The organism is uncultured Castellaniella sp. (assembly GCF_937988725.1).
In the GTDB taxonomy this organism is placed as follows: Bacteria; Pseudomonadota; Gammaproteobacteria; order Burkholderiales; family Burkholderiaceae_B; genus Castellaniella.
In genome coordinates this window covers 900,539-953,497 of record NZ_CALKHS010000010.1, presented here as the reverse complement: position 1 = coordinate 953,497, position 52,959 = coordinate 900,539, and the positions used below count along the sequence as shown (strand labels likewise).

Here is a 52,959-nt window from a genome sequence, read left to right as displayed (position 1 = left end):
AACACCAGACAGAACACCGTCAGACCCAGCATGGCGTGCCACGATTTCATGGCGTCGTGCAGCGGATTGCTCTTGGGCGCCAGGCCGCGCAGTTCTATCAGCGAATAGACTCCGATCAGCAGGATCAGCGTCAGCCAATGCACCGCCATCATGGGACGGCTGTAGCGCTCATTCGATGGATTCATGATCCAGCCTTTGCAGGGCGACGGGATGGGAGCATGGTAGGTGATTGCGGATGAACGGCGAATGAATGCGAATCGCCGGAAAACACAAAGGCCATCCCACAGAGGGATGTGATACAAGTCGATGTCGAGTGGAAGCTTTCAGGTTTTTGCATCGGAATTGTTTCACCTGGGGAAGTAATGACACCTGAAGATGAAAAGAAAATCGCTGACCTCATCCGTGCCGCAAGAGCAAATAAGCGAGGTTATGCAGACTTCTATAGCTGGTCCACTGACAGAGACATTGAAGAGTGGGGTGTAACGACCGAGCTATGGAAGTCCCTTCAGGCCACCGGAGAGTCCTTCTTCGATGACATCAAGCGACGAGGCCGAGGCAACGACCCGCCCGATTGTGAGGCTGTGGATTACAAGGGAAACCGGATCGCCATAGAGGTTACTGAGCTGGTCTGCCCGGACGCAATTCGAGCGTACAACGATGGGCGTGTCTATGATTGGGCAGATTGGCCCAAGAAACGCTTCATAGACGCGATAGCGCACCGCATTGCCACTAAAGGGGATCGTTACGGAAAACTCAGGGGTGGTCCTTACGAGGGTGGGTACGTGGTCCTGATCTTCACCGATGAGCCCATGCTACCAATTGCCACCGTGCGGAAATTTCTAGACGGTCACGTCTTCAGCAGACCTGAAGGGGTAACTAGGGTATTCCTTCTCCTGTCTTACGATCCTGGGGTGCAGATGAGTCCGTATGTTGAGTTGACCCTAGGTAGTCTTTGTCCGTAGGGCGCGACTCCTTCCGCAAAGTAACTAAGTCGGCATCAATGGCAGTGCCTTGCTCCAGCCTTCCTGTCCATGTGACACCCGTTCTTATCGGTACGTCCGCCATGTGCCCAGGTCGGCGCTACGGCGGTGATGCCGAAGATGGCCAGCGCGACGGCTGCGATGATCATTTTCATGGTGTCCCCCTTTGTTGGTGGTTGATCTACGTCACCTAGCCCATCAAGCCAGAATCCATGCAATCCCGCGTGCAACCCCATAGGCAGATCCAATGCCTGCTGACACCAGAAAAAATGCAGGTATACAACATCCCATTGCACGCCCGATTTTTTGCCGACGTCCAGATTTGGTGAGAGGAACGCCTATCTTGCGCGATAGTCTGCCTTTTGCTGCGGATAGACCTGTGGCCCTTTTCCACGAGAAAGACGTTCCATATTTTTTTCGTCGCGCCATGGCCCTCTACCCCTTTTGGTCCCAGCCGACGACAATCCCATTTTCCAGCGTGATGCGAAGCCCAAATCTGTTGGCTCCCTGTTGACGGTACTTCCACGTTTCACGAACCTTGTTCTTCATCACTTTCTGGTCAATATCCACGGGCCCGCCCAGGGCGTCTGTCAGTTGCTCCTCAGTTTGTCCTTGCCACATCGTTCTGGACATGATGCGATCCACAATCCGCGGGTCATGATATTTGCTCATCAGGTAGGCGCGGCGTTCGGCGAGGCGCTTCTTTTTGAGCGCGGATGATGCCCATATCCAGACCACTACAACCAGAGCGATTACGCCGATCAGTTCCATCCTTTCTCCACATTTCTACATTATAAATAATGTTTTGTTACCTATAGGCTAAAAGTAACCCTGTATTTGAGTTCACTCAATCAGGGTTTTTCAGAGGGAATAGCCGCGCTAAGCGTGGTCTCAGAACTCCTGGCTGCGCTACGCCTTCAACACACGCTTGATCACCTGGAAATCCATCTTCTTGGTGATGTTGAAGGGCCCGTAACCACAGAAACTACCTTGCTTGTGCATGTGGCTTAAGATGGTTTCGCTGAAGATCCGCATGAATACTTGTTTTCCAGCAGCTGTAACCACCAATTTGGATAATTCTAAGTGCGGAGTAACGCCGTTGTTACTATGGCGGGGCTATTTATAGGAAACAGCGTTTACGGTGGTTACCTAGTCACGGCCACCTTCGACTATGCGGCCATCAGCATAGCCAGCTTTGCGAGCCAGGGCAGGATCGTCCTAACGCGCGAGAGTGTCATCAACCATGGCTGATAAATGCCCATCCCCCGTTTGTGGGATAGAGCCCTGAGGGGTACATAGGGGGTACACAGACGCCAAAAACAAAAACGCCAACCGCGAGGGCTGGCGTAAATGCTTGAATCTATTGGTGCCGGCTAGAGGAGTCGAACCCCCGACCTTCTCATTACGAATGAGCTGCTCTACCAACTGAGCTAAGCCGGCCATGACGGTTATGGTTAATCGCCATCGTCTGGCAGGGTTGGGCCCCACCAAAGCCAGCTATTATACATGGAATTTCTTCGATAAAAAGGTGCTTCTCATGGGCATGATTCCGGGCCTCATGATCGCGGCGGCGCTGCTGCCGTACGCGGCGGCCATCGCCGCCAAGGCGGGCGGCAAGCGGTTCGACAACGACGATCCGCGCCCCTGGCTGGCCGCCCAGCAGGGCTGGCGGGCGCGCGCGAATGCCGCGCAGGCCAATTTGTTCGAGGGGCTGCCGTTCTTCTATGCGGCGGTGCTGTACGCCCTGTATGCGGGCGTGCCGACGGATCGCCTGGCCGGCCTGATGGGAGCCTGGATCGCGCTGCGGATCCTGTACATCCTGGCGTACATCCTGGGACGCGGGACCGTGCGGTCCCTCATCTGGGGCGCGGCGCTGATCGTGAACGCGGCGATCGTGCTGTCCTGACGCCCGTCGGGCGGCGAGCGGCGAGCGGCTTCAGTCCCGGTCAGCGCGGTCCGGCGCCTGCGGGCCGCCGTCCTGCTGGCGGCTGTTCTGGATCATCGCCACCGCGTCGGGGAACAGGTCCCAGCAGGACATGAACAACGCGGCGAACAGCGGCCCGATCACGAAGCCGTTCAGGCCGAACACAGACAGGCCGCCCAGGGTCGAGATCAGCACCACGTAGTCGGGCAGCTTGGTGTCCTTGCCGACCAGGACGGGGCGCAGCAGATTGTCGATCAGGCCGATCACCATCACCCCGAAGATCGTCAGCGTGATGCCTTGCCACCAGGCGCCCGTCACCAGGAAATACACCGCGACGGGCACCCAGATCAGCGAGGCCCCCACGGCGGGCAACAGGGACAGGAAGGCCATCAGCACCCCCCAGAACAGGGATCCCTGGATGCCCAGGAAGGCGAACATCAGGCCGCCCAGCAGGCCCTGGGTGGCGGCGATCACGATGTTGCCCTTCACGGTGGCCCGCACGACCGTGGCGAACTTCTGGAAGAGCTTGTGCCGGTGGTCGTCCTGCAGCGGGATCAGGCGCTTGAGCGCCGGCACCATGGACGGGCCGTCGCGCAGCAGGAAGAACAGCAGATACAGCATCACGCCCAGCCCGACCACGAACTGGAAGGTGTTCTGGCCGATGTTGACGGCCTGCTTGGCCAGGAACTGGCTGGCCTGCAGGGCGCCGGTCGACAGCTTCTCGCGGATGCTGAGCAGGTCGCCCACGCCGAAGGAATCCAGCCAGCCGTGCACCCAGGGGGGCAGGGCGGCGACCACCTGTTCGTAGTATTGGCCCAGGTTCAGCTGGCCCGTGTTGATGCGCGCGTACAGGCCCGCGACCTCGTTGGCCAGGGCGCCGGCGATGAACAGCAGCGGCAGGATCACGATCAGCGTGATGCACAGCACCGTCAGGAAGGAGGCCAGGCCGGGGCGTTCGCCGCCCAGCAGGCGCAGCAGCCGCCGGTGCAGGGGGTTGAAGATCACGGCCAGCACGCCGCCCCAGAAGATGGCGGCGTAGAAGGGCAGCAGGATGCTGATGAACGCGATCGAGACGGCGGCCAGCAACAACAGGAAACTGCGGAAATGAAGAGTGTTGGTGTGCATGGGTGTCGTGTGGACGGTTCGGTCAGTGCCGCCGGGCGTTGCGGATCCGGTAGGCGATGGCGCCGATGATGGCGGCTGCGACCGGCATGCTGGTCAGCAGGGCGATGCGCGGCGACCAGTCGAAGCCCAGTGTCAGTATCCCCTGATACAGCAGCTTGAACAGGCTGAACAGATAATAGCTGATGGCGATGATGGACAGGCCCTCGACCGCCTTCTGGATCTTGATCTGGGTGTCGGCCCGGGTGCTCAGGCTCTGCAGGATCTGGCTGTTCTGCTCTTCCATTTCGACCTGCACCCGGGCCTGCAGCAGGTTGCCCAGATGGGCCACCGCGCTGCCGATGCGGCTCAGGCGCTGGTCGGTGGATTCGCAGTAGCGCACGGTGGGGCGGAACCGTTGCGCGATGAACGTCCCCAGTTGCTGGCAGTCGCCGGTGCGGCTTTCGTGCAGTTCGGCGATGCGCTCGAAGACCAACTGGGCGTAGGCCTCGGTGGCGCTGAAGCGCAGCCGGGTGCGGGCCCTCGTCTGGGTCACGCGGGCCGACAGCTGCGTGATGCGCTTGAGCAGGGCCCGGATGTCGCCGGCGTCGGTGCGGGCATTGTCGTCCGACAGCGCCACCAGCTCGGCCTCGTATTGCCGCAGCTCGCCGCTCAGCGATCGCGCGACCGGCAGGGTTAGCGACGCCATGAGGCGGTAGGTTTCGACTTCCAGCAGGCGGCGCACCATCCGGCCCAGCCGCCGGCCGTCCAGCTGGCGGTTGAGCACCAGCATGCGATTCAGGCCGTTGCCGTTCAGGCGCAGGTCGCTCCAGACGGTGGCCTTGCCTTCGTCCAGCTCGGAGCCCACCGGGTCGTGGAAGCCGTAGGATTCCAGAGTGCCGCGCCAGGAGGATTCCGATTCCACGCAGACCTGGTCGGCATTGATCAGCAGCCCGCTGTGGGCTTCGGCCACTTCGGCCAGCACGGAGGGCAGCGCCGGCCAGGGGCCGGACTGGGCGCCGGGGCTGACCAGGGTCAGCGTCAGGAATTCCGTGTGCCGCTCCCATTTCAGGTGGGCGTCCCCGACGGGGAATTCTCCCTGGGGCAGGGCGGGATCGGCCAGCGCCACGTGCCGGTCGCAGAGGGTCTGGATGATGGTCTGGGCCGCATCGCCTTCGTCCAGGAAGGCCAGGTGGAACACCTGGGCGGGCGCGTCGAAGTACATCGAGGGGCGCGCATGGAGTTCGTTGTGCAGGACGTTGCGGTGCAGGTGCATGCGGCCTCGGTCGGGGGCGGATCGGAAGAGGTTCAGTGTATCCAAAAAATATATGAAAAACGCCGCAGCGACTCGCTGCGGCGTTGAATATGGCTGATCAGGGCGTCGTGATGATTCAGGCCCCGGTTTTCGGCATCGTGTGTTTCTTGGCGGATGAGTGGGCTTTCTTGGCCTTGTGCTGAGCCTTGGCTTTGTGGGCCGGGGCATGTTTCGCAGTCGCCTGGGCCGTGGTCGGGGCGGGGGTGCCTGCGGTATTGGCAGCGAAAACAGGCGCGGCCGTGGCGAGGCCAAGGGCGGCCACTGAGCAGGCCGTCAGGTAGGCAATGCGGGAACGTGTCGTCATGACATCAACTCCAGAGAGTGCCTGGGCACACCTTGTGCCCGGGCAGGCAGAACGATCCACCTGTTGCTCAGATCATGGCCCGGCGAAATGGTTCGCTGCCGACATGAAGGCTTACCATGTTGACGGCGGGCTGAACGACGGCCGCCGGCGCCTGTGGGGCGGATGCAGTCGGCGCAGGTCGGGCGCCCGGGGGCGGCGACGGCGTTTCAGCCGGCGGCCTGCCCGGCGGGATACAGGACCGTTCCGTCCGGCTGGACGACGGCCCCGCGCGTCAGGCTGGCCTCGTCCACGTGGTCCGGTCCCATGATGTGAAAAACCGGGACGCGCCGGGCGATCAGGTAATCGCTGACGATGCGCCGGTGGCAGCGCCACCAGACGGCTTCCGAGCACATGATGGCGCAGCGCTGCGCCTCGGCTCGCGCCAGCAGCGTGTCCAGTCCCTGGCGGAATTCATCCGTCAGGGCGTAGTCGGCGTAGTGGTGGAAGCTGTCGTTTTCCCAGAAGCCGTTGACGTCCGGTCCCACGGTCTTCGATTTGCCGCGCAGCCCGCCCAGGGCCGCCAGGTGTTCATAGTCGATGCCATAGAGCGCCAGCGAGTCGGGCAGGGCGTCCCGGTTGAACTGCGGGTTGGTGCGTGAGCGTGGCACCGTACGGATGTCCACCAGCCGTTCGATCCCCGACGCCTGCAGCAACGCCGCGAAGGCGGGCAGGTCGCGGGTGGAATGGCCGATGGTGTAGATCGTCGACATGGCCTTTTTTCCCGAATCCGATCCGCCCATGGTAGTCCTTTCGCCGCCGGCACAGGCGGGGCGGGCGGCCCGGCGGCGCCATCCGGCCGGTCAGTCGAAGATTTCGTGCCAGAACGATTTGCGCTTGCGATATCCGTCGTAGCGGCGCTCGTCGGGGTGATGGGACTGCGGGTACGGCTGGGGGGCGGCCTGCCGGGCGGGCGCCTCGAGTTCGCTGGCGCTGCGCTCGATGATCTTGTCGAGCTCGCCCCGGTCCAGCCAGACGCCGCGGCAATCGGGGCAATAGTCGATTTCGATGTTCTGGCGCGAAGACATGACGAGGTTCGTGTCAGGGCATGCAGGGCATTTCATGGGCAATGGCTCCGTGGAAATGTGGAAGGGAACCCTGTTTGACTGTTCAGTTTCCAGTAAGTTCCAACTTTTTCGATGTTGTGATGAATGCACATTTATAGGATAATTGTGTTAATAGCACATTTCTGGAGCCGCCATGACCGCACTGCTCAAGATGTCCCCGGCGCCCGATGCCGTCCTGGCCAAGGCCGTCTTGCGGGCGGGGGATCAGTTGGGGCTGCGCCAGGCCCAGCTGGCGGCGGTGCTGGGCATGCACCGCACCGCGGTCAGCCGGATGAAGACCACCCAGTCCCTGGATCCCGCCTCGAAACAGGGTGAAATCGCCCTGCTGCTGATCCGGGTGGCGCGGGCGCTGTTCGCCCTGGCGGGGGGGGATGCCGTGTGGATCCGGCATTTCATGCAGTCTCCCAATGCCGTCACGGGCGGGGTGCCGGCCGAACAGATCCGCACCATCCAGGGGCTGATGACGGTGCTGCGCTTCGTCGACGCCCTGCGGGGCAAGATTTGATCTGGGCGGAATGCGACGGCCCGCGCTGGATCCGGCCGATCCGGGGCACTCTGTACCGGCTGGTCGAAAGCCAGGAACAGATCGCCACGCTGGGCTACGTCGATACCCTGGAAGAGCAGGCCGTCCTGGAATCCCTGCTGGACGACGCCAAGCCCGACTGGCCGGCCGACAGCGGGCGCTACCACTACTTGTTGCGCACGCCGTTCCGCTATCCGCCCTTGCCGTGGGGGTCCCGGTTCGGGGCCCGGCATGAACCAGGCCTGCTCTACGGCGGCCTCAGCCAACAGGCCACTTTGGCGGAATCGGCGTATTACCGCTTCGTCTTTCGCCAGTCCATGATGGGGCCGGCCCCGAAGGACGAACTGATCAGCCAGCACACCCTGTTCACGGCATCCTACCGCACCGATCACGGGGTCATGCTGCAGGCGCCGCCGTTCGATCGCTTCGGCGCGTCCCTGACGCACCCCTCCGATTACACCGCGACCCAGCGCCTGGGGGCCGACATGCGCATGGCGGGCGTCCAGGCTTTCGAATACGCCTCCGCCCGCGACCCGGGGCATCGGCCGTGCGTCGGGCTGTTCACCCATCTGGCGCTGTCCAGCGCCAGACCCCTGTCGCAGGCCTCCTGGCTGTGCGAACTGCGCGAACGGGAAGTCTCCTTCAAGCCTCTGGCCGACCGGTCGGTGGCGACCTATCGCCTGGATGATTTCCTGGTCGATGGCGCCTTGCCCCGGCCCGCCTGATCCCCTATCGTGTAGTTCTGATTGCAAAGGAAGGCGCATGGACAAGATCCGGCTCGACAAATGGCTCTGGGCCGCCCGTTTCTACAAGACCCGCAGCCTGGCCGCGCACGAGATCGGGGCGGGGCGTATCCAGATCAACGACCAGATCGTGGCCAAACCCGCCCGGGAAGTCGCGGCGGGCGACCGCGTGCGGGTGCGCAAGACCGGCCTGGACATCGAAGTCGAGATCCGCGCGATCAGCGGCGCGCGCGGCCCGGCCCCCCAGGCCGCCTTGCTGTATCAGGAAACGCCGGACAGCATTGCGGCCCGCGAAAAGGCCGCCGAACAGCGCCGTCTGGCGCCCGAACCCGCCCACGATCTGAACGCAGGCCGCCCCACCAAGCGGGACCGCCGGCTGATCGATCAGATGCGCGGGCGTTGAGGCCTGGCTGACGGCGGGCGCTTCGCGCCTTCAGCGCGGCACGAGCCGCCTGGAGATCTCGACCTTCGCTTTGCTGTAGAGTCCGGCCTTCGCTTTACGGTAGCAGATCGCGCAGGCGATCGGCATCAGCGTGGGCAGGATGATGTAGAGCGGGGAAAATACCGGACTGCTGAAGTGGTCCAGCGGCGTGGCGTCGCGGATGTCGTAGAGCCCCAGCGTGTGGAAGACCAGATCCAGGAACAGGTAGCCGATCAGGTGATAGCTCATGATCGCCTTCGATTCCCTGCCGGCGGTCTCGAACAGCTCCATTCTTTCGCTGGACAGCACCCACGACAGGTAGAACGTCGAATAGATGCCGCAGAAGATCCTGAGGAAGGACATGACGAACCCGTCGGGGTATTTGCTCCAGGCCATGACGACGGCATGGTCGAAGCCGGTCCGCGACGAGACGTACATGACGAAGAACGCGGCGATGAAGCCGTACAGGCTCAGGGATCTCCATAGAAACGGCCTGGCCACGTATCCGGCCAGGTAGAAGGCGGACGCCGTGCAGATCTGGCTCAGGTAGTTGAAGCCGATGTCCTTGCCTTCATGGAAGCGGTCCGCGAAGGTTTCCATGCCCAGGTATCCCAGCGCCAGGATCGCCAGGACATAGACGGCGGATGAGAATCGCCATTCGCGTGTCGCCTTGATGATCGGGAACAGCGCGGACGAGGTCGCCGCATAGCAGACGATGAACCAGAGGACCAGGAAATAGGTGTTCTGCTCGAAGTTCGACTCGTAGTTGGCAAGCAGGATTTCCCGGATCGAGCCGTTGAACGGATCGCCCTGGATGTCGGCGCCCAGGCCGTTCCTGAACAGGACGGCCATCGATCCGACCACCAGATAGGTCGAGACCGCATACAGCACGTGCTTCCTGGCGATCCCTGCGTAGAACTTCCGCGCCCCGGCGCGCGGGTCGAGCAGCAGTCCGCCGATGAAGAAGAACAGCGGCATGTGAAAGGTGTACGGCCGGTAGAAATCGAAGAGCGATCCGTGGTAGTGGCCGATGACCACCATGACGATGCCCATGGCCTTGGCGTAATTGATCGCCAGGGATTCGCGCGCGGTCGGTTTGTCGTGAAGGTGACGCTCCATCTGCATCCTCTGCGATGGCTCGGTTCCGCGAAGCCCGGTGCGGGGCTTCCTCACCGTATTGCCGGAACTGGCAGCGTAACATCGGCGAGCGCCCGGGAAGGGGGAGGAAACTACGCGAAGTAAGCGGGCGTCACTGGACGTGGCGAACAGCCTGCGCGCGGCAGGCCCGCGCCGCATTGACACGGCCCGTTTTCCGGGTTTCGTTCGCTTGTGTGCGTGTGAAAAATTGTGCTATAGTTTCGCTTCTTCGCAGTTCCCCGATAGCTCAGTCGGTAGAGCGACGGACTGTTAATCCGCAGGTCCCAGGTTCGAGCCCTGGTCGGGGAGCCACAGAATGCCAAGCGTAAATGCTTGAAAAATAACGCCTCTTTCATAGGGGCGTTATTTTTTTGTCCGATCAAACCACCAATTTGGGTGATTTGATAGCGCAAATGATAGCGCTGCTATCAATGGGCTTGATACACCGGCAACGGCACGTACTTTGAAGTGTGGGGCGATATGCCTCAACAATTGAAGTCGAGTCCGCGCAGGCAACTGCTCCACCCCCTATACGCCTATGTCACTTAACTTACAGGGACATAGCCATGACAACTTGCCATCTCGACCAGCACCACCCACTAGCATTCGTCGGCCACCCGGGCCAGGCAGGAGGTGCACAATGAGCACACGCCTACCTCAGCCCTTTCGCTACCGTGGTCGCTGGCGCGCCCAGGTCACGCTCAAAAACGGCGAACGCTCCAGCGAGGACTTTGACTCGTTCGCACAAGCGAAGCTCTGGATCGCCGATATGCTGGCCAACCGCAATGCGGAAAACGAGCCCTTATTGGGTGGCCCCACACAAGCGCGCCTGGCCGATATGCTGGACCACTATGTCCGCCACACCACCCTGGCCAAGGGCGGCGCGGTGCAGGAAATCAACCGAGCCAACCACTACCTAGTGGTTGCGGGGCTGCCCGAGTTGGCGCTGTGGGAGTCCGCAGACGGTACCCAGGCAGTCGTGACGCTCACGCGCAAACACGCCATGAAGCGTGAGGGGCGCGGCGACACCGCAGCGGTCACCCCGCAAAAGCGGCGAGGCCCTCGCAGTGAGTCTGGGGTGCTCCCATCAGGCTTTGCCCAGCACAATGAGGTTCGTAGCCGAGCGTCTCACCCGCGTACTTATGAGCTGTACACGACGCTCGCTAACAAATGCGCCTCACAGATCACCGGGGCCGATATGCGCGTCTTACACACGACCATGACCGCCGAGGGCTATTCGGCCATGCCCATGTTCTGCTTTCGTTCAATGAGTTCCTCAATTATTGCCTGCGCATGACGCCATTCAATACCGTGCCCGGTGCCACGGTATTGAAAACGGTACCGTATTTCTTTACGTTTTCATGCAGCAACTTGATGCGTTGGTCTGATTCATCAGTATCTACAATGATTTCATAGCTGATGCTCTCCATCTTTGGCGGTACATCCTGGCGCACCCCGTCCACGCGGACTTTCACGCTCCTCAGCTCAAACTTGAGAATCGGCACCACTCGTTCAATGCCTTTGATCATGCACGCCGATAGCGCTGCCAACAGCAGTTCCGCCGGGTTGAAGGCATCGGTGCGTCCGGCGAGATCAGTATCCAGCGTGATTAATGCAGATTTGCATTGAGCCTCACTACCGTGCGCATCATTGCGCCATGCATGAACAACGAAATGCATTTTCTGTGGAGCGTTTCCCATGGTTTCTCCTGAAGGGTGGAATTGGGTTCAGCAGCATTTTCTAGGTGGCAATGATAGTGTGCAGCACGCCGAGGTTTGTGCCAACAATAGCAACCAGCCAGAAGCAGTCATTAATGACTGCTTCTGGCTGCGGATTCAACCGGTGGATGCAACATACTAGACGCTACGTGAGCAGAAGGAGTGTCGCAGATGAAGCAGAGGCCTCGAATCTACTACACAGAAAGCCAGAAAGCCCTGATGTGGGAGCGCTGGCGTAAGGGCGAATCGCTTCAACAGATCGCTCAGTTGTTTGATCGGAACCACTCCTCGATTCAGGGGATACTTGCAGAGACCGGCGGCATACAGCCAGTGCCAAGATGTCGATCCCGTCTAGCGCTGACGTTCGCCGAACGCGAAGAGATCTCACGAGGCCCGATTGCGGGTCACTCGATCCGCTCAATTGCCATGAGGCTCAAGCGGTCACCCTCCACGATCAGCTGGGGAGTCAATCGTAACGGAGGGCCGCCGGATTATCGTGCCAGTCTGGCAGAACAGGCCGCATGGGGTCGGGCCCTTCGTCCTAAAACGTGTAAATTGACTGACAATCGGGCCTTAGCGCACCTTGTGGCTGAGAAGCTCCAACTACAGTGGTCAACTTTTCCGAAACCCAACAAATGCCATCTCCCGCGCAGTGACCGACCAGGCCACTCTACCCTATTGCAAGAGCCCCCCACAGCCAATGAAGTAGCCTACATCTGATCTTACAATTCGTGCTGGTCGTGTGCTTTTGTGTTTGGCATAAGGCTCTCCCTGACGATGGTTTGAATTGTGAGGCGCGCTGCACTTCCTCTCTTTTTCCTTTTATAGCCGGAGCGGATGTTGAGCAAGGCCGAGTGGATGCGGGACGACTGGTATTGGGCCGGCCCCGGCGACTACAAGTTCGAGCTGTGGCGCCCGGGCGCGGATTGCGCGGAAGACACCCGGTCGAGCCTCAAGGCGGCACAGAAGCGGCATGCCGAGATCGTTGGGTAGGTTTGGCTGGGCGCAAAAAAACCGCCCGAAGGCGGCCTTGAACATTGTCACTGCGTGACCGGGAGTCACTTCAATAAGGCAACCCGGGAAATCTTTCTTTCATCAGTTTGAGAAAATGGGCGCGGTCCTTGACGCATTGCCTGTTACGCTCGATTTCATCGAACGGCGAAGGCGGCGCGGGCGGGTGGTTCGTGTTTGCTGTGTGCAATTTCGGAACGAAAAAGGCAGCAGGTGAGAGAGAAAGGGTCATTAGAGTTCCAAGTAGCCTGGTCGGTTTGTTGTGTGTGTCTGGACCAGGGTTGCCCGTCGCGAGCCGCTCTGACTTCGACGAAGCCAGTGTGCAAAGGGCCGCATGCGCGGAGCGTGCGATTTTGATGGAGGCGTTGTCACGATCTGTTAGATTAGTCATGGATCTTGAGTGACCATCCGCCTCGCTTCGTTCAGTCTGAGGCATATATAGGCAGATAGCTAGATTTACTTTGTATCAGTTATCTTTGTGCAGTGGAGGGGGTTGTCAGACGCTGGAGTGACCTTACTATAGCCACCGCTTGATCAGAGCGCATAGCCAGGCTTTGCCACCCGCACCTCAAACCAAGCCTCCGTCTCCCCCATGGACTGAAACGCATCGCCTCGGGCCCGCCCGGCAGCAGCGATCCATCGCTTGGCCAGCGCCATGTCCTTGGGCGCCATTTCGTTCTCAGCAGTGTCTTCAGCCGCCGCCCAAGCCCGGTAGGCTTCAAGCGTCTGCTCGGGTCCGCCAAGGACTCGTTCCAGCGTCCGGCGAAACCGTTGTTCCGCGTCCTGCCGTGCCTGTGCGGGTAGGTCGGCGGGCGCGTCCTGAAGGGTGATCGTGTACATGGTGGCTCCTGCGTTTTCTGTGTTTTTATACAGCTATTCGAAGGTAGCCATCAAGCGCGCCTCGCAGCGCTTTCCAAAGCGTCCAGACGCAAAAAGCCCGCTCGGTAGCGGGCAGGGCGGCGTCTCATATCCAGCTGTATTTGGCGGACTGTTCCTAGTGCCAGAAGCGACTGTGCGGACGGTTTTTATGAGACGTGGCAGACAATGAAATCCGCATGCCTGCTACGTTTGCGGCGTTCCGGCGGCACGGCCTGTTAATCCGCAGGTCCCGGGTTCGAGCCCTGGTCAGGGAGCCAAGAAATTCAAGGACTTAGATGAAAATCTAAGTCCTTTTTGTTTTGGGTGTGTTGGACGCGATGTAGGTGGCGCCCTTGCCCTTCAGATCGCGAAACCCGACTGATTTTCCAGACCGGGCATGAAAAATGCTGATCCCGCTTCGCTTTGTTCATACGGGAGGTTCCATGCTTCACTACGCCGTTGTGTTTCTCATCATTGCGTTGGTGGCAGGGTTTTTTGGCTTTTTCGGAATCGCGGGCGTGGCCGCCACAATAGCCAAGGTTCTTTTCGTCATCTTCCTCATTCTGTTCATCGCATCCTTGGTATTCGGACGCAGGCGAATGTGACGACGCTGAATCTTCAATAGGCTGGGCAGCCGGCAGCTCAGGATAGGGGGCCGCTGCTGGCTTTGGGTGCCCGTTGATCGGGTAGGCGCGACCATTCGCCGATCAGAGGATCGGGAGGCGCGGGGTCGGGCCTGGCGGCAAAACAGCCGGTCCCTGTTCGGAAGGGCCGGCTGTCTTTTGTGTTCTGGAGTCCGTGCTTCGCAGGGCCTACTTTGTCTGGCCGAGCGCCTTGCGCTCGCCGTAGCGCGTGGTGGATTGCGGTGTTTGAGAGAGCTGATGGCTACGATCCTCGGCGCGATCCAGACCCTTGTCCCTGTCGGGCGAGTTGAAGCCATTTGTATTGGCCAGGCCCTCGCTGCTCATATGCGAAGCGGACACCCCGCCGGCTTCGCTGCTTGCGCCGCCATGCCCGACGCCGCCGCCGATTCCGGCTCCGCCGCCGCCCATGCCGGCTCCACCGCCGACACCGCCGCCAACTCCGCCACCGTTGCCGCCCGCTCCGCCGCCTCCTCGGGCCTGCGCGCCGAGCGCAAAGCATGACATGACGGCAACAGAGGCAATGACCAGACCGAATTTTACTTTCGACATGACAGCTCCTTCGTGAAATTGGAGAATCGGCATCGTCCTGGCCGATGCCGGCGAGACGACTCAAAGCTTATCGATCAACCATTTCGAACGGTGAAACCGCCGTGTCAGGATTGCAACCGCTGATGATCACGCCCGCTCCATGGAACAAGACGCCCAGTCGGCCCAGGCGGCCCGGTTACGCTTCGTAGCCCCTTTTTTGCCGGTCTGATGCAAAATCGTTGCGCCATAAAAGGGGTTGTCATGAAAAGAATATTTTTGGCGTGCGCGATCATCGCCATGCTGTCTTCCTGTGCGGTGTATACGCCGCGCGGATCCGTGGTCGTCGACCCGGATCCGGGGTATGGGCATGGCGGATTCTGCCCTCCGGGACAGGCCAAGAAGGGCAATTGCTGACGTCGCCTCAGGGCAGTCGCATCAGGATCGGCACGCCGGCCTTGCGCAGGCAGCCCGAGGTCACGCTGCCCAGCAGGGCCGCTTCGATTGCGTCCCTGCGCCGCGTGACCATCGCCAGGATCACGTCGCCGCGGCGGCTCACATGGTCGGCGATCGCCGTCACCGGGTCGCCGTGCAGCACCTCCCAGTCGACGGCCACGCCGTGGCGTTTGGCAAGATCGACCGCCTGGGTATGGACGTAGCCCGATTCCAGTTTGGACATTTCGCCTCCTGATATCTCGCCGACTTTCGCTGCATCGACGGTCTGGACCGCGCTGACGACTTCCAGCCCGGCGCCGATCCAGCCGGCGAACCGGGCCGCATCGCTGGCCAGCGCCTCGGGCAGCGTGCTGCCGTCCAGGGGCAGCACCACGCTGCGCAGTTTCACGGGCGCGTGGTCCGGGGCTCTGGCCCCCGTGGGGCGATAGACGAGCACCGGCCCGTTGGCGCCGCGCACGACGCGCTGCGCCACGCTGCCGAGCACGAGTTCCATCAGGCCGGAACGCCCGCGCGAGGTCATGGCCAGTAGCGTGGCCGGCTTGCGGGCGGCTTCCTCGAGAATCGCCCGGGCCGCGTCGCCGGCGTCCACCAGGCACAGGCCCTCGGCCCCGTGCCTGGAAGCCATCCAGTCGATGTAATCCCTGGCGTCGTCTTGGTCGGCCGCCTTGTCGACGATGCGCAACAGAGCCAGTTCCGTGCCGTGGACGGCCGCCAGGCCCGCGGCATAGGGAATCATCTCTTCCGAAAACGGCGAACCGTCGAGCGGCACCAGAATACGTTTGTACATAGTCATCACTCCAGAAGGTGTTCTCCGGGATACTTCGCAGCCTGTCGAGGCATTTCCAAGTATAGGATTCCCGGAATCGATCGCCGCAGGAGACTTTTCGCGAATGTTTGCGCAAAAGCAATCCGGCGCGGGAAATATCCGCGGGTGGCGGCAGGGCGCTGCGAAACCTGATTGACGGCCGTTCGCGCGGTCCGCATAATCGATCGAAGCACGTTACGAGAAGTGAGCATGGACACCCGCCCGGCTGCGCCCATCGACGCGCCAGAGCACGGTAGCGCAGAGAGCGGATCCGACACCATGGCGGGGTCGCGATGACGCTTCCTCCGGACCTTGCGCGGCGCTTGCAGAGCATCCTCGACTCGCCCAGCTACAGGCTGGCGCAGGAAGACGTCGAACTGCTCGGGGAAAAGGACCTGCGGCCGCTGCGCCTCCAGCTCGAGCTGCTCAAGCCCGAACGCGTCCTGGCCGAGCAGGGCGTGGATTCGACGATCGTGGTGTTCGGCAGCGCGCGCGTGACCGATTCAGAGACCGCCCGCGCCCGGCTTGCCGCGCTGCAAGCAACACCGGCGTCCTCGGCGGCTCCCCCCACCCCCCAGGAACTGGCGTTTGCCCGCCGCCGGGTCGAGCAGGCCCGCTATTACGAGCAGGCGCGGCGCTTCGCACGGCTCGTCTCGTGCCGCTTCCAGCAAGAAGACCGGTGCGACTTCGTGGTCGTCACCGGGGGAGGACCGGGAATCATGGAAGCCGCCAATCGCGGCGCGTTCGAAGTGGGCGCGCGCTCGATCGGATTCAACGTCAGCCTGCCCCATGAGCAGGTGCCCAATCCCTACATCAGTCCGGAATTGGCGTTCCGCTGCCATTATTTCGCTTTGCGCAAGATGCACTTTCTGCTGCATGCGCGCGGCCTGGTCGCCTTTCCAGGAGGCTACGGCACGCTGGACGAATTGTTCGAGGTGCTGACGCTGATCCAGACCGGGAAGATGGAGCCGATACCCGTCGTGCTGGTCGGACGCGATTTCTGGAGCCGGACTATCGGCTTCGACTATCTGGTGGACGAAGGCTATATCGCGCCGAAGGATGTCGACCTGTTCACGTGCGTCGATGACGCCGAAGAAATCATGGCGGCGCTGGAGCGCTTCCATGACGGCCCCGCGCCCGACGCGGCGGCTCTCTGAGCCCTGGCTCAGGCGAAGAACGCCTCGGCGACCATCCACAGGCCCAGTATCAGCACCGCGCCCATCCACAGGTGGAAGCGCCGCTCGAACCCCATGGACTCGTAAGCCCTCGCCATGGCGTCCGGCGGGGTCAGCAGCAGCGCCAGGCCCTTCAAAAGGGCCGCCCACCCGATCAGGGTGACGGCAAGGGCAAGCGCGCCGCCGGTCCAGATCGTGTGCGCAAGCACGATGGCCAGCCCGGCGACCGTGGCGACCATGCCCGAAAACAGCATCCACGGCCCGCTGCGCGCCATCCGGTTCAGGGTCTCCAGCGTCTGCCGTTTCCGGGTCAGCATCGCGGCGGAGATCACGATCAGATAAAGCCCCAGGAGTTTGCCGAGAAAGATGGTGAGTGTGGACATGATGCCTGTCTCCGAACGGAGTTCCGATCCTGTTTACAGCGGGCACGCCTGGTCCTGGCGCGGCACGGTCGCCGCCCAGCCGAGTTCGCGACCGATCCGCACGCGCAGCGCTTCGGACGCGTCCGGTTCGCCGTGGACGATGAACACGCGGCGCGGCGGGCGCTGGAAGCCGGACAGCCAGCGCATGAGATCGTCGCTGTCGGCGTGGGCCGACAGCGACGGCAGTTCGGCGACCTCGGCATTCACGGGGATCCATCGGCCGTGGATGCGTGTCTCGCGCGCGCCGCCCGCCAGCAGTTTGCGGCCGCGCGTGCCGGCCGCCTGGAAGCCGGAGAACAGCAGCGTGTTGCGGTGGTCGGGCGCGAATGCCGCGATGTGGTGCAGCACCCGCCCTCCGGTCGCCATGCCGCTGGCGGAAATGATCACTTTGGGATACGGGTTGGCCGACAGCGCCTTCGATTCCTGGACGTCGCGGACGCAGCGCACCGCGTCGCAGGCCGCCTCGTAGTCGTGAGGCGGCAGCCGGTGATCGTCCGGGTAGGCGCGCATCAGTTCGCCGGCGCTGGTCGCCATCGGGCTGTCCAGGTAGATCGGCACGTTGCGCAGCCGGCCGGCGCGGCGCAGCAGCCACATCCCGTAGATCAGCAACTGCGCGCGGCCGACCGCGAAGGCGGGCACCACCACCGTGCCGCCGCGCTTCACCGTGCGCTCGATCACGTCTCCCAGCGTGTTCACGGGGTCTACGGGCTCGTGCTTGCGGTCGCCGTAGGTGGACTCGATCACCACGTAGTCCGCGTCGGGCACGGGATCGGGGTCGTGCATCACGAGGTCGTCGTAGCGGCCCAGGTCGCCGGAAAACGCGACGCGCACACCGCCGATGTCGATCTGGGCGGTCGCCGCCCCGAGGATGTGGCCGGCGCGACGCAGCAGTAGCGAGGCGTCGCCCGGCAGCGCCTGCCGCTGATACAGCGGCACGGCGTGAAACATGCCGATTGCGCGTTCGGCGGCGGCGACGCCGTATAGCGGCAGCGCCGGCGCATGTTTGCTGAAACCCTTGCGATTGGCGTAGTCGGCGTCTTTTTCCTGCAGGAAGGCGCTGTCGCGCAGGATCAGGGCGGCGACGTCCCGGGTGGCCGCGGTGGCGTGGATCCGGCCGCGGAAGCCGTCGAGGGCCAGGCGCGGCAGGTAGCCGCAATGGTCCAGGTGCGCGTGCGTCAGCACCACCGCGTCGACCGAGCGCGGCTCGATGGGCAGGCGCTGCCAGTTCAGTTCGCGCAGGTTCGCCAGGCCCTGGAACAGGCCGCAGTCGATCATGATGCGGGTGTCGCCATGGGTCAGCAGGTGCTTCGATCCCGTGACGGTGCCCGCGGCGCCCAGGAAGGTCAGTGATGGCATGGCTGGTTGTCCCCGTGTCTGTCCGGTCAGCCGCCATCGCGCCCGACCGGCTGGCCCGCAAGCCAGTTCGCTACAGTCCAATCATACCCGGCGGGAAGGCGTTCGCGAGACGGATCGACGCATCCGTCGCGCCGTCGGGGGAGTGCGCGGATGCCTTCCTGTGCCGGGAGGCCCCGGGCTAGGCCCGATCCCCGCTGCGCGCCTCGATCCTGGCGCGGTTCAGCGCCATCGCTTCGGGAGTGGGGGTCCATTCGCCCCAGTAATCGTCGGGGATGGCTGGAAAATCCTTGCGCTGTATGCCTTCGAAGGACGGCTTGTAGCCACGGCGCTTCATCTCCCCGATCAGCTCGGCATGCCGGCGCGCCAGATAGGCAAGGCGCGTGTAGAAAAACAGCATGTGCCCCTTGCCCAGCACGTACTGTTCAGGCTGACTCGGCTTGCCGCGCAGGGCGGCTTTCTGAGCCAGGGCGAAGACTCTGGGCAGCTCTCTGTATTCGGCCACCAGATGGGGTCCGCTGAGCTCCTGGACGGGGATGCAGTTGATTCGGGTCATGGGCGGTGGCGCGGTTTGTGCGTGGTGTTCGTGTGAAGCGGATCGGGTGGCATGGGATTCATGTTCTGCGGTCGGGGCGTCCGGGTAGACTGTCCCGGATCCGGACTTTCACAGCTTACACGCATGACGACTTCCGATTCTCTCGCCTGTCCCTGCGGCCTGCCGGCCGCCTACCACGCCTGCTGCGGCCGCTGGCATCGCGGGCCCTTGCATCTGCGGGCGCCCGATGCGCAGGCCCTGATGCGTTCGCGCTACAGCGCCTACGTGCTCGATGAGATCGACTATCTGCTGCAGACCTGGCACCCGGGCACGCGCCCCGCGGCGCTGGCGCCCAATGAGCCGGGGACGAAATGGCTGGGGCTGGAGGTGCGCCGCCATGATCGCCAGGATGCGGATCATGAAACCGTGGAATTCGTGGCGCGGGTCCGCGTCGGCGGCCGCGCGTCGCGCCTGCATGAAACCAGCCGTTTCGTGCGCGAGGAAGGGCGGTGGCTGTATGTGGATGGGGTGATGGATGCCTAGTGCATCAGTTTGACGACAGCGATGGCGGCGCCAAAGACGCCAGCCAGGACCACAAACGGATACCAGCGCGATTCAGCCAGAATCTTCTGGGCTTCCGCCTGAAGCTTCATCGTGGTGGCCGCCATCATGTCGAGCTCGGCATCCAGTTTTTTGTCGTCCGTGGCTTTGTCATTCATGATCAGGATCCTGGTCGGTATCGGGCATGACACGATGCCTGGCCTTTGTTCCAGAATCTAGCCCCTCCGTGACGTTTATGTCAATCTCGCCACAGAGGGTCCGGCCCTCAATGCGCCCCCGCCGCCGCGCCGCCGCCATGATCCGACGTCTTCGGGCGGGCCAGCCAGATCAGCCCGATCAGGATCAGGAAAATGAAGGCGGACGCGTAGAAGAAATCGGTGGCCGACATGGTGTAGGCCTGCTGGTTGATGACGCGGTCCAGCATGGCGGCGCCGTGCAGCTGGTCGATGCCCAGATTCTGCAGGCCGCCCATGATGTGGTCGAAGGCCGGCTCGCCGGGGCGCGCGGCTTCGGTCAGGCGGGCGTGGTGCAGAATGGCGCGGTCGTCCCAGACCGTGGTGGTGATGGACGTGCCGAACGCGCCGCAGACCAGGCGGAAGAAGTTCGTCAGGCCGGCCGCCGCCGGGATGCGGTCGGGGCGCAGGCCAGACAGCGAGATCGTCGTCAGCGGGATGAAGAACGTCGCCATGGCCGCGCCCTGGATGAAGGTCGGCAGCATGACGCCGAACAGGTCCACGTTGGTGTTGTACTGCGCCCGCATGTAGCTGATCAGGGAAAAGATCAGGAACGCCACGGTGGCGATGATGCGCGGGTCGTGGCGGGCCAGCAGCTTGCCCACCACGGGCGACAGGATGATGGCCAGGATGCCCACCGGCGCGGCCGCCACGCCCGCCCAGGTGGCGGTGTAGCCCATGGTGTTCTGCAGCCACAGGGGCAGCAGCACGACCGTGCCGAAGAACACGCCGTAGGCGATCGACAGGGCGATGGTGCCGGACGTGAAGTTGCGCTGGGCGAACAGGGTCAGGTCCACGACCGGATGGGCGGCCGTCAGCTCCCAGATGACGAAATAGACGAAGGTGACGACCGAGATGATGGCCAGGATGCAGATCAGCGGGCTGGCGAACCAGTCCAGGTCCTTGCCCTTGTCCAGCATGATCTGCAGGGCGCCGACCCAGACCACCAGCAGGAACAGGCCCATGCGGTCGATGGGCAGGTTGTAGCGCCGCGAGTCGCGGTCTTTGTATACCTGCCAGGACGCCCAGGCGGCCAGCAGGCCGATGGGCACGTTGATGTAGAAGATCCAGGACCAGGCGTAGTTGTCGGAAATCCAGCCGCCCAGCAGCGGCCCGGCGATGGGGCCGACCAGGATCGTCATGGACCACAAGGCCAGCGCCATGCCGGCCTTGGCACGCGGGTAGCTGGCCAGCATCAGCGATTGGGACAGCGGGATCATCGGCCCGGCCACGGCGCCTTGCAGTACGCGGAAGAACACCAGGGATTCGAAGGACCAGGCGAAGCCGCACAGCCAGGAGGTCAGGACGAACAGCAGCGTGGCCAGCACGAACAGGCGCACCTGGCCGAAGCGCTGGGTCAGCCAGCCGGTCAGGGGCACGGTGATGGCGTTGGCCACGGCGAAGGACGTGATCACCCAGGTGCCCTGCGTGGTGCTCACGCCCAGGTCGCCCGCGATCGTCGGGATCGACACGTTGGCGATCGACGAATCCAGCACGTTCATGAAGACCGCGGCCGACACGGCGATGGTGCCCAGCACGCGGGCGCCGCCTTCCAGCGGCGGATGGCCGCCTTCGGGGGGCTGGGGCGGCGCGGGCCGGGCCGCGCCTTCGTCCACGGTGGCGGTGCTCATGAGGCTTGGTTTTCCTGGATGATGCGTTCGATCAGGGCGTCCACCTCGGCCGGATCATGATCGTAGACCGTGGTGCTCAGGGCGCTGGCCGGCGCGCTCGGAGCGGCCTGGTCCGGCGTGGAGGACAGGTCGACTTCCACCGTCATGGACAGGCCCACGCGCAGGGGATGGTCCTTCAGGTCCTTGGGGTCCAGCGCGATGCGCACCGGCACGCGCTGGATGACCTTGATCCAGTTGCCGCTGGCGTTCTGCGCCGGCAGCAGGGCGAAGGCGCTGCCGCTGCCCGCCGACACCCCGACGACCGTGCCGTGGTAGGTGACCTTGCTGCCGTACAGGTCGGAGACCAGGGTGGCCTTCTGGCCCGGCTGCATGGCGTGCAATTGGTTTTCCTTGAAGTTGGCTTCGACCCACAGGCTTTGCAGCGGCACGATGGTCATCAGCGGCGTGCCCGGCTGGATGCGCTGACCCAGCTGGACGGAACGCTGCGCGACCATGCCGTCCACCGGCGCCAGCACGCGGGTGCGCTCCTGGGCCAGCCAGGCCTGGCGGACCTGATCGGCGGCCTGCAGGACGTCGGGGTGCGTGGCGACGGTGCTGCCGTGGGTCAGGGCCTGGTTGGTGGCCAGCTTGGCCTTGGAGACGGCCAGTCCGGCGCGCGCCTGGGCCAGCCCGGCCTGGGCGGACTTGACCGCCACCTGGGCGTGCAGAAGTTCCTCGCCGCTGACCCCGCCGGACCCGCGCAGGGCATTGCGCCGCTGCAGGTCGTTTTCCGCCTTGTGCAGCAGGGTCTCGGCCTGCTCGACGTTGGCCTGGCCGACGGAGATGTCGGCGGCCAGCGCGTCGTTCTGCACGAACAGCGTCTGCGTGTGGCGCACGGTCTGGGCCAGGGCGGCTTCGGCCTGGGCCAGCGCGATGTCGGTGTCGCTGTGGTCCAGCGTCACCAGATGGCTGCCCCGGGCGACCGTCTGCGTGTCGTCGGCGCCGATGGCGACGACGGTGCCGGGAATCTGGGCGCTGACCGACACCAGATTGCCGTGCACGTAGGCGTCGTCCGTAGATTCGTAGTGCGAGGCGAAGATCATCCACCAGATCCCGTACAGCAGGGCGAGCAGAATGAAGACGCCGGTGGCGGCCCACATCAGGCGTTTGCGGGTGGGGCGGGATTGCGTGCTGGTTGCTGTCATGATGCGCTTGATGATTTAGTCGGTGGAAGTCGAGGACGAACGGGCGGCGGCGGGGGCGTCGGCGTCCGCCCCGGCCGGGGGCTGCTCGTAGCCGCCGCCCAGGGCGGTGGCCAGCTGCACGTCCAGCACGTAGGCGCGGGCATGCAGGTCCGTGGTCTGCACGGTCTGCTTCAGAGCCTCGCTCTGGGCCAGCAGCACCTGCACGAAATTGCCCAGGCCCGCCTTGTAGCGGTCCAGCGCGACGTCGTAGGCGGAGGTGATGGCTTTCAGGCTGGCTTCCTGGTGGCGGATCTGTTCCTGCAGCGAGCGGATCGAGGCGCTGGCGTCGGCGACCTCGCGGATGGCGCCCAGGACCGTCTCGTTGTATTGCGCGATGGCTTCGTCGCGGGCGGCGCGCTGGCCGGCCAGTTGCGCGTTCAGGGCGCCGGCGTGGAAGATCGGCAGGGTGATCACCGGCCCGGCGCTGTAGTTCTCGCTGCTGCTGCGCACCAGCTTGTCCATCCCCAGGGAAAGGAAGCCGGCCGCCGCGGACAGATTCACATTGGGCAGGAAATCGGCCTTGGCGGCGGAGACTTCCGCCCCGGCGGCCTGCGCCTGCAGGCGGGCGGCGGCGATGTCGGCGCGACGCCCCAGCAGCGCCAGGGGCATGTGGGCCGGCACGCCGGCCGGCAGGGCGTGCTGCGCCTGGATCGGCAGCGCCGGCAGCTGTTCGGGCGACACCCCCAGCAAGGCGGCCAGCTGGTGATGCAGCAGTTCGGCGTTGTTGCGGGCCTGACTCAGCTGCACCTGGGCGGAGGACACGGCGGAGTCCGCCTGGTCCACGTCCACCTGGATGCCCAGGCCGTTCTTGTACCGGTCGCGCGTGATGTTCAGGGCTTCCTGCAACTTGCTGACGATGGATTCGATGGCGACGGCCTGGGCCTGGGCGTCCTGCAGCTGGAAGTAGCTTTGCGCGACGGCCGATACCAGCAGGGTGCGGGCCTGCTGGCTGGAAGCCCGGGCGGCGTCGGCGCGCTGTCCGGCGGCTGCCGCCAGGGCGCGCTGCTTGCCCCACAGGTCCAGATTGAAGTCCAGCTGCAGTCCCAGGCCCGTGTCGCTCTGGTAAGAACCCCCCAATGGCGGCGGGTAGATGTAATTCTCGCTCAGCCGCTCACGGGTCAGGTGATAGTTGGCGTTGACCTGGGGCCACTGCACGGCGCGCGCGCCCCGGGCGGCCGCCTGCGCGGCGCGCACCCGGGCGGCGGCGGCCTGCAGGGACGGGCTGGATTGCAGCGCCTGATCGATCAGACGGTTCAGCTGCGGGTCCTGGTAGCGGGTCCACCAGTCGTCCTTGGGCCAGGCCAGGGCCGGATCGGCCTGCAGGGCCAGGCGTTCGCCCGTCAGGGGCTGCACGGCCGGCGAGCCGGGATCCATGGGGGCGCAGGCCGACAGGGCCAGGACCAACAGCAGTGGGATGAAGGGTTTCATGCTGACAGGAAGCTGAAAGTAGTTGATTCGGTCTGTATCTGACTAGACAATTATAGAGCGAAACTTCGGGATATCCATGCCCGAATATCGGGTAATGGCCGGGTCGGATCAGGGTTCGGGGGGGGTACAGGCCTGCTGCAGGACTTGTTCGCCGTTCTGTATCATGCGTTTCAGCAAGGCCAGCAGCATGCGGATCTCGTCGTCGGAAAAGCCCTGCAGGTGCAGGTTCAGGGCTTCGGCGATGATGGGCAGTATCTGGTCCGTCAGGGCGTGGCCCGTGTCGGTCAGGGTGATCTTCACGACCCGGCGGTCTTCGGGGATGCGGTCGCGGCGGATGAAGCCCTTGGCTTCCAGGCGGTCCAGCATCCGGGTCATGGCTCCGGTATCCACGTTCATGGCGCGAGCCAGTTCGGCCGGGGTGTCGATGCGCTTGTGCTGGATCAGCAGCAGCGGGCGCCATTGGTTGGCGGTCAGCCCCAGAGGCAGCGTGCGCAGATCGATCACCCGGTGCACCAGGACATGCAGATGCCGGATCAGCAGGCCGACGTTGCGGTCCGCGGTCAGGTCGCCGGGGCTGTCGCTGTAGAAGCAGCACAGCGGGCCGGTGGCGGGGACGGCATCCGGACGATCCGGAGCGGTGGGTGTGGGAGCTTGCATGTTAAAATTCTACTCCCTCAGTATCTGACTAGGCAACTAAATAATGCCGGACATCTCTCGCCGCCTGTTCTGGACCGGGTTCGTGCTGGCGGGGCTGGGGGCGGTCCTGTTTTCCGCCAAGGCGATCGTCGCCAAGCTGCTGTACCTGCACGGCGTGGATGCGCTGGACGTGATTGGCTTCCGGATGCTGCTGGCCCTGCCGTTTTTCGCCGCCGTGGCGCTCTACCAGGCCCGCCGCGCCCGGCAGGGGCTGATCGCCCGCCTGGGCTGGCGCGACGGTGTGCGCATTTTCATCCTGGGATTCATCGGCTACTACCTGTCCAGTTTCCTGGATTTCCTGGGCCTGCAATACATCTCGGCGGGGCTGGAACGCCTGATCCTGTTCCTGGCGCCGACCTTCGTGTTGCTGATCTCGGCCTGGTTCCTGGGCAAGGCGATTTCCTCGCGCCAGTGGCTGGCCATGGCGCTGGCCTATGCCGGCGTCGCCCTGGTGTTCTGGGACGACCTGTCCGTCGCGGGCGACAACGTCATCCTGGGATCGGCCTGCGTGCTGGGGGCGGCCTTTTCCTATGCCATGTATCTGATCGGATCGGGGGAATTGATCGAGCGGGTCACGGCCACGCGGCTGGTGGCCTACGCCATGACGGTGTCCGCCGGGGTGACGATGGCGCACTTCTTCCTGGTCAAGGGGCTGGCGGGCCTGGACCAGACCTGGCCCGTGTACGGCCTGTCCCTGATCCATGCGACGGTCAACACGGTCATTCCGACCTTCATGATCATGTGGTCGGTGGCCCGGATCGGCGCGCCGCTGACGGCGCAGCTGGGCTTGCTGGGACCGGTGTCCATCCTGTTCCTGGCCTGGGCGTTCCTGGGCGAACCGATCACCGTGCTGCAGGTGGTCGGCACGGTCCTGGTGGCGGCGGCCGCCGTCGTGCTGGGCCGCAGGTCCCGCGAACAGGCGGCGGTCGCGCCGCCCCGGCCCGGTCGGGCCTGACGCGCGTCCTTGCGCCGGGCGAAACGTCAGGACCCCATGCTTTCCTCGATCTCGTCGCGGTGCACGTCGTGCGTGATGAAGCCCGCGACGTTGTCCGGCATGGCCAGATAGCGCGGATGCGCCAGGGTGTTGCGGATGTCCTGCAGGCCCATGGCCCAGTGCTCGCGCATGGTGGCGGGGCCGAACTGGAAATCCCGGAAATGCTGCTCGTACGGCTTGTCGCGGTAGATCAGGTGGATGACGTTGCTGCGGGCGCCGCTGGCCAGTTCGGCCGCCTGCCGGCAGGCGGCGTCCTGCTCCCGCACGGCCTCGGGCACCTGGTCCAGCACCTGACGCAACAGCCGCTGCATCTTGCGGTGCGCCCGCATTTCCTCGGTCATCATCCGCGTGCGGCTGGAATAGCGGATGTCCTGGACGCGGTCGCTGACTTCGTTCATGCTGCGCGGCACCGGTCCGCGCGCCGACCACAGGTCCACCTGGAACACCAGGGTGTCGCGCTCGGGGCGCTGTTCCAGCACCTTGGTCAGCGGGGTGTTGGACACCAGGCCGCCGTCCCAATAGTATTCGCCATCGATCTCGATGGCGGGGAAGGCGGGGGGCAGGGCGCCCGAAGCCATGAAATGCTCCGCCCTCAGGCGCGTCTTGCGATTGTCGAAGTAAGTGAAATTGCCCGTGCGCACGTTCACCGCGCCGATCGACACGTGCAGGCCGCCGTCGTTGATGAGGTCGAAATCGCACAGGGATTCCAGGGTGTCCTTCAGGGGGCGGGTGTCGTAGTGGCCCACACAGCCGGGGTCCAGGCTGGCGGACAGGGCGGCGGGCGGAAAGCGCGGGTGGAAGAACCCCTTTTGCCCGACCATCAGCGCGCTGCCGGCGTGCAGGGCGCCCAGGAACTGACGGGCCAGGTCGTTCACCTGGAACAGGGTTTGCTCCATCAGCGCGTTGGCGCCCGGGCCGACGTAGGGCTGGCAGATGGTGTCCCAGAAAGCCTGCAGGCGCTCGACGCGTTTTTCGACCGGGTTGCCGGCGATGATGGCGACGTTCAGGGCGCCGATGGAAATGCCGGCCAGTTCCGTCAGCTGGATGTCGGCCTCGTTCAGCCCCTGGTAGACGCCGGCCTGATAAGCCCCCAGGGCGCCGCCGCCTTGCAGCACCAGCGCGCGGACCTCGTAGGCTTCATGGGCGGCCGCGACGCGGGATTCAGTCTTGGGCATGGGTGTCGACCTCCAGGGAATGTAGAAATGCCTCGATGAGCGTACCGCGATAGCGGCTGCGGTGCAGCACCAGCGACAGGCGCCGGTCCAGGTTCAGGAAAGGGGTGCGCAGCACCCGCAGCCGGCCGGTGGCGACGGCGTCCAGCGTAGCCGCGTAGGGCAGGCAGGCGATCCCCAGGCCGGCGATGACGGCCTGCTTGATGGCTTCGATCTGGCCCAGCTCCAGCAGGATGCGGCCGGGCGGCAGGGCGGTCAGCGCCTGTTCGGTCAGGGTGCGGGTGGCGGATCCGCGTTCGCGCAGGATCCAGTGGGCATCCGCGAAATCCTGGGCCTTCAGCCGCGAGCGCCGGGCCAGCGGATGCGAGGGCGCCGCGCAGACGACCAGGGCGTCGCTGCGCCAGGCCAGGGTTTCCAGCCGCGCATGATGGACGGGGCCTTCGACGCAGGCGATGTCGATGGCGTGGTCCAGCAGCATGGCGACGATCTCCCGCGTATTGTCCACTGTGAGATGCAGCGCGATCATGGGATGTTGGGCCACGATGGGGCCCAGAAGTTCCCCCACCAGGTAGTTGCCCACCGTGTTGCTGGCGCCGATGCGCAAGGCGCCGCTCAGGGCTTCCCGGGTGCCGGGGTGGCGGCGCTGCATGTCCTGCAGGCGTTCCAGGATCTCCCGGGCCAGGGGCAGCTGTTCGGCGCCCTGCGCGTTCAGGCGCAGCCGGCCGCGTTCGCGGTCGAACAGCGTGCTGCCCAGCTGCCGTTCCAGTTCCGCCAGCGCCATGCTGATGGCCGGCTGCGTCAGGTGCAGTTGCTCGGCCGCCCGGCGCACGCTGCCGGTGGTGGCGACGGCGTCGAAGACTTCCAGCTGGCGGATGCTCAAGCCGATCATGATGAGGGATCCCGAGGTCTGCGGACACCGGACATTGTAGGGGGCGATCGGCCAACACATCAATTTTTTTGATTGGTCGAGTCATCATTACTGAATTTATTGATTGGCCGGGTTTCCCTAGAATGCAATCGACCTCTTTCTTTTGCGGATGCGCCCATGTTGCCGATCTCTGCCGTTCCCCATCCTCTGCCCGCCTCAGGCCGGGCGGCCGCCTCGCCCGCTCTGGCCGACGGGCGGCCGCGCACGCCGTCCCGCTGGTACGGCATCGCCCTGTCGGGCGGCCTGGCCGTGGCGGCCTGGCAACTGGGGCGCTGGTTTCCGCTGATCGGAGGGCCGGTCATGGGGATCGTGCTGGGCATGCTGTGGCGCAATCTGCTGGGGGTGTCGCCGGTCTTCGTGCCGGGCATCGGCTACAGCAGCCGCCAGGTGCTGAAATGGTCCATCATCGGCCTGGGCTTCGGCCTGAGCCTGGGGCAGGTCGTGCAGACCGGGGCTTCGTCCCTGGCCGTGACGCTGGTGACGCTGACCACGGCTTTCGTCGCGGCCTGGCTGCTGGGACGCTGGCTGGGCCTGACCGGCCACTTGCGCACCCTGATCGGAGTCGGGACGGCCATCTGCGGAGGGTCCGCCATCGCGGCCGTGGCCCCCATCATCAAGCCGGACGACCACGACACCGCCCTGGCGATCTCCACCATCTTCCTGTTCAACGTCATCGCGGTGCTGGTGTTCCCGCCCCTGGGGCACTGGATGGGCCTGAGCGATGCGGGCTTCGGCCTGTGGGCGGGCACCGCCATCAACGATACCTCGTCCGTGGTGGCGGCCGGCTACAGCTACAGCACGGCGGCGGGCGACATCGCCACCATCGTCAAGCTGACCCGGGCGACCCTGATCATCCCCGTCTGCGTCGGCCTGGCCCTGTGGACGGCCTGGCGCGCGCGCCAGGCGGAAACCCGCGTGTCCCTGGCGCGGATCTTCCCCTGGTTCATCCTGTGGTTCCTGGTGGCCTCCGGGGTCCGGTCCCTGGGGCTGATTCCCGAGTCCCTGCTGTCCTTCCTGCACCTGGGCTCGCAGTTCCTGATCATCATGGCGCTGACGGCCATCGGCCTGTCGTCCGACCTGCGCCGCATGGCGGTGGCGGGCGCGCGGCCGCTGCTGCTGGGCCTGGGGGTCTGGGTGGCGGTGGCGCTCAGCAGCCTGGTCGTGCAGTGGGCGATGGGCAGCCTCTGACGCGGATGCCGGCCGCCGCGGCGGCGGCCGATGCGGGCCTGGGTGCCCGGGTGAAACCCGGCGGCTGTCCCGGCCGGCCTACAGCATCGAGAACCAGGACCCCGAATTCTTCGTGATGGCCACGCCCACGATGTAGGCGAAGATCGCCACGGCCGCCACGGCGGCCGTCAGGCGTCCCCGGGTAGTGCGCCCGCGCTTGATGGCGATGGTGCCCACGCCGATGTAGGCGATCAGCAGCACGATCTTGGTCAGGATCCAGGGCTGGTTGGGGCCGATCATGGCTGCCAGGATCACCCCGCAGACCAGCAGCACGGTGTCGACCACGTGCGGCAGGATGCGCACCAGGCGGTGCTGCAGCAGGGCGGATCCCGTGACCGACCAGTAGGCGCGGATCACGAAGAGCAGGATGCTCAGGCCGACGGCCGTCATGTGCAGATGCTTGATGGGAAAGTAATACTCGGTCATGGGCGTGGAAGAGAAAGTGTGTGACGGTCTTGGGGCGAAGCGGGCAACCGCCGGGCGCCCCGCGTGCGTGAATCGTCCGGATCGGCGTTTGCGCGGCAAGCGGACAGGGCCCTAGTGTAGTCGAGCCGTGGCGCTGTCCGGGCGGCATGCGGGACCGGGGAGCGGATCAGATGGGTTTCAGCTGCCAGCCGCCGCCTTCGCCTTCCAGAAGCAGTTCGGCCCCATGGTGGCGGCGCAGGGTGCTGCGGTGCCCCACGCTGATGATCCGCGTAGCGGGCAGCTGTTCGCGCAGCAGCCGGTACATGGCGTCCTCCAGTCCCTCGTCCATGGCGGACGTGGCCTCGTCCAGGAAGGCGGCGTCGGGGCGGGCGATCAGCAGGCGGCCGAAGGCCAGGCGCTGCTGCTCGCCCAGCGACAGGATGCGGCTCCAGTCGTCCTCGACGTCCAGGCGGTCGCGCAGGTGGCCCAGCTGCACCAGATCCAGGATGGCTTCGTCCTGGCCGGCGGGCACCTGGTCGACCGGCTGCGGGTAGTGCAGGGCCTGGCGCAGGGTGCCCAGGGGCAGGTAGGGCTTCTGCGCCAGGAACAGCGACGCCGTTTCCGGACGGATGATCTCGCCGGATCCGTAGGGCCAGATGCCCGCGATGGTGCGCAGCAGCGTCGTCTTGCCCGACCCCGACGGCCCGCGCACCAGCACGGGATGCACCGGGTCCACTTCCAGGCTCAGATCCTTCAGCAGCGCGTATCCGTCGGGGCGGCAGACCGTCACGCCCTGCAGGGCCAGGCGGCTGCCGTCCTGGCGGGTTTCGGGCAGCACCATCTGGCGGGCGGCGTCGATGGTGGCGTCGAAGCCGGTCAGACGGTCCAGGGTAGCGCGGTAGGTGGCGAAGCTGTCGTACACATTGCGGAAGAACGACAGGTTGGTCTGCAGCTGGCCGAAGGCCTGGGCGGTCTGGATCAGGTCGCCCAAGCTGATCTGCTTGGAAAAGAAGCGCGCGGCCTGGATGATGAAGGGGAAGACGACGGCCGTCTGCGTCACCACGAAGTTGAATCCCAGGAACTTCAGCGACCGGTAGATGATGTCCCAGGCGTTGCCGATCACTTCGGCGAACCAGTGGCGCAGGGTGCGGCCTTCCACGCGCTCGCCCCGGTAGAAGGCGATGCTCTCGGCGTATTCGCGCACCCGCACCAGGGCGTAACGGTAGTCGGCGTTCAGTTTCTCGTTCAGAAAATTCAGGCGGATCAGCGGTTTGCCGATCCAGATGGCCAGCACGGTGGCCAGGAAGACGTAGATGAAGACCAGGAACACCATGGCGCGGGGGATTTCATGGCCCAGCACGGTCATGGGGCCCGACAGGTTCCACAGGATCAGGGTGAAGGCGATGGTGGACACCACGGCGTTGATCAGGCCCACGGCCAGGGTCATGGACGTGGTGGCGAAGTTGGTGATGTCCTGCTGGATCCGCTGGTCCGGGTTGTCGGCCAGGTGGCTGAGCGATTGGGACCGGTAGTAGGCCTGCTGTTCCATCCAGCGGCTGAGCAGGCGTTCGTTCAGCCATTCGCGCCAGTGCACGACGAAGGCCTGCTGCACGTAGAAGTCGAACAGGGATCGCACCACGTGGACGGCGGCCAGCAGGGCGAACAGCAGCATGGCGGCCCAGAAGCCCGGGGCGTCCAGGGCCTGCAGGGCACTGTACATGGTGTTGTACCAGTTGGAAAACAGCACATCCAGGCGCACGGCCCCCAGGGTCAGCAGCAGGATCAGCGCCACGCCCGCCAGCGGCCGCCAGTTGCGGCGCGGGGAGAAGAATTCCGAGCTGAGCTGCCAGAACTGATTTCCCCAGCGGGTGAAGCGTCGCAGCCCCCAGATGGCGGCGGCGCCGGCCAGCACGGTCAGCACGTAGGCCTTGACCAGCCATAGGCCGCTTGCGATCAGGATGTCTTGCCATGCCATGGGTGTCGTGTCCTATGAGAGGGGCGTCCGCGCGCGGCGGGGCGTGGGAGGCATTTTAGGTTGGATGGCGGAAGAGCGAAAAGGTTTCTTCACCGGGGCCGCTGCTTCATGCCCAGCCGCCTGGCCAGCTTGTGCAGATTGCTGGCGTCCAGGTCCAGCGCCTTGGCCGCCTGGGCCCAGTTGTCGTCCGACGCGGCCAGCGCCCGGCGGATGGCCTCGCGCTGGCAGTCGTCCACGGTGGCCCGCAGCGGCGGGATGTCGCCCAGCGCGGGGATGTCCGGCTCGGATCCGGCGGCCGTCCGGGGCGGGGCGCCGGTGGCCGCCGCCGCGTCGGCGGGCGCCGGGAGGTCCAGGTCCAGCAGATCGGCTTCGATGGTCAGCACCTGGTCGCGCGAGGCGCCCCGGCTGAGCGTTTTCAGCGCCGCCCGGCTGATGACGTGTTCCAGTTCGCGCACATTGCCCGGCCAGGGGTACTGCCGCAGCGCCTTTTCGGCTTCGTAGGACAGGCGCACGCCGCGCAGCCCCAGGCGCGCGCGGTTGAATTCCAGGAAATGCCCGGCCAGGATCAGGACGTCGCGGTCGCGTTCGCGCAGCGGCGGGATCGGGATGGGGTAGACCGACAGCCGGTGGTACAGGTCGGCCCGGAACAGGCCGGCCTGGGTATTGGCCTTCAGGTCGCGGTTGGTGGCGGCGATGATGCGCACGTCGGTCTTGATGGTCTGGTCCGTGCCCAGGCGCTGGATCTCGCCGTTCTGCAGGACGCGCAGCAGCTTGGCCTGCAGGCTGAGCGGCAGTTCTCCGACCTCGTCCAGGAACAGGGTGCCTCCCTGGGCCGCTTCGAAGCGCCCGGGCCGGTCGGCCGTCGCGCCGGAGAACGCCCCCTTGACGTGGCCGAACAGTTCGCTTTCCGCCAGCGATTCGGGCAGGGCGGCGCAGTTCACCTGGATCATGGCCTGGCGGCTGCGGCGCGAGTGGCGGTGCAGCCGCCGGGCGAACAGCTCCTTGCCCACCCCGGTTTCCCCCAGCAGCAGGATGGGCAGGTCGGAATCCGCGACCAGGTCCAGTTCGTGCAGCAGGGCCTGGATGGCCTCGCTGCGGCCCAGGATCTCCGTGGTTTCGCCGATGCGCTCGATGCCTTGCTGGGAGGTGCCCAGCAGGCGCAGGCGCCGGTTGTCCCGTTCCAGGTCCGTGACGCGCACGGCGGCCTGCAGCATCAGGCCCAGCTGCTGCAGCCGGGCGCGGGCGGCTTCGTCGAAGGTGCCGGTGGTCAGGGCGTCCAGCGTCATGATGCCCCAGGGATGGTCCTGATGGTAGATCGGCATGCCCAGGCAGTCGTGGACGGGCAGGGGGGATCCCTTGCGGTCGTCGAGCAAGCCGTCATAGGGGTCGGGCAGCACGATGCCGGGATCGAACCAGGTGGGCTCGCGGCGCGACAGGATGGCGGCGAAGCGGGGATGCTGGCCCACCACGAAGCGCCGTCCCAGGGCTTCGTGCGCCAGGCCGGCGGCGGCGACCAGGTGCAGGGTGTCGTGTCCGTCCAGCCTCAGCAGCCCGACGGCGTCGCAGGCGAATGCCTGCCGGATGGCCGCGGCCGCCCTTTGCAGTCGCACGCCGTCGGGGAGATCAGCGGCCAGATCCGTCAGCAGTTGAGTTTCCATAACGGTAATTTAAACCATGTAATGGTGTTTTTCACCCGATCCGGAATGGTGAAATATACCCGGTTTGATCTATATCAGTACTTTCCCTAGGTCGTCGAGTTGGCACGGTCTTTGCTTGGTGATTGGTGAAGTGAAAACGGGAGCGCCGTCCGGCGCTGATTCAGCAATCCTCACAGCTGCAGAAGGAGCGCAGGATGGGTGAGTACAAGAAATTATGGTGGACGCTGATCGGCGTTCTTTTAGTGGCCTTTTCCATTCTGGGATGGATGGGCAAGGAAGTCTATCGGCAGGCGCCCCCCATTCCGGCCAAGGTCGCCACGGCGGATGGCAAGGTCCTGATGACTGACACGCAGATCCTGGACGGCCAGAGCGCCTGGCAGTCGGCGGGCGGGATGACGGTCGGCTCGATCTGGGGGCATGGCGCCTACCAGGCGCCGGACTGGACCGCCGACTGGCTGCACCGCGAACTGTCGGCCTGGCTGGACCTGGCTGCGCAGGACCAGTACGGGATGAACTTCGCCCAGCTGGACGGTGACGCCCAGGCCGCCCTGCAGCGCCGCCTGAAGGAAGAATACCGGAAGAACACCTACGACGCCGCCACCGGCGCCGTCACGGTGTCCGACCGGCGCGCCCAGGCCATCGTCCAGACGGCCTCCTACTACGACAAGCTGTTCGGCGACGATGCCTCCATGCACAAGTCGCGCAACAGCTTCGCCATGAAGGAAGACACGCTGCCGTCGCCCGAAGCCCGCGCCCGCCTGGCGAACTTCTTCTTCTGGACCGCCTGGGCGGCCGGCACGAACCGGCCCGACAGCGTTGCCAGCTACACCAACAACTGGCCGCACGAACCGCTGATCGACAACGTGCCGACGGCGGAGAACATCATCTGGTCCCTCATGAGCGTGATCATCCTGATCGCCGGCGTGGGGCTGCTGGTCTGGGCCTGGGCCTTCACCCGCAAGGAGCACGAGGACGAGAGCCCCGCGCCCGCCCGCGACCCGGTGCTGCAGATTCCGCTGACGGCCTCGCAGCGCGCCCTGGGCAAGTACCTGTTCCTGGTCGTGGCCCTGTTCGTCTCGCAGATCTTCATCGGCGGGTTCACGGCGCACTACACCGTCGAGGGCCAGACCTTCTACGGCATCAACGTGTCCCAGTGGCTGCCGTATTCCCTGGTGCGCACCTGGCACGTCCAGGCCGCTCTGTTCTGGATCGCCACCGGTTTCCTGGCGGTTGGCCTGTTCGTGGCGCCGATCCTTAACGGCGGCAAGGATCCCAAGCACCAGAAGCTCGGTGTGGACGTCCTGTTCTGGGCGCTGATCCTGGTGGTCGTGGGTTCCTTCACCGGCAACTTCGCCGCCATCGCCCACCTGCTCCCGGCCGAGTGGAATTTCTGGCTGGGCCACCAGGGCTATGAGTATGTCGAGCTGGGCCGCCTGTGGCAGATCGGCAAGTTCCTGGGCATCGTGTTCTGGCTGTTCCTGATGCTGCGCGGCATCGTGCCGGCCTTCAAGCAGAAGGGCGACAAGAACCTGCTGGCCCTGTTCAGCGCCTCGGTGATCTGCATCGGCCTGTTCTACGGCGCCGGCCTGGCCTATGGCGAAAAGACGCACCTGTCCGTCATGGAATACTGGCGCTGGTGGGTGGTGCACCTGTGGGTCGAAGGCTTCTTCGAAGTGTTCGCCACCACGGCGCTGGCCTTCATCTTCTCGACCATGGGCCTGGTGTCCAAGCGCAACGCGACCACCGCCAGCCTGGCCTCGGCTGTGCTGTTCATGCTGGGCGGCACCCCGGGCACCCTGCACCACATGTACTTCTCGGGCACCACCACCCCCATCATGGCCATCGCCGCCTCGTTCAGCGCCCTGGAAGTCGTGCCGCTGGTCGTGCTGGGCTACGAGGCCTGGGAAAACTGGCGCCTGAAGGCCCGCGCCCCCTGGATGGAAAACCTGCGCTGGCCGCTGCAGTTCTTCGTCGCCGTGGCCTTCTGGAACATGTTCGGCGCCGGCGTGTTCGGCTTCATGGTCAACCCGCCGATCGCGCTCTACTACATCCAGGGCCTGAACACCACGGCGGTGCACGCGCACGCGGCCCTGTTCGGCGTGTACGGCTTCCTGGCCCTGGGCTTCACCCTGTTCGTGCTGCGCTACCTGCGCCCGAACATGCAGTTCAACGACGGGCTCATGAAGACGGCGTTCTGGTGCATGAACATCGGCCTGGTGATGATGATCGCGTTCAGCCTGCTGCCCATCGGCCTGATGCAGTTCCACGCCAGCTACAGCGTGGGCACCTGGTGGGCGCGCAGCGAAGCCTTCATGCAGCAGGACATCCTGCAGACCCTGCGCTGGACCCGCACCTTCGGCGACGTGGTCTTCATCGTCGGCGGCCTGGGCGTCATGTGGCAGGTGGTCACGGCCCTGTTCGGTTCCAAGCCGGCTCCCGCCGTGGAATCCGGCCTGGCCGCGCAACGCAGCTGATCGCTTCCGCCTTGTGAAGGGGGCCCGAAACGGGTCCCCGACCTGGCCCGCCTCGAAAGAGGCGGGCTTTTTTACTTTCGGCCGAGCCGGCGAACGCATGACACGGCGCTAGCGCCTGGTCACACATGCAGTCTGGCCGTCAGGTTGTCTTGACGCTATGTCACTTGCGTGCTTGGCGCCGGTCTGATCGGCGCCCCGGTGGCATGCAATTTGTGCGGGCCTAGAGGTTCTGGATCGCTTCATCCGGCGCATCGGCAACCTGCCGCAGCGCGTGCTCGAATGTCTCGGGGGCCTGGCCGCCCTGGATCAGATGCCGGTCATTCAGGATGATGGACGGGACGGAATTGATACCTTGTTGGGTGTAAAAGCGTTCGCGCGCCCGTACTTCCGCCGAGTACTCGTCGGACTCCAGGATTTCGCGCGCGCGGTCCTGGTCCAGCCCCGACTCGCTGCACAGCCTGATCAGTGTCTCGTGATCGCTGGGATTCTCTCCGTCAGTGAAGTACGCCTTCAACAACGCATGCTTCAATGTCAGTTGGTGGCCTTCGAGGCCGGCCCAATGCAGCAGTCGATGCGCATCGAAGGTGTTGTAGGTGCGCGTGCGTTTGTCCATATTGAAGGTGAAGCCGACCTCGCGGCCGCGCGCCGTGATGAGTTCGCCATTGTGGCGGACCTGCTCCGGCGTCATGCCGTACTTGCGCGATAGGCGCTCGACGGTATCCTGCCCTTCAGGCGGCATGTCCGGGTTCAGTTCAAAGGGCTGGAAATGAAGTTCCGCCTCGATTTCACCATCGACCCTGGACAACGCCTGCTCCAGCGCGCCCAATCCTACCGCGCACCATGGACAGGACACGTCGGAGACGAAATCGATCTTGATACGGGTGACCATGTCAGGCTCCTGTCAATAGATGGCAACTGCCCTATTTTATCCAAGGGGCGTTCCGCCGCCGGCTTCTTCGCCCGGCAGTTCCACGTGCCCGCCGAAGGCGTGGCGCATGGCGGACAGCACCCGGTTGGCGAAGTCGTCTTCGCCGCGCGAGGCGAAGCGCGAATACAGCGCGGCGCTGAGCACGGGCGTGGGCACGGCTTCGTCGATGGCCGCCTGGATGGTCCAGCGGCCTTCGCCGGAATCGGATACCCGGCCCTGGAAGCCGGACAGGCCCGGGTTGCCGGCCAGCGCCGCGGCGGTGAGGTCGAGCAGCCAGGAACTGATCACGCTGCCATGCCGCCAGACTTCGGCGATGTCGGGCAGGTTCATGTCGTATTGATAGTGTTCCGGGTTGCGCAGCGGCGTCGTTTCAGCGGTGGCGGCGTGCGTCTGCCGCCCGATGTCGGCGTGGCGCAGGATGTTCATGCCCTCGGCGTAGGCGGCCATGATGCCGTATTCGATGCCGTTGTGCACCATCTTCACGAAATGGCCCGCGCCATGCGGGCCGCAGTGCAGCCAGCCCTGGTCCGCTGTGCCGCCGGCCGGGCGGCCGGGGGTCGGCGGTTGCGTGCCCGCGCCGGGGGCCAGCGTGGTGAAGATCGGCGTCAGATGTTCGACCGCCTCGTCGCCCCCGACCATCAGGCAATAGCCGCGTTCCAGGCCGGCGACGCCGCCGCTGGTGCCGACGTCCACGTAGTGGATGCCCAGGGGCCGCAGCTCGTCGGCGCGCCGCAGGTCGTCGTGATAATGGGAATTGCCGCCGTCGATGACGATGTCGCCGGCCTGCAGCAGCGGCGTCAGTTCGGCCAGCACGGCATCGACCGTGCCCGCCGGCACCATCAGCCAGATGGCGCGCGGCGCCGCCAGCGCGGCGACCATGTCCCGCAGGGACGATGCCCCGGTGGCGCCCAGCGCGATCAGGCGGTCGATGGCATCGCGGCTCCGGTCGTGCACCACGCAGTCGTGGCCGCCGCGCAGCAGGCGGGTTGTCATGTTGGCGCCCATGCGCCCCAGTCCGATCATGCCGATTTGCATTGTGGAACCCGAAAGAAGTAAGGGTGCGACGGCTGCCGGCGGCCCGCCCGGGGCCTTGGCGTCAGGCGGGCTGGGTGCTTTGAGCGTGTGCCCGGGCGCTCAGCGCTCCCAGTGCGAAAGTCAGCAGCAGCGTCGGCAGGGCGCTGCCGTATTGCGGCGCCCAGAGGGCCAGCGCATGGTAGCACACGATGCCCAGCACCCAGATCAGGGCGGGCGCGGCATGCACCATCCGCTGCGGTTCGGCGGCGGGCGGGGCGCCGAGCCCCAGGCGCCCCAGGATCGTGCCGAACAGCGGCACGAAAACCGAACTGAGCGTCAGCAGGAAGGGCTCCAGCGTATGCATGGGCAGCACCATGGCCAGCGCCATCGACAGCACGGCCAGCACGGTGCCCCAGGCCTTCAGGCTCAGGCGGGGCAGCAGGCTGTGGCTGCTGACCGATCCGGAATACAGGTCGCCGTAGGTGTTGTCCAGCTCGTCGATCAGGATCAGGCCCAGGGCCAGCAGGCCGCCTTGCGCCATCAGCAGGGCGCTGACCATGTCGGTGTCCGGGCCGGTGACCGTGATCACCAGCACCCCCAGCGCGTAGCACCAGATGTTGGCGATCGTGTAGCCCAGCCAGGTGCCGGCCAGCGCGCCCCGGCCGCTGCGCCCGTGGCGGGCGTAGTCGGCGACCAGGGGCAGCCAGGAGACGGGCATGGCGATGACCAGGTCCAGGGCCTGGAACGTGTTCATGCTGCCGTCGCCCGCGCGCAGCCACAGACCCTGCAGGGCGGCGCCGTCCAGTTTCAGGCCGAACTGCGCCGTCAGCCAGATCAGCGACAGCACCACCAGGGGCAGGCCGATGCGGCTGACGATGCGCCGGACCAGCGTCACCATGGAACCGCGCAGCAGCAGCAGGATGATCAGCCCCCAGAACAGCGTGGGCAGCACCAGGCCCGTGTCCAGGCCCAAGGTGCGCTGCCCGATGGCGCGGGTGCCGTCGCGCATGATGACCAGTTCGAACGTCGCCCAGCCGACCAGTTGCACGACGTTCAGCAGCACGGGCAGGCGGGCGAAGCGCCGGCCATAGACGGCATGGATGAGCCCCGCGCTGGACAGGCCGCTGTCGCAGCCGATGCGCGCCACCCAGGCCAGCAGCCCGGCCCCCAGGATGGAGCCCGAGATCACGGCGGTCAGGGCGGCCTGCATGCCCAGCGCCGGGACCAGATAGGCCCCGACCTGAATGACCAGCAGCCCCACGCCCAGGCTGAACCATAGGGACAGGTGGTCGTGCCAGCCGAAGACGCGTTCGACCGGGGAACCGGAGGAGGACGGGGCGGGATTGGAGGGCGAAGCGGAGTGCGGATTCATGGCGCGTCTGTCTGTCTGGTGGCGGGAGGCAGGCGCACGCGACGGAAGGCCGTCGCCATGGCGAGCTGCTTTCCTGCGCGAGGATGATCTCAATCAGGTTCGAAGGGACTGTCTCAGCCGCTGTGGCGGCACCCCTAGCGAGGCTCGAAATTGGGCGAAAACTGGAATGATTGTAGGTGGCCGGCGGCGGATCGGCAAGGATGCCCCCGGGGCGGGGGCGGTTTCCCTACCGGCCCGGCGACCGACCGCCCGGGGGCCGATCCGGCCGGCGGACCCTCAGTCGAAGTGGACGATCTCGAAGCTCAGGCGGCCCTGTTCGTCGCGGCCCACGGAATAGCCCAGGTGTTCGCGCACGCTGTTGTCGGCGTGGAATGTCAGTACGACGGGCTTGATGTGTTCCAGTTCGGATTCCTGGATGTATTCGGAATTGGCGATGATGACCTCGTCGCCGCGCTGGCAGGTGCGGGCGGCCGCGCCGTTCAGGATGCAGCAGCGCGAACCGCGTTCGCCGTAGATGACGTAGGTGCTGATGCGGGCGCCGGAGTTCTTGTTCCAGATGTCCACGAATTCCATGGGCAGGATGCCGGCCGCTTCGCAGTGGTCGGGGTCCAGCGTGATGGACCCGTGGTAGTCCAGATCGGCGCCGGTGACGCGGATGCCATGCAGTTTGGCGCGGACGATTTTTCTCATTGTGTATCCTGTGAGCAAGTGAGCAGGCGGTATTCTAGCGCCTTGCAGCGCAGCATTCGCCGCGCCGGGCGACGGTGGAAACAGGGGGCGGGGGCGCGAAGGCGCGTGTTCAGATGCGTGCGGAGGCCTGTCGCAGGACGGCTTCCAGGCGGGCGCGGAATGCGGCCGGGAAGCCCGCCCGCTCTGCCGGAGGCAGGCAGGCGTCGAGCGACAGCACCCTGTCCGCGTCATACCGCCGGACGTTTCTCAGAGCGGCTTCCAGGGCATTGGCTTCAGCGGTCGCATTGGCGGTGTCGCACTGCAGCAAAATCAGGGCGTGCGCCAGGCCGACATGGTGTTCCTCCGCCCGGCCGGCCGCGGGCCCGGGCCGGTCGCCGCCGGCTGCGGCGGGGGCCGGAACCCGCCGCCAGAGCTGCGCCGTCCCGACGACCTTGCGGGCGGGGTCGCCGACCGCCAGGTTGTAGCGTCCGTCGCAGAAGGAGCCTTCCACCGCCCGGGCCTGGGCCTCGATGCCGAAGAACAGCAAGGCGGCGGCGATCAGGCCGCACAGGTGCTGGTAGAGCCTATCGGAGTGGTCCAGCGGCCGGCCGGTGAAAACCCGGGCCAGGCTGACGTTCAGGATGCCCGGTCCTTGCGGCACGACGCCGCCGCCCGACTGGCGGACGTGGATGGGCCAGCCCCGGCCGGCGAATGCGGCCTGCGCGTCGGCGAACCCCGGCCGGGCGGCATAGGTGCGCGGCACGACCAGCCCCCGGCTGGCTCGCCAGAGACCGGCGACCGGGCCGTCGGCGGCCTGCGCCAGCAGCGCCTCGTCGGCCAGCGGCCCGCCTTCCGGGTCCGGGCCGAAGTCCAGCAGCCGGTAGCGCTCGGATGCGGGGGCGGGCATCAATGCAATTGCGTGGCGGCGAAGGTGTCGTCGTCCATGAACAGGTAGCGGATGGCGTCGATCAGCCCCAGCACAACGGCCAGGGGCACGAAGATCCAGGCAATGAACAGGAAGCCCAGGCCCCAGCCGATCTGCCCCAGGAAGAAGCGGTGCGCGCCCAGCCAGCCCAGGAAAATGGCCAGCACGATGGCGATGCGCCGCTGGGACGTCGGCCGGCCCAGGGACTCGCGGCGGGAGCCGAGAATCCACAGGCTGGCGGGCACGGTCAGCAGCAGCGCCAGCAGGACCTTGCCGGTATGCGCCTGCAGGTAGGCGCTGACGACGGTGAAGAGCTCGGCGAGGTTGCGGATCAGCACGCCGGTCAGGCTGGAGATCCAGGCGAAGACCTGGCCGAAGGCCAGTTCGCCGAAGCTGAGCGCCAGAAGGATGACGATGAAGACGGCGACGATCAGGATGATGTTCTTGAACATTGGGAGCTGCCGGTGTCCTTGGGGGAATCCGCCGCGCGCCGCAGGGGCGCGGCGGCCTGATCCGTCATTCTATCGGGATTGGGCCCGTCAGCGCGCCGTGGCCTGGCGAATGGCGTGATCCCATTGCGCCAGGCGCTCCGCCGCCTGGTCGCGGGGCATGGCCGGGTCGAACTGGCGTTCGATGCGCCACAGCGATTCCAGTTCCTGCAGATCGGCGTAGACGCCGGCCTGCAGCCCCGCCAGGAAGGCCGCGCCCAGCGCGGTCGTTTCCACCATGGTGGGGCGCAGCACCGGGATGCCCAGCAGGTCGGCCTGGAACTGCATCAGCAGGTCGTTGACGCAGGCGCCGCCGTCGACCCGCAACGCCTGCAGCCCGTCGGCGCCCGCCGCCTGCGCGTCGCGGCTCATGGCCTGCAGCAGGGCGGCGCTCTGGTAGGCGATGCTCTCCAGTGCGGCGCGGGCGATGTGCGCCATCGTCGTGCCCCGGGTCAGGCCGGTGATCGTGCCGCGCGCCTGCGGATCCCACCATGGGGCTCCCAGCCCGGTGAAGGCGGGCACGAACATGACGCCGGCCGAATCGGGCACGCTGCGGGCCATTTCCTCGATGTCGCTGCTGCGCGTGAAGGCGCGCAGGCCGTCGCGCAACCACTGGACCACGGCGCCGCCGACGAACACGCTGCCTTCCAGCGCATAGGCGGGCCGGGCATCGATCTGGGCGGCGCTGGTCGTCACCAGGCCGTTCTCGGATGCCTGGAAGCGGTCTCCGGTGTGCATCAGCATGAAGCAGCCGGTGCCGTAGGTGTTCTTCGCCATGCCGGGCCGGAAGCAGGCCTGGCCGAAGAGGGCGCTTTGCTGGTCGCCGGCGACGCCGCAGATGGGCACGGCGTGATCCAGGATGTCGGGCGCGGTCCGGCCGAAGTCGGCGGACGAGGGCAGGATCCGCGGCATCATGGCCGCCGGGATGTCCAGGCGTTCCAGCAGTTCCGCATCCCAGGCGTTGCGGTGCACGTCCATCAGCATGGTGCGGGCCGCGTTGCTGACGTCGGTCAGGTGTTGTCGCCCCCCGGTCAACTGCCAGATCAGCCAGCTGTCGATGGTGCCGAACAGCAGTTCGCCCGCTTGGGCGCGGGCGCGCGCGCCCGGCACCTGGTCCAGGATCCATTTCAGCTTGGTGGCGGAAAAATAGGCGTCGATGCGCAGCCCCGTGCGCTGCAGGATCGTGGCTTCCAGCCCCTGCTTGCGCAGTTCGGCGCAGGTGGGTTCCGCGCGCCGGTCCTGCCAGACGATGGCGGGGTGGATGGGTTCGCCCGTGCGGCGGTCCCAGACCACGGTCGTTTCGCGTTGGTTGGTGATGCCGATGGCCCGGATGTCGCGGGCCGCCACGCCGGCCCGGTGCAGGGCCTCGCGCATGGTGTCGCGCTGGGTGCGCCAGATTTCCGTCGCGTCGTGTTCCACCCAGCCCGGCTGCGGATAGTGCTGGGTGAACTCGCGCTGGGCTACGCCGACGATGCGGCCCTGGCGGTCGAACACGATGCTGCGGGTGCTGGAGGTGCCCTGGTCCAGGGCGAGCAGGTGCGTCATGAGGGATCCTCGGATGCGATCACGCAATCGACTTCCGCGGCCTTCAGGAGTCCGGGAAAGGGTTCGGGGGGACGGGTGTCGGTGAACAGGCGGTCGATCTGCGACAGGTCTCCCAGGCGCACCATCGCCGGCCGGTGGAATTTGCTGGCGTCGGTGGCCATCCAGACCTCGCGGGCCGATTGCATGATGGCTTGCGAGACTTTCACCTCCCGGTAGTCGTAATCGCGCAGCGTGCCGTCCTCTTCGATGCCCGAAATGCCCATCAGAGCGATGTCGACGCGGAACTGGCGGATGAATTCGACGGTGGCCTCGCCGACGATGGCCAGGTCCCGGGGGCGCACGTTGCCGCCCGCCAGGATCACTTCGCAGCCCGGCTGGTGCCCCAGGGTGTAGGCCACATTGATGTTGTTGGTGATGATGCGCAGCCCCGTATGGCCGGTCAGCGCCTGGGCGATGGCTTCGGCGGTGGTGCCGATGTTGATCATCAGCGAGCAGTCGTTGGGAATCTCGCGGGCGATGGCCTGGGCGATGCGCCGTTTCTCTTCGGCGTGCAGCTGGGCCCGCTGGCGGTAGGCGATGTTCTCCGTGGTCGAGGCCGGCAGCCGGGCCCCGCCGTGGAAGCGGATCAGCTGGTTGGCCTCGGCCAGGCGCTGCACGTCGCGGCGCACGGTCTGGACCGTGACCTGCAGGTGGTTGGCAAGGTCGTCCAGGCTGCACGAGCCCGAGATGTGCAGTTGCTTGAGCAGCCGGATCTGGCGCGGATTGGGACTCATGATCTCGATGAGGGTTCGGACAGAAAAGACTGTACAACGAAACAAAAGGAACGAGTCCTAGGGTTTGTATGGACGACAAATCGATATGAAACGAACAATAATGCTCAAAATGGAATCTTGAGGAGAACCGTTCCATGCTGCTCGAACTGGCAGGGATCGAAAAGCAGGTGGGCCCGGATACCTGGCTGTATCCGCTGGATCTGGCGCTGCGGGAATCCGCCGTCACCGTGCTGCTGGGGTCCACCCGCGCCGGCAAGACCAGCCTGATGCGCATCATGGCCGGCCTGGATGCGCCCACGGCGGGCCGCGTGAGCGTGGACGGGCAGGACGTGACCGGGGTGCCGGTGCGCCGCCGCAACATCGCCATGGTGTATCAGCAGTTCATCAATTACCCGTCCATGACCGTGGCGGACAACATCGCCTCGCCTCTGAAGCTGCGCGGGCAGAGCGATGTCCGGGCCAGGGTGCTGGACATCGCCCGTACCCTGCACATCGAGGAATTCCTGGGCCGTCTGCCGGCCGAACTGTCCGGCGGCCAGCAGCAGCGGGTCGCGCTGGCCAGGGCGCTGGCCAAGGACGCCCCCCTGATGCTGCTGGACGAACCGCTGGTCAATCTGGACTACAAACTGCGCGAGGATCTGCGCGAAGAACTCGGAACCATGTTTTCCCAGGGCCGCTCGACCGTGGTGTACGCCACCACCGAACCGGGGGAAGCCCTGCTGCTGGGCGGGTACACGGCGGTGCTGGACCGCGGCGAGCTGCTGCAGTACGGCCCCACCATCGATGTCTTCCGCCAGCCGAATTCCATGCGGGTGGCGCGGGCGTTCAGCGACCCGCCCATGAACTTCCTCCAGGCCCGGGCCGATGGCGCCGCGCTGCATGTGCCGGGCATGGCGACCCCGCTGCTGCCGGACGGGTCCGCCGTGCCGGCCGGCGCGGTCACGGTCGGCTTGCGGGCCGCCGATCTGTCGCTGCGGGACCAGGGCGGGGATTGCCGGATCAGCGGGCAGGTGCAGCTGGCGGAAATCTCGGGCTCGGCCACCTATGTCCATGCGCAGACGCCGGTGGGCGACCTGGTCGCCCAGGTGCCGGGCGTCAGCCATCACAGCCTGGGCGAGGCCATCACGCTGCATTTCTCCAGCCGCCGGGCGTACGTGTTCGGCGCGGACGAATCCCTGCTGCGCGCGCCGCGCACGGAGGTCCATCATGGCGCGCATTGATCTGGACCTGGCCCACAGCTATCAGCGCGTGGTGCGCTCCGACGAGGACTACGCCCTGCTGCCGCTGAAGATCACGTTCGAGGACGGCGGGGCGTATGCCTTGCTGGGGCCTTCGGGCTGCGGCAAGACCACCATGCTGAACATCATCTCCGGCCTGGTCGCGGCCTCGCACGGATCGGTCTGCTTCGATGGCGTGGACCGCACCCGGGACACGCCGCAGCAGCGCAATATCGCCCAGGTGTTCCAGTTTCCCGTGATCTACGACACCATGACGGTCGGGGAAAACCTGGCCTTTCCCTTGCGCAACCGCAGGGTTCCGGCCGCGCAGGTGCGCGAACGGGTGGGGCGCATCGCGGAAATGCTGGACCTGTCCGCCGTACTGGATCAGCGGGCCGCCAATCTGGCGGCCGACGCCAAGCAGAAGATCTCGCTGGGACGGGGTCTGGTGCGGCCCGACGTCTCGGCCGTGCTGTTCGACGAACCCCTGACGGTGATCGACCCCCACCTGAAATGGGAATTGCGCCGCAAGCTCAAGCAGATCCACCATGAGCTGGGCCTGACCCTGATCTACGTCACCCACGACCAGGTCGAAGCCATGACCTTCGCCGATCAGGTGCTGGTGATGGCGCGGGGCAGGGTGGTGCAGCAGGGCGCGCCCGCCGACCTGTTCGAGCGGCCGCGCCACACCTTCGTCGGCCATTTCATCGGCTCGCCCGGCATGAACCTGCTGCCGGTCGAGCGGCGGGCGGACCAGTCCCTGCGCTTCGCGGGGCAGGCGGTGCCGGGGGGCGAAACCCTGTCCCTGCCCGTGGGGCCGCTGACCCTGGGCATCCGGCCCGAATACCTGCGCGTGCTGGCGCAGTCCGCGTCGGGGACGGTCCCGGCCGTCGTGCGCCAGGTGCGGCACGTGGGCACCAGCCAGCTGCTCAGCGCCCAGGCCGGCGGCCACGAACTCAAGGCCCATCTCGCGCCCGACGCGCCGGCGCCGGAACCCGGCGCCCAGGTGCATCTGGCCCTGCTCGACCCCCACACCTGCTTCTACCGGAACGAGGAGCTCGTCGCATGAGCGCTACCGTCAAACCCGTCAATCAGAAGGCCTGGTGGCTGATCCTGCCGGTCATTCTGTGCGTGTCCTTTTCGGCCATCATTCCCCTGATGACCGTGGTGAATTATTCGGTGCAGGACATCCTCGGCCCCAATCAGGCCGTGTTCGTGGGGACCGAATGGTTCGCCAGCGTCATGCGCGACGAGGACCTGCATGCCGCCCTCTGGCGCCAGTTGATGTTCTCCGGCGCGGTGCTGGCCATCGAGATCCCCCTGGGCGTGATGCTGGCGCTGTCCATGCCGGCCAAGGGCTGGCGGGCCTCGGCGGTCCTGGTCATCGTGTCGCTGTCGCTGCTGATTCCCTGGAATGTCGTGGGCACCATCTGGCAGATCTTCGGGCGCACCGACATCGGCCTGTTCGGCTGGGTGCTCACGCGGCTGGGCATCGATTACAGCTACGTGGGCAATCCCGCGCAGGCCTGGATGACCGTGCTGCTGATGGACGTCTGGCACTGGACGCCCCTGGTGGCGCTGCTGGCCTATGCGGGGCTGCAGGCCATTCCGGAAGCCTATTACCAGGCGGCCAGCATCGATGGCGCCAGCAAATGGGCGGTCTTTCGCTACATCCAGCTGCCCAAGCTGCGCGGCGTGCTGATGATCGCCGTGCTGCTGCGCTTCATGGACAGCTTCATGATCTATACCGAGCCCTTCGTGCTGACGGGCGGCGGGCCGGGCAATTCCACCACTTTCTTAAGCCAGTACCTGACCCAGAAGGCCATCGGGCAGTTCGACATGGGCCCGGCGGCGGCTTTTTCCCTGGTGTATTTCCTGATCATCCTGCTGCTGTGCTTCGTCCTCTACAACTGGATGCTGCGGGTCGGCACGAGCGCAACGGAGGCCCGCCATGACTGATCGACACTGGCTGCCGCGCAAGCGCACGGTCTTTCTGCTGCTGTACCTGCTGTTCGCGCTGGCTCCCATCTACTGGATGGTGGTCATGAGCTTCAAGACCAACCAGGGCATCCTGGCCGAATTTTCGATCTTTCCCCGCGAATTCACGCTGGACAGCTACCGCCTGATCCTCACCGACCCGTCCTGGTACATGGGCTACGTCAACAGCCTGGCCTACGTCTGCCTGAACATGGTGATGGCCATCGCCGTCGCCCTGCCCGCCGCCTACGCGTTTTCCCGCTATTCCTTCCTGGGCGACAAGCACGTCTTCTTCTGGCTGCTGACCAACCGCATGACGCCGCCGGCCGTCTTCCTGCTGCCGTTCTTCCAGTTGTATTCCACGCTGGGGCTGCTGGATACCTATTGGGCGGTCGCGCTGGCCCACCTGCTGTTCAACGTGCCCCTGGCGGTCTGGATCCTGGAAGGCTTCATGAGCGGCATTCCCCGCGAGATCGACGAGACCGCCTATATCGACGGCTACAGCTTTCCGCGCTTCTTCCTGACGATCTTCCTGCCCCTGATCAAGTCCGGAGTGGGGGTGGCGGCGTTCTTCTGCTTCATGTTCAGCTGGGTCGAACTGCTGCTGGCCCGCACCCTGACCAGCGTCGAGGCCAAGCCCATCGCGGCCATCATGACGCGCACGGTCTCGGCCTCCGGCATGGACTGGGCCACCCTGGCGGCGGCCGGCACGCTGACCATCGTGCCGGGCGCCATCGTCATCTGGTTCGTCCGTCACTACATAGCCAAGGGCTTCGCCATGGGGCGGGTCTAGGAGGAAATCGCATCATGTTCGACTGGATGGTCTGGACCGTGCCGACGGCCGTGTTTTTCATCTGCATCGCCGCGCTGCTGGCGGGGATGACCCTGTGGGAAATCCGCTCCCCCACGACGCTGCGCAAGGGCTTCCTGCCCATGGCGACCACCCGGGGGGACCGCCTGTTCATCGGCCTGCTGGTGGCGGCGTACATCAATCTCGGCTTCCTGGGACTGGGCGAGCGGATCATGGACGGGTTCTCGCTGCAGGAAGAGCCCTCGGTCTGGATCAGCTTCGTGCTGTCCATGGTCGTGCTGGCCGTGATCATGCGCAAGGGATAGGCAGGTATTCATGCGGCCTGGCCATGAGCCGGGATCGCGAACAGGGACGCCGCTGTGCCCCACGGCGGCGGCCGGGCATGCAAGCACCGGGGATTCAATCAACCAGAGGAGAGCATCATGAGATTTCGCTACACCGCCATGGCGCTGGCGATCGCCTGCGCCATGGGCAGCCAGGCCGCCTGGGCCGGCATGGCCGAGGCCCAGAAATGGATCGACACGGAGTTCCAGCCATCGACCCTGGACAAGGATCAGCAGAAGGCGGAAATGCAGTGGTTCGTGGATGCCGCGGCCAAGCTGAAAGCCCAGGGCGTCAACGAGATTTCCGTGGTGTCCGAGACCATCACGACTCACGAATACGAGTCCAAGGTCCTGGCCAAGGCCTTTTCGGAAATCACCGGGATCAAGGTGACCCATGACCTGATCCAGGAAGGGGACGTCGTCGAGAAGCTGCAGACCTCGATGCTGTCGGGCAAATCCATCTATGACGGCTGGATTTCCGATTCCGACCTGATCGGCATGCACTATCGATATGGCGAGATCCTGTCCCTGACGGATTACATGAAGGGCGCGGGCAAGGAATACACCAACCCCGGGCTGGACCTGAAGGACTTCATCGGGACCTCGTTCACCACGGCGCCGGACGGCCAGATGTACCAGTTGCCGGACCAGCAGTTCGCCAATCTGTATTGGTTCCGCTACGACCTGTTCAATCGTCCCGACTTGAAGGAAAAGTTCAAGGCCAAGTATGGTTATGAACTGGGCGTGCCGGTCACCTGGACCGCCTACGAGGACATCGCCAAGTTCTTCTCCGAAGACATCAAGACCCTGGACGGCAAGCCCATCTATGGTCACATGGACTACGGCAAGAAGGACCCGTCCCTGGGCTGGCGCTTCACCGACGCCTGGCTGTCGATGGCGGGTTCGGCCGACAAGGGCACCCCCAACGGCATGCCGGTGGATGAATGGGGCATCCGCGTGGCGGATGACAAGTGCACGCCGGTGGGCGCCTCCGTGTCGCGCGGCGGGGCGACCAATTCGCCGGCCGCCGTCTATGCCCTGACCAAGTACATCGACTGGATGAAGCAGTACGCGCCCAAGACGGCGCTGGGCATGACCTTTTCCGAATCCGGTCCCGTGCCGGCCCAGGGCGAGATCGCCCAGCAGATTTTCTGGTACACCGCCTTCACGGCGGACATGACCAAGAAGGGCCTGCCGGTGGTCAACGAGGACGGCACGCCGAAATGGCGCATGGCGCCGGCCCCGCATGGCCCCTACTGGAAGGACGGCATGCAGAACGGCTACCAGGACGTGGGCTCGTGGACGTTCTTCAAGAATCACGATCCCAAGAAGGTGGCGGCGGCCTGGCTGTACGCCCAGTTCGTCACTGCCAAGACAACCTCGCTGAAGAAATCCATCGAGGGCCTGACCTTCATCCGCGACAGCGACATCCACAGTGACTTCTTCACGAAGAACGCGAATAAATACGGCGGCCTGATCGAGTTCTATCGCAGCCCGGCCCGGGTCGCCTGGACCCCGACCGGGACCAACGTGCCCGACTACCCCAAGCTGGCGCAGCTGTGGTGGCGCAATGTCTCGCAGGCCATCGCCGGGGAAAAGACCCCGCAGCAGGCCATGGACAACCTGGCCACCGACATGGACAAGGTCATGGCCCGGCTGGAACGCGCAGGCATGAAACGCTGCGCGCCCAAGCTCAATCCCAAGAGCGATCCTTCCAAGTGGCTCAGCGATGAACACGCCCCCTGGAAGAAGCTGGCCAACGAGAACCCGAAGCCGGAAACGGTTTCGTATGATTCTCTGTTGCAGGCCTGGAAGGAAGGTCGCGTTCGTTAAGTCTTCATGGTGCCAACACGATGTCCCAAGCTGCTGAACACTCCCCGGCCCTGACGGATCGGACCCAATTGCTGCAATCCCTCGACGCCCTGCGCGAGGTGGATCTGATCGTGATCGGAGGAGGAGCCAGCGGCCTGGGCGTCGCCCTGGATGCCCGGCTGCGGGGCCTGTCGGTCCTGCTGCTGGAATCCCGGGATTTCGCCGGCGGCACTTCGTCGCGGGCCACCAAGCTGGTGCATGGCGGGGTCCGCTATCTGGCCCAGGGCAACATCGGCCTGGTCCGGGAGGCCCTGCACGAGAGGCGGGCCTTGTTGAACAATGCGCCGCACCTGGCCCAGCCCCTGGCCTTCATCATGCCGGCCTACCGGCCCTGGGAAGTGCCGTTCTACGGCACGGGCCTGAAGATCTACGATGCCCTGGCCGGCGCGGCCAGCCTGGGCAGGACGCGCTGGCTGGGGCGCGACAGCACGCTTCGGGAATTGCCGGGCGTCAACAGCCGCCATCTATATGGAGGCGTCAAATATTGGGACGGCCAGTTCGACGATGCCCGGCTGGCCCTGACGCTGGCGCGCACCGCCGCGGCGCAGGGCGCGCTGGTCCTGAACTACTGCCCCGTGATCGACATCCTGCACGAAGGCGGCCGGGTCTGCGGCGTGCGCTGGCAGGACGCCCTGGCGCCCGAGGGCGCTCCGCGCACCGGACAGGTGCGGGCGCGCTGCGTCGTCAATGCCACCGGGGTCTGGGTGGACGATGTCCGGCTTCTGGACGATGCGGCCCGGGGGCAGACCATGCATCCCATGGTGGCCCCCAGCCAGGGGGTGCATCTGGTGGTGGACCGCTCCTTTCTTCCGGCGGATCACGCGCTCCTGCTTCCGCATACCCGTGACGGCCGGGTCCTGTTCGCCGTGCCCTGGCTGGGCCACGTGATCCTGGGCACCACCGACACGCCCCGGGACAAGGTGGAGCGCGAACCCCGCGCTCTGGCGGAAGAAACCCGCTTCATCCTGAACGAGTCCGCCCATGTGCTGGCGCGGGCGCCGAAGGCGGACGACGTGCTGAGCGTCTGGGTCGGATTGCGCCCCCTGGTGCGCCCGGACGATCAGGATGGCGGCAACACCAAGACCATCAGCCGCGAACATACCGTGCGGATCAGTCCCTCCGGCCTGGTGACCGTGACGGGCGGCAAGTGGACGACCTACCGTTCCATGGCCGAAGACGTGTTGAGCCAATGTGTGCAGGCGGGGGGGCTGGACGCCTTGCCCGCGTGCAGGACCGCGCGTTTTCCGCTGGTGGGCGCGCCCGCCCCGGAACAGGCCGCGACGCGGCTCAGCGTGCTGCCGGGCTTGCAGGGTTATGGCACCGAAGCGCCGGCCGTCCAGGCGCTGCCCGGCGCCGATGTTTCCCTGGGCCTGGGCTTGACCGAGGCCATGGTGCGCTATGCCGCCCGCCACGAATATGCGCGGTGTGTCGAGGATGTGTTGGCTCGACGCCACAGAATGCTGTTCTTGAATGCAGCGCTGGCGCATCAGGCGGCCCCTGCCGTATCCTCGATACTGCAGGACGAAATTGGCACGGACGGCCGTTTGGGCGATTTTCTGGCCCTGGCGGAGCAATACCGTTGCGTCCCTGACTGAAGACCTTGCTGGAATCTCAAGATTTGTTGTCAATTAATAATATTTAGAAACAATTGAAATTCTTGTAATTCTTTAAATAACGTCAAATTTGTCTCCACTTGAGGCTATACTTCGTCTGTCCATGTCAAATTTGCATGGAATTGTTTCTTTGATGTCTGAATTTGATTCTCGTAGCGACCTGAAACGTGACAAAGGTATTCCAGCGTGACTGCCTGATGCCGAAAGGCCCGCTTCGGACCGACGCTCTCGGGAACAACCATTCTCAAAAGGGATCCCATGTCTGATATTGATTCTGCGTTGTTGGACGACATTCGCGAAGTCAATCTGTCGTATCTGATGCTGGCGCAGCGCCTGTTGCGTGAAAACCTGGCCGCGGGCATGTTCCGGCTGGGATTCGGGACGGATGTCGCGGAAATCATCCTCAATCTGTCGCCTGCCCAGATCGTCAAGCTGGCCAGTTCCAACTCCGTTCTGTGCGCCTTCCGCCTGAACGACGCCCAGCTGCTGAATTCCCTGACCCACGAAGTGCTGGGGGGGGTGCTGCAGCAAGCTCACTCCACGATCCTGATGAGCCGTCAGGAAGCCCTCGTCGCCTGATCCATGACCAGCAAAAGCGTCTCCCGCGAGGCCGACGACATCCTGCTCGCCACCGATATGATCCGCCTGGGCGCCCGTTTGCAGGTGCTGCAGGCGGAAACGTCGCTCAGCTACGATCGGCTGGCCCGTCTGTACCGGGAAGTCAAGGGCGCGTCGCCCCCGAAGGGCATGCTGCCGTTTTCGGTGGACTGGTTCATGACCTGGCTGCCGAACATCCATTCCAGTCTGTTCTACAACATCTACCGCTATCTGGACGCCTTCACCCCCGCCAAGAAATCTCTGGCGCTGGTTCAGGCCTATCGCCTGTATCTGGAACAGTCCGGGGCGGGATTGCAGCCGGGGGAACCGCAAGCCGAGCCCGTGCTCAGCTTCACGCGGGCCTGGATGCTGGTGCGCTTTTTCGAAAGCGGCCTGGTGCAGCTGTCCTGCTGCCAGCAATGCCATGGCCAGTTCGTGGCGCATGCCCATGATCCGGAATCCGATTTCGTCTGCGCGATCTGCAAGCCGCCCCCCAGGGCAGGCAAGACCCGGGCGAGACGCAAGGCCCACAGCATCGCCTGAACGGCGGCAGATACCGGATTTGTGGACAAAAAGACCTGTTGAACCATGCTTTTAAAAGCATGAAAACAGGCGAACATTGATAGCATTCTGACGACTAACAAGGCGCGCGCACGTGTTTATCATTCTGGGGTACCTGATTGTCCTGGCGGGGGTGTTTGCCAGCTTTGTCGGGGTGGGCGGGCACATGGGGGCCCTGTATCAGCCTTTCGAGTTCCTGCTGATCGGCGGCTGCGCGCTGGGGGCGTATATCGGGGGCAGCAACGGCGCGTCCATCAAGCTGCTGATCGAGGCCATCCCCAAGGCCATCAAGCGCAACCCCTACGGCAAGCCGCTCTACATGGAATTGCTGGCCCTGCTGTACACCCTGCTGAACAAGGCCCGGCGCGACGGGCTGATGTCCATCGAATCCGACATCGAGGATCCCAAGACCAGCGCCATCTTCTCGCAGTATCCCCAGGTCCAGAAAGACGCCAAGCTGATGGAATTCCTGACGGACTACCTGCGGATCATGATCAGCGGCAACATGAACCCGTTCGAAATCGAGACCCTGATGGACCAGGAGATCGAGGCCCTGCACAGCGAGCACAACACGCCCATCAACGCGGTGCGCGCCGTGGCGGACAGCCTGCCCGCC

The 52,959-nt window shown here is 65.2% G+C and carries 58 protein-coding genes, 2 tRNA genes, 1 pseudogene and 1 riboswitch (2 of these 62 only partly in view); of the genes and pseudogenes, 26 read left to right on the top strand and 35 right to left on the bottom strand.

Annotation, left to right across the window (positions count from 1 at the left end; all coding sequences use genetic code 11):
- A protein-coding gene (locus Q0263_RS15025) for a cytochrome b (RefSeq protein ID WP_298017840.1) crosses the window boundary here: on the bottom strand, positions 1–185 show its start. 409 nt of this gene lie to the left of the window's left edge; 185 of the gene's 594 nt are visible here — the first part of the coding sequence; its start codon is at positions 183–185; its stop codon lies beyond the left edge, outside the window.
- A gap of 177 nt (positions 186–362) precedes the next feature.
- Between Q0263_RS15025 and Q0263_RS15020 the strand changes: the two genes are divergently transcribed.
- Entirely contained in the window at positions 363–962 is a 600-nt protein-coding gene (locus tag Q0263_RS15020; RefSeq protein ID WP_298017838.1) for a hypothetical protein, read from the top strand.
- Positions 963–997: 35 nt separating this feature from the next.
- On the opposite strand, the gene Q0263_RS15015 is transcribed toward Q0263_RS15020, so the two are convergent.
- The 3 genes from Q0263_RS15015 to Q0263_RS15005 form a co-directional block, all read right to left on the bottom strand.
- A complete protein-coding gene (locus Q0263_RS15015; RefSeq protein WP_298017835.1) occupies positions 998–1,135 on the bottom strand; it encodes a YHYH domain-containing protein in 138 nt (45 codons plus the stop codon).
- Between the two features lie 280 nt (positions 1,136–1,415).
- Positions 1,416–1,751 carry a DUF2845 domain-containing protein gene (locus tag Q0263_RS15010; protein WP_298017832.1) on the bottom strand — a complete coding sequence of 112 codons (336 nt, stop codon included), beginning with the start codon at positions 1,749–1,751 and terminating at the stop codon, positions 1,416–1,418.
- Between the two features lie 593 nt (positions 1,752–2,344).
- Positions 2,345–2,420, bottom strand: a tRNA-Thr gene (locus tag Q0263_RS15005).
- 97 nt (positions 2,421–2,517) lie between these two features.
- Here Q0263_RS15005 and Q0263_RS15000 point away from each other — a divergent pair.
- Complete coding sequence (locus Q0263_RS15000; RefSeq protein WP_298017829.1) at positions 2,518–2,886, top strand: MAPEG family protein; 369 nt, start codon at positions 2,518–2,520, stop codon at positions 2,884–2,886.
- Between the two features lie 30 nt (positions 2,887–2,916).
- Here the strand turns inward: Q0263_RS15000 and Q0263_RS14995 are convergent, their stop codons facing one another.
- The 5 genes from Q0263_RS14995 to Q0263_RS14975 all read right to left on the bottom strand — a co-directional run bounded on the left by Q0263_RS14995 (position 2,917) and on the right by Q0263_RS14975 (position 6,724).
- Complete coding sequence (locus Q0263_RS14995) at positions 2,917–4,029, bottom strand: AI-2E family transporter (protein WP_298017826.1); 1,113 nt, start codon at positions 4,027–4,029, stop codon at positions 2,917–2,919.
- A 22-nt stretch (positions 4,030–4,051) separates the two neighbouring features.
- The gene (locus Q0263_RS14990; protein WP_298017824.1) at positions 4,052–5,281 is read right to left on the bottom strand and encodes a DUF3422 domain-containing protein; all 1,230 of its coding nucleotides are present in this window, start codon (positions 5,279–5,281) and stop codon (positions 4,052–4,054) included.
- Positions 5,282–5,396: 115 nt separating this feature from the next.
- Positions 5,397–5,624 carry a hypothetical protein gene (locus Q0263_RS14985; protein WP_298017822.1) on the bottom strand — a complete coding sequence of 76 codons (228 nt, stop codon included), beginning with the start codon at positions 5,622–5,624 and terminating at the stop codon, positions 5,397–5,399.
- Between the two features lie 206 nt (positions 5,625–5,830).
- A complete protein-coding gene (locus Q0263_RS14980) occupies positions 5,831–6,373 on the bottom strand; it encodes a DUF488 domain-containing protein (protein WP_298017820.1) in 543 nt (180 codons plus the stop codon).
- A 90-nt stretch (positions 6,374–6,463) separates the two neighbouring features.
- Positions 6,464–6,724: a zf-TFIIB domain-containing protein gene (locus Q0263_RS14975; protein WP_298017817.1), complete on the bottom strand. Its 261-nt coding sequence runs from the start codon at positions 6,722–6,724 to the stop codon at positions 6,464–6,466.
- A 136-nt stretch (positions 6,725–6,860) separates the two neighbouring features.
- Between Q0263_RS14975 and Q0263_RS14970 the strand changes: the two genes are divergently transcribed.
- Genes Q0263_RS14970 through Q0263_RS14960 form a run of 3 tightly spaced genes read left to right on the top strand, consistent with a single transcriptional unit; the run spans position 6,861 to position 8,396 of the window.
- The gene (locus tag Q0263_RS14970; protein WP_298017814.1) at positions 6,861–7,232 is read left to right on the top strand and encodes an MbcA/ParS/Xre antitoxin family protein; all 372 of its coding nucleotides are present in this window, start codon (positions 6,861–6,863) and stop codon (positions 7,230–7,232) included.
- Complete coding sequence (locus tag Q0263_RS14965) at positions 7,229–7,975, top strand: RES family NAD+ phosphorylase (protein WP_298017812.1); 747 nt, start codon at positions 7,229–7,231, stop codon at positions 7,973–7,975. Before Q0263_RS14970 ends, Q0263_RS14965 begins: the two co-directional genes overlap by 4 nt.
- Before the next feature lie 37 nt (positions 7,976–8,012).
- On the top strand, positions 8,013–8,396 hold the full coding sequence (locus Q0263_RS14960) for an RNA-binding S4 domain-containing protein (protein WP_298017809.1): 384 nt from the start codon (positions 8,013–8,015) through the stop codon (positions 8,394–8,396).
- A gap of 30 nt (positions 8,397–8,426) precedes the next feature.
- On the opposite strand, the gene Q0263_RS14955 is transcribed toward Q0263_RS14960, so the two are convergent.
- Complete coding sequence (locus Q0263_RS14955; protein WP_298017806.1) at positions 8,427–9,533, bottom strand: acyltransferase family protein; 1,107 nt, start codon at positions 9,531–9,533, stop codon at positions 8,427–8,429.
- A gap of 254 nt (positions 9,534–9,787) precedes the next feature.
- On the opposite strand from Q0263_RS14955, the gene Q0263_RS14950 reads away from it, so the two are divergent.
- Together Q0263_RS14950 and Q0263_RS14945 are read left to right on the top strand one after the other, a co-directional pair.
- Positions 9,788–9,863 (top strand) — tRNA-Asn (locus Q0263_RS14950).
- A 328-nt stretch (positions 9,864–10,191) separates the two neighbouring features.
- Complete coding sequence (locus Q0263_RS14945; RefSeq protein ID WP_298017803.1) at positions 10,192–10,848, top strand: hypothetical protein; 657 nt, start codon at positions 10,192–10,194, stop codon at positions 10,846–10,848.
- On the opposite strand, the gene Q0263_RS14940 is transcribed toward Q0263_RS14945, so the two are convergent.
- Positions 10,832–11,251, bottom strand: coding sequence for an OsmC family protein (locus Q0263_RS14940; protein ID WP_298017801.1), 420 nt, complete (start codon positions 11,249–11,251; stop codon positions 10,832–10,834). The two genes, Q0263_RS14945 and Q0263_RS14940, sit on opposite strands and share 17 nt — an antisense overlap.
- Between Q0263_RS14940 and Q0263_RS14935 the strand changes: the two genes are divergently transcribed.
- The 3 genes and pseudogenes from Q0263_RS14935 to Q0263_RS14925 all read left to right on the top strand — a co-directional run bounded on the left by Q0263_RS14935 (position 11,250) and on the right by Q0263_RS14925 (position 12,262).
- Positions 11,250–11,411 carry a hypothetical protein gene (locus tag Q0263_RS14935; RefSeq protein ID WP_298017798.1) on the top strand — a complete coding sequence of 54 codons (162 nt, stop codon included), beginning with the start codon at positions 11,250–11,252 and terminating at the stop codon, positions 11,409–11,411. The genes Q0263_RS14940 and Q0263_RS14935 overlap by 2 nt on opposite strands.
- A gap of 29 nt (positions 11,412–11,440) precedes the next feature.
- Positions 11,441–11,884 (top strand): annotated as a pseudogene (locus tag Q0263_RS14930) (helix-turn-helix domain-containing protein); the annotation flags it as partial.
- Between the two features lie 225 nt (positions 11,885–12,109).
- Entirely contained in the window at positions 12,110–12,262 is a 153-nt protein-coding gene (locus tag Q0263_RS14925; RefSeq protein WP_298017796.1) for a hypothetical protein, read from the top strand.
- 552 nt (positions 12,263–12,814) lie between these two features.
- On the opposite strand, the gene Q0263_RS14920 is transcribed toward Q0263_RS14925, so the two are convergent.
- Positions 12,815–13,120, bottom strand: coding sequence for a hypothetical protein (locus Q0263_RS14920; protein WP_298017794.1), 306 nt, complete (start codon positions 13,118–13,120; stop codon positions 12,815–12,817).
- Between the two features lie 461 nt (positions 13,121–13,581).
- Between Q0263_RS14920 and Q0263_RS14915 the strand changes: the two genes are divergently transcribed.
- Positions 13,582–13,743, top strand: coding sequence for a DUF1328 domain-containing protein (locus Q0263_RS14915; protein WP_298017792.1), 162 nt, complete (start codon positions 13,582–13,584; stop codon positions 13,741–13,743).
- A 207-nt stretch (positions 13,744–13,950) separates the two neighbouring features.
- On the opposite strand, the gene Q0263_RS14910 is transcribed toward Q0263_RS14915, so the two are convergent.
- Together Q0263_RS14910 and Q0263_RS14905 are read right to left on the bottom strand one after the other, a co-directional pair.
- The gene (locus Q0263_RS14910) at positions 13,951–14,286 is read right to left on the bottom strand and encodes a hypothetical protein (RefSeq protein ID WP_298019140.1); all 336 of its coding nucleotides are present in this window, start codon (positions 14,284–14,286) and stop codon (positions 13,951–13,953) included.
- Positions 14,287–14,731: 445 nt separating this feature from the next.
- Positions 14,732–15,550 (bottom strand): universal stress protein, encoded by an 819-nt coding sequence (locus Q0263_RS14905; RefSeq protein WP_298017789.1) that lies wholly within the window; start codon positions 15,548–15,550, stop codon positions 14,732–14,734.
- 311 nt (positions 15,551–15,861) lie between these two features.
- Here Q0263_RS14905 and Q0263_RS14900 point away from each other — a divergent pair, with 311 nt between their 5' ends.
- On the top strand, positions 15,862–16,725 hold the full coding sequence (locus tag Q0263_RS14900; RefSeq protein ID WP_298017787.1) for a TIGR00730 family Rossman fold protein: 864 nt from the start codon (positions 15,862–15,864) through the stop codon (positions 16,723–16,725).
- 8 nt (positions 16,726–16,733) lie between these two features.
- Here Q0263_RS14900 and Q0263_RS14895 read toward each other — a convergent pair whose 3' ends face one another.
- The 3 genes from Q0263_RS14895 to Q0263_RS14885 all read right to left on the bottom strand — a co-directional run bounded on the left by Q0263_RS14895 (position 16,734) and on the right by Q0263_RS14885 (position 19,074).
- Positions 16,734–17,126, bottom strand: coding sequence for a hypothetical protein (locus tag Q0263_RS14895; protein ID WP_298017785.1), 393 nt, complete (start codon positions 17,124–17,126; stop codon positions 16,734–16,736).
- A 33-nt stretch (positions 17,127–17,159) separates the two neighbouring features.
- Positions 17,160–18,521 carry an MBL fold metallo-hydrolase gene (locus tag Q0263_RS14890; RefSeq protein ID WP_298017784.1) on the bottom strand — a complete coding sequence of 454 codons (1,362 nt, stop codon included), beginning with the start codon at positions 18,519–18,521 and terminating at the stop codon, positions 17,160–17,162.
- 178 nt (positions 18,522–18,699) lie between these two features.
- The gene (locus Q0263_RS14885; protein WP_298017781.1) at positions 18,700–19,074 is read right to left on the bottom strand and encodes a pyrimidine dimer DNA glycosylase/endonuclease V; all 375 of its coding nucleotides are present in this window, start codon (positions 19,072–19,074) and stop codon (positions 18,700–18,702) included.
- 123 nt (positions 19,075–19,197) lie between these two features.
- Here Q0263_RS14885 and Q0263_RS14880 point away from each other — a divergent pair, with 123 nt between their 5' ends.
- Complete coding sequence (locus tag Q0263_RS14880; protein WP_298017778.1) at positions 19,198–19,596, top strand: YchJ family metal-binding protein; 399 nt, start codon at positions 19,198–19,200, stop codon at positions 19,594–19,596.
- Here Q0263_RS14880 and Q0263_RS14875 read toward each other — a convergent pair.
- From Q0263_RS14875 to Q0263_RS14855, 5 genes are all read right to left on the bottom strand, one after another.
- A complete protein-coding gene (locus Q0263_RS14875; RefSeq protein WP_298017776.1) occupies positions 19,593–19,772 on the bottom strand; it encodes a hypothetical protein in 180 nt (59 codons plus the stop codon). The two genes, Q0263_RS14880 and Q0263_RS14875, sit on opposite strands and share 4 nt — an antisense overlap.
- 107 nt (positions 19,773–19,879) lie before the next feature.
- Complete coding sequence (locus Q0263_RS14870; RefSeq protein WP_298017774.1) at positions 19,880–21,478, bottom strand: DHA2 family efflux MFS transporter permease subunit; 1,599 nt, start codon at positions 21,476–21,478, stop codon at positions 19,880–19,882.
- The gene (locus Q0263_RS14865; RefSeq protein ID WP_298017772.1) at positions 21,475–22,662 is read right to left on the bottom strand and encodes an HlyD family efflux transporter periplasmic adaptor subunit; all 1,188 of its coding nucleotides are present in this window, start codon (positions 22,660–22,662) and stop codon (positions 21,475–21,477) included. Before Q0263_RS14865 ends, Q0263_RS14870 begins: the two co-directional genes overlap by 4 nt.
- Positions 22,663–22,677: 15 nt before the next feature.
- Complete coding sequence (locus tag Q0263_RS14860) at positions 22,678–24,129, bottom strand: efflux transporter outer membrane subunit (protein ID WP_298017769.1); 1,452 nt, start codon at positions 24,127–24,129, stop codon at positions 22,678–22,680.
- Between the two features lie 108 nt (positions 24,130–24,237).
- A complete protein-coding gene (locus Q0263_RS14855; RefSeq protein ID WP_298017767.1) occupies positions 24,238–24,786 on the bottom strand; it encodes a MarR family transcriptional regulator in 549 nt (182 codons plus the stop codon).
- A gap of 43 nt (positions 24,787–24,829) precedes the next feature.
- Here Q0263_RS14855 and Q0263_RS14850 point away from each other — a divergent pair, with 43 nt between their 5' ends.
- Entirely contained in the window at positions 24,830–25,780 is a 951-nt protein-coding gene (locus Q0263_RS14850) for a DMT family transporter (RefSeq protein WP_298017765.1), read from the top strand.
- 26 nt (positions 25,781–25,806) lie between these two features.
- On the opposite strand, the gene Q0263_RS14845 is transcribed toward Q0263_RS14850, so the two are convergent.
- Positions 25,807–26,994 carry a patatin-like phospholipase family protein gene (locus Q0263_RS14845; protein WP_298017762.1) on the bottom strand — a complete coding sequence of 396 codons (1,188 nt, stop codon included), beginning with the start codon at positions 26,992–26,994 and terminating at the stop codon, positions 25,807–25,809.
- Positions 26,981–27,880 carry a LysR substrate-binding domain-containing protein gene (locus tag Q0263_RS14840; protein ID WP_298017760.1) on the bottom strand — a complete coding sequence of 300 codons (900 nt, stop codon included), beginning with the start codon at positions 27,878–27,880 and terminating at the stop codon, positions 26,981–26,983. The genes Q0263_RS14845 and Q0263_RS14840 overlap by 14 nt, the downstream gene beginning before the upstream one ends.
- Positions 27,881–28,036: 156 nt before the next feature.
- On the opposite strand from Q0263_RS14840, the gene Q0263_RS14835 reads away from it, so the two are divergent.
- Entirely contained in the window at positions 28,037–29,107 is a 1,071-nt protein-coding gene (locus Q0263_RS14835; protein WP_298017758.1) for a YeiH family protein, read from the top strand.
- 78 nt (positions 29,108–29,185) lie between these two features.
- Here the strand turns inward: Q0263_RS14835 and Q0263_RS14830 are convergent, their stop codons facing one another.
- The 3 genes from Q0263_RS14830 to norR form a co-directional block, all read right to left on the bottom strand.
- Entirely contained in the window at positions 29,186–29,572 is a 387-nt protein-coding gene (locus Q0263_RS14830) for a SirB2 family protein (protein WP_298017755.1), read from the bottom strand.
- Positions 29,573–29,738: 166 nt separating this feature from the next.
- Entirely contained in the window at positions 29,739–31,526 is a 1,788-nt protein-coding gene (locus Q0263_RS14825) for an ABC transporter ATP-binding protein/permease (protein ID WP_298017754.1), read from the bottom strand.
- 89 nt (positions 31,527–31,615) lie between these two features.
- Positions 31,616–33,184 (bottom strand): nitric oxide reductase transcriptional regulator NorR, encoded by a 1,569-nt coding sequence (norR, locus tag Q0263_RS14820; protein ID WP_298017751.1) that lies wholly within the window; start codon positions 33,182–33,184, stop codon positions 31,616–31,618.
- Positions 33,185–33,378: 194 nt separating this feature from the next.
- Between norR and Q0263_RS14815 the strand changes: the two genes are divergently transcribed.
- The gene (locus Q0263_RS14815) at positions 33,379–35,658 is read left to right on the top strand and encodes a nitric-oxide reductase large subunit (RefSeq protein WP_298017749.1); all 2,280 of its coding nucleotides are present in this window, start codon (positions 33,379–33,381) and stop codon (positions 35,656–35,658) included.
- A 220-nt stretch (positions 35,659–35,878) separates the two neighbouring features.
- On the opposite strand, the gene Q0263_RS14810 is transcribed toward Q0263_RS14815, so the two are convergent.
- From Q0263_RS14810 to Q0263_RS14775, 8 genes are all read right to left on the bottom strand, one after another.
- Positions 35,879–36,547 (bottom strand): DsbA family oxidoreductase, encoded by a 669-nt coding sequence (locus Q0263_RS14810; RefSeq protein ID WP_298017746.1) that lies wholly within the window; start codon positions 36,545–36,547, stop codon positions 35,879–35,881.
- A 36-nt stretch (positions 36,548–36,583) separates the two neighbouring features.
- On the bottom strand, positions 36,584–37,621 hold the full coding sequence (gnd, locus tag Q0263_RS14805; RefSeq protein ID WP_298017744.1) for a phosphogluconate dehydrogenase (NAD(+)-dependent, decarboxylating): 1,038 nt from the start codon (positions 37,619–37,621) through the stop codon (positions 36,584–36,586).
- 61 nt (positions 37,622–37,682) lie between these two features.
- Positions 37,683–38,972, bottom strand: a complete 1,290-nt coding sequence (locus Q0263_RS14800) for a cytosine permease (protein ID WP_298017742.1) — start codon at positions 38,970–38,972, stop codon at positions 37,683–37,685.
- Positions 38,973–39,025: 53 nt separating this feature from the next.
- A riboswitch (TPP riboswitch) is annotated at positions 39,026–39,118 on the bottom strand.
- Positions 39,119–39,248: 130 nt separating this feature from the next.
- The gene (gene panD, locus Q0263_RS14795) at positions 39,249–39,662 is read right to left on the bottom strand and encodes an aspartate 1-decarboxylase (protein ID WP_298017740.1); all 414 of its coding nucleotides are present in this window, start codon (positions 39,660–39,662) and stop codon (positions 39,249–39,251) included.
- A 109-nt stretch (positions 39,663–39,771) separates the two neighbouring features.
- Complete coding sequence (locus Q0263_RS14790) at positions 39,772–40,548, bottom strand: lipoate--protein ligase family protein (protein ID WP_298017738.1); 777 nt, start codon at positions 40,546–40,548, stop codon at positions 39,772–39,774.
- Positions 40,548–41,018, bottom strand: coding sequence for a TM2 domain-containing protein (locus tag Q0263_RS14785; protein ID WP_298017735.1), 471 nt, complete (start codon positions 41,016–41,018; stop codon positions 40,548–40,550). The genes Q0263_RS14790 and Q0263_RS14785 overlap by 1 nt, the downstream gene beginning before the upstream one ends.
- 87 nt (positions 41,019–41,105) lie before the next feature.
- Positions 41,106–42,599, bottom strand: coding sequence for a glycerol kinase GlpK (gene glpK / locus Q0263_RS14780; RefSeq protein WP_298017732.1), 1,494 nt, complete (start codon positions 42,597–42,599; stop codon positions 41,106–41,108).
- Complete coding sequence (locus Q0263_RS14775) at positions 42,596–43,372, bottom strand: DeoR/GlpR family DNA-binding transcription regulator (protein WP_298017730.1); 777 nt, start codon at positions 43,370–43,372, stop codon at positions 42,596–42,598. The genes glpK and Q0263_RS14775 overlap by 4 nt, the downstream gene beginning before the upstream one ends.
- Positions 43,373–43,506: 134 nt before the next feature.
- Here Q0263_RS14775 and Q0263_RS14770 point away from each other — a divergent pair, with 134 nt between their 5' ends.
- The 10 genes from Q0263_RS14770 to motA form a co-directional block, all read left to right on the top strand.
- Entirely contained in the window at positions 43,507–44,592 is a 1,086-nt protein-coding gene (locus tag Q0263_RS14770; RefSeq protein ID WP_298017728.1) for an ABC transporter ATP-binding protein, read from the top strand.
- Positions 44,579–45,658, top strand: coding sequence for an ABC transporter ATP-binding protein (locus tag Q0263_RS14765; RefSeq protein WP_298017725.1), 1,080 nt, complete (start codon positions 44,579–44,581; stop codon positions 45,656–45,658). Before Q0263_RS14770 ends, Q0263_RS14765 begins: the two co-directional genes overlap by 14 nt.
- Positions 45,655–46,548 (top strand): sugar ABC transporter permease, encoded by an 894-nt coding sequence (locus Q0263_RS14760; RefSeq protein ID WP_298017723.1) that lies wholly within the window; start codon positions 45,655–45,657, stop codon positions 46,546–46,548. The genes Q0263_RS14765 and Q0263_RS14760 overlap by 4 nt, the downstream gene beginning before the upstream one ends.
- Positions 46,541–47,359: a carbohydrate ABC transporter permease gene (locus tag Q0263_RS14755; protein WP_298017721.1), complete on the top strand. Its 819-nt coding sequence runs from the start codon at positions 46,541–46,543 to the stop codon at positions 47,357–47,359. Before Q0263_RS14760 ends, Q0263_RS14755 begins: the two co-directional genes overlap by 8 nt.
- A 14-nt stretch (positions 47,360–47,373) precedes the next feature.
- Positions 47,374–47,682 carry a DUF2160 domain-containing protein gene (locus Q0263_RS14750; RefSeq protein WP_298017719.1) on the top strand — a complete coding sequence of 103 codons (309 nt, stop codon included), beginning with the start codon at positions 47,374–47,376 and terminating at the stop codon, positions 47,680–47,682.
- Between the two features lie 117 nt (positions 47,683–47,799).
- Positions 47,800–49,533 carry an ABC transporter substrate-binding protein gene (locus tag Q0263_RS14745; protein WP_298017717.1) on the top strand — a complete coding sequence of 578 codons (1,734 nt, stop codon included), beginning with the start codon at positions 47,800–47,802 and terminating at the stop codon, positions 49,531–49,533.
- A 20-nt stretch (positions 49,534–49,553) separates the two neighbouring features.
- Entirely contained in the window at positions 49,554–51,167 is a 1,614-nt protein-coding gene (locus Q0263_RS14740) for a glycerol-3-phosphate dehydrogenase/oxidase (RefSeq protein WP_298017715.1), read from the top strand.
- Between the two features lie 276 nt (positions 51,168–51,443).
- Positions 51,444–51,764, top strand: coding sequence for a flagellar transcriptional regulator FlhD (gene flhD, locus Q0263_RS14735; RefSeq protein WP_298017713.1), 321 nt, complete (start codon positions 51,444–51,446; stop codon positions 51,762–51,764).
- A gap of 3 nt (positions 51,765–51,767) precedes the next feature.
- Entirely contained in the window at positions 51,768–52,325 is a 558-nt protein-coding gene (gene flhC / locus Q0263_RS14730) for a flagellar transcriptional regulator FlhC (RefSeq protein ID WP_298017710.1), read from the top strand.
- A gap of 112 nt (positions 52,326–52,437) precedes the next feature.
- Positions 52,438–52,959, top strand: partial view of a flagellar motor stator protein MotA gene (gene motA / locus Q0263_RS14725; protein WP_298017708.1) — the 5' portion only. 348 nt of this gene lie beyond the right edge of the window; only the first 522 of its 870 coding nucleotides appear in the window; the start codon lies at positions 52,438–52,440; its stop codon lies off the right edge, out of view.

Excerpts from the sequence above, each read along its gene's own strand:
- Q0263_RS15020 (WP_298017838.1), top strand. The coding sequence starts at position 363 with ATGACACCTGAAGATGAAAAGAAAATCGCTGACCTCATCCGTGCCGCA.
- Q0263_RS15015 (WP_298017835.1), bottom strand. The coding sequence starts at position 1,135 with ATGAAAATGATCATCGCAGCCGTCGCGCTGGCCATCTTCGGCATCACC.
- Q0263_RS15010 (WP_298017832.1), bottom strand. The coding sequence starts at position 1,751 with ATGGAACTGATCGGCGTAATCGCTCTGGTTGTAGTGGTCTGGATATGG.
- Q0263_RS15000 (WP_298017829.1), top strand. The coding sequence starts at position 2,518 with ATGGGCATGATTCCGGGCCTCATGATCGCGGCGGCGCTGCTGCCGTAC.
- Q0263_RS14995 (WP_298017826.1), bottom strand. The coding sequence starts at position 4,029 with ATGCACACCAACACTCTTCATTTCCGCAGTTTCCTGTTGTTGCTGGCC.
- Q0263_RS14990 (WP_298017824.1), bottom strand. The coding sequence starts at position 5,281 with ATGCACCTGCACCGCAACGTCCTGCACAACGAACTCCATGCGCGCCCC.
- Q0263_RS14985 (WP_298017822.1), bottom strand. The coding sequence starts at position 5,624 with ATGACGACACGTTCCCGCATTGCCTACCTGACGGCCTGCTCAGTGGCC.
- Q0263_RS14980 (WP_298017820.1), bottom strand. The coding sequence starts at position 6,373 with ATGTCGACGATCTACACCATCGGCCATTCCACCCGCGACCTGCCCGCC.
- Q0263_RS14975 (WP_298017817.1), bottom strand. The coding sequence starts at position 6,724 with ATGAAATGCCCTGCATGCCCTGACACGAACCTCGTCATGTCTTCGCGC.
- Q0263_RS14970 (WP_298017814.1), top strand. The coding sequence starts at position 6,861 with ATGACCGCACTGCTCAAGATGTCCCCGGCGCCCGATGCCGTCCTGGCC.
- Q0263_RS14960 (WP_298017809.1), top strand. The coding sequence starts at position 8,013 with ATGGACAAGATCCGGCTCGACAAATGGCTCTGGGCCGCCCGTTTCTAC.
- Q0263_RS14955 (WP_298017806.1), bottom strand. The coding sequence starts at position 9,533 with ATGGAGCGTCACCTTCACGACAAACCGACCGCGCGCGAATCCCTGGCG.
- Q0263_RS14945 (WP_298017803.1), top strand. The coding sequence starts at position 10,192 with ATGAGCACACGCCTACCTCAGCCCTTTCGCTACCGTGGTCGCTGGCGC.
- Q0263_RS14935 (WP_298017798.1), top strand. The coding sequence starts at position 11,250 with ATGGTTTCTCCTGAAGGGTGGAATTGGGTTCAGCAGCATTTTCTAGGT.
- Q0263_RS14940 (WP_298017801.1), bottom strand. The coding sequence starts at position 11,251 with ATGGGAAACGCTCCACAGAAAATGCATTTCGTTGTTCATGCATGGCGC.
- Q0263_RS14920 (WP_298017794.1), bottom strand. The coding sequence starts at position 13,120 with ATGTACACGATCACCCTTCAGGACGCGCCCGCCGACCTACCCGCACAG.
- Q0263_RS14915 (WP_298017792.1), top strand. The coding sequence starts at position 13,582 with ATGCTTCACTACGCCGTTGTGTTTCTCATCATTGCGTTGGTGGCAGGG.
- Q0263_RS14910 (WP_298019140.1), bottom strand. The coding sequence starts at position 14,286 with ATGTCATGCTTTGCGCTCGGCGCGCAGGCCCGAGGAGGCGGCGGAGCG.
- Q0263_RS14905 (WP_298017789.1), bottom strand. The coding sequence starts at position 15,550 with ATGTACAAACGTATTCTGGTGCCGCTCGACGGTTCGCCGTTTTCGGAA.
- Q0263_RS14900 (WP_298017787.1), top strand. The coding sequence starts at position 15,862 with ATGACGCTTCCTCCGGACCTTGCGCGGCGCTTGCAGAGCATCCTCGAC.
- Q0263_RS14895 (WP_298017785.1), bottom strand. The coding sequence starts at position 17,126 with ATGTCCACACTCACCATCTTTCTCGGCAAACTCCTGGGGCTTTATCTG.
- Q0263_RS14890 (WP_298017784.1), bottom strand. The coding sequence starts at position 18,521 with ATGCCATCACTGACCTTCCTGGGCGCCGCGGGCACCGTCACGGGATCG.
- Q0263_RS14885 (WP_298017781.1), bottom strand. The coding sequence starts at position 19,074 with ATGACCCGAATCAACTGCATCCCCGTCCAGGAGCTCAGCGGACCCCAT.
- Q0263_RS14880 (WP_298017778.1), top strand. The coding sequence starts at position 19,198 with ATGACGACTTCCGATTCTCTCGCCTGTCCCTGCGGCCTGCCGGCCGCC.
- Q0263_RS14875 (WP_298017776.1), bottom strand. The coding sequence starts at position 19,772 with ATGAATGACAAAGCCACGGACGACAAAAAACTGGATGCCGAGCTCGAC.
- Q0263_RS14870 (WP_298017774.1), bottom strand. The coding sequence starts at position 21,478 with ATGAGCACCGCCACCGTGGACGAAGGCGCGGCCCGGCCCGCGCCGCCC.
- Q0263_RS14865 (WP_298017772.1), bottom strand. The coding sequence starts at position 22,662 with ATGACAGCAACCAGCACGCAATCCCGCCCCACCCGCAAACGCCTGATG.
- Q0263_RS14860 (WP_298017769.1), bottom strand. The coding sequence starts at position 24,129 with ATGAAACCCTTCATCCCACTGCTGTTGGTCCTGGCCCTGTCGGCCTGC.
- Q0263_RS14855 (WP_298017767.1), bottom strand. The coding sequence starts at position 24,786 with ATGCAAGCTCCCACACCCACCGCTCCGGATCGTCCGGATGCCGTCCCC.
- Q0263_RS14850 (WP_298017765.1), top strand. The coding sequence starts at position 24,830 with ATGCCGGACATCTCTCGCCGCCTGTTCTGGACCGGGTTCGTGCTGGCG.
- Q0263_RS14845 (WP_298017762.1), bottom strand. The coding sequence starts at position 26,994 with ATGCCCAAGACTGAATCCCGCGTCGCGGCCGCCCATGAAGCCTACGAG.
- Q0263_RS14840 (WP_298017760.1), bottom strand. The coding sequence starts at position 27,880 with ATGATCGGCTTGAGCATCCGCCAGCTGGAAGTCTTCGACGCCGTCGCC.
- Q0263_RS14835 (WP_298017758.1), top strand. The coding sequence starts at position 28,037 with ATGTTGCCGATCTCTGCCGTTCCCCATCCTCTGCCCGCCTCAGGCCGG.
- Q0263_RS14830 (WP_298017755.1), bottom strand. The coding sequence starts at position 29,572 with ATGACCGAGTATTACTTTCCCATCAAGCATCTGCACATGACGGCCGTC.
- Q0263_RS14825 (WP_298017754.1), bottom strand. The coding sequence starts at position 31,526 with ATGGCATGGCAAGACATCCTGATCGCAAGCGGCCTATGGCTGGTCAAG.
- norR (WP_298017751.1), bottom strand. The coding sequence starts at position 33,184 with ATGGAAACTCAACTGCTGACGGATCTGGCCGCTGATCTCCCCGACGGC.
- Q0263_RS14815 (WP_298017749.1), top strand. The coding sequence starts at position 33,379 with ATGGGTGAGTACAAGAAATTATGGTGGACGCTGATCGGCGTTCTTTTA.
- Q0263_RS14810 (WP_298017746.1), bottom strand. The coding sequence starts at position 36,547 with ATGGTCACCCGTATCAAGATCGATTTCGTCTCCGACGTGTCCTGTCCA.
- gnd (WP_298017744.1), bottom strand. The coding sequence starts at position 37,621 with ATGCAAATCGGCATGATCGGACTGGGGCGCATGGGCGCCAACATGACA.
- Q0263_RS14800 (WP_298017742.1), bottom strand. The coding sequence starts at position 38,972 with ATGAATCCGCACTCCGCTTCGCCCTCCAATCCCGCCCCGTCCTCCTCC.
- panD (WP_298017740.1), bottom strand. The coding sequence starts at position 39,662 with ATGAGAAAAATCGTCCGCGCCAAACTGCATGGCATCCGCGTCACCGGC.
- Q0263_RS14790 (WP_298017738.1), bottom strand. The coding sequence starts at position 40,548 with ATGCCCGCCCCCGCATCCGAGCGCTACCGGCTGCTGGACTTCGGCCCG.
- Q0263_RS14785 (WP_298017735.1), bottom strand. The coding sequence starts at position 41,018 with ATGTTCAAGAACATCATCCTGATCGTCGCCGTCTTCATCGTCATCCTT.
- glpK (WP_298017732.1), bottom strand. The coding sequence starts at position 42,599 with ATGACGCACCTGCTCGCCCTGGACCAGGGCACCTCCAGCACCCGCAGC.
- Q0263_RS14775 (WP_298017730.1), bottom strand. The coding sequence starts at position 43,372 with ATGAGTCCCAATCCGCGCCAGATCCGGCTGCTCAAGCAACTGCACATC.
- Q0263_RS14770 (WP_298017728.1), top strand. The coding sequence starts at position 43,507 with ATGCTGCTCGAACTGGCAGGGATCGAAAAGCAGGTGGGCCCGGATACC.
- Q0263_RS14765 (WP_298017725.1), top strand. The coding sequence starts at position 44,579 with ATGGCGCGCATTGATCTGGACCTGGCCCACAGCTATCAGCGCGTGGTG.
- Q0263_RS14760 (WP_298017723.1), top strand. The coding sequence starts at position 45,655 with ATGAGCGCTACCGTCAAACCCGTCAATCAGAAGGCCTGGTGGCTGATC.
- Q0263_RS14755 (WP_298017721.1), top strand. The coding sequence starts at position 46,541 with ATGACTGATCGACACTGGCTGCCGCGCAAGCGCACGGTCTTTCTGCTG.
- Q0263_RS14750 (WP_298017719.1), top strand. The coding sequence starts at position 47,374 with ATGTTCGACTGGATGGTCTGGACCGTGCCGACGGCCGTGTTTTTCATC.
- Q0263_RS14745 (WP_298017717.1), top strand. The coding sequence starts at position 47,800 with ATGAGATTTCGCTACACCGCCATGGCGCTGGCGATCGCCTGCGCCATG.
- Q0263_RS14740 (WP_298017715.1), top strand. The coding sequence starts at position 49,554 with ATGTCCCAAGCTGCTGAACACTCCCCGGCCCTGACGGATCGGACCCAA.
- flhD (WP_298017713.1), top strand. The coding sequence starts at position 51,444 with ATGTCTGATATTGATTCTGCGTTGTTGGACGACATTCGCGAAGTCAAT.
- flhC (WP_298017710.1), top strand. The coding sequence starts at position 51,768 with ATGACCAGCAAAAGCGTCTCCCGCGAGGCCGACGACATCCTGCTCGCC.